The 57,539-nt window shown below is 71.3% G+C and carries 57 protein-coding genes (2 of these 57 only partly in view); 53 read left to right on the plus strand and 4 right to left on the minus strand.

Going from position 1 to position 57,539, the window contains the following annotated elements:
• The 8 genes from ACFQ7C_RS12805 to ACFQ7C_RS12840 form a co-directional block, all read left to right on the plus strand.
• Positions 1-24 carry the end of a YebC/PmpR family DNA-binding transcriptional regulator gene (locus ACFQ7C_RS12805; RefSeq protein WP_378901463.1) on the plus strand. The gene continues 738 nt to the left of window position 1, outside the view, so only the last 24 of its 762 coding nucleotides appear in the window; the start codon falls outside the window, past its left edge; its stop codon occupies positions 22-24.
• 68 nt (positions 25-92) lie between these two features.
• Positions 93-665, plus strand: a complete 573-nt coding sequence (gene ruvC, locus ACFQ7C_RS12810; protein ID WP_378901466.1) for a crossover junction endodeoxyribonuclease RuvC — start codon at positions 93-95, stop codon at positions 663-665.
• Between the two features lie 62 nt (positions 666-727).
• Positions 728-1,354 (plus strand): Holliday junction branch migration protein RuvA, encoded by a 627-nt coding sequence (ruvA, locus tag ACFQ7C_RS12815; RefSeq protein WP_378901469.1) that lies wholly within the window; start codon positions 728-730, stop codon positions 1,352-1,354.
• Complete coding sequence (ruvB, locus tag ACFQ7C_RS12820; RefSeq protein WP_378901472.1) at positions 1,347-2,372, plus strand: Holliday junction branch migration DNA helicase RuvB; 1,026 nt, start codon at positions 1,347-1,349, stop codon at positions 2,370-2,372. The genes ruvA and ruvB overlap by 8 nt, the downstream gene beginning before the upstream one ends.
• Positions 2,373-2,455: 83 nt before the next feature.
• A complete protein-coding gene (gene yajC, locus ACFQ7C_RS12825) occupies positions 2,456-2,917 on the plus strand; it encodes a preprotein translocase subunit YajC (protein WP_378901475.1) in 462 nt (153 codons plus the stop codon).
• Between the two features lie 43 nt (positions 2,918-2,960).
• Positions 2,961-4,685: a protein translocase subunit SecD gene (gene secD / locus ACFQ7C_RS12830; RefSeq protein ID WP_378901478.1), complete on the plus strand. Its 1,725-nt coding sequence runs from the start codon at positions 2,961-2,963 to the stop codon at positions 4,683-4,685.
• On the plus strand, positions 4,685-5,677 hold the full coding sequence (gene secF / locus ACFQ7C_RS12835; RefSeq protein ID WP_378901481.1) for a protein translocase subunit SecF: 993 nt from the start codon (positions 4,685-4,687) through the stop codon (positions 5,675-5,677). The genes secD and secF overlap by 1 nt, the downstream gene beginning before the upstream one ends.
• Before the next feature lie 54 nt (positions 5,678-5,731).
• A complete protein-coding gene (locus ACFQ7C_RS12840; protein WP_378901484.1) occupies positions 5,732-7,981 on the plus strand; it encodes a RelA/SpoT family protein in 2,250 nt (749 codons plus the stop codon).
• Here the strand turns inward: ACFQ7C_RS12840 and ACFQ7C_RS12845 are convergent.
• The 3 genes from ACFQ7C_RS12845 to ACFQ7C_RS12855 all read right to left on the minus strand — a co-directional run bounded on the left by ACFQ7C_RS12845 (position 7,960) and on the right by ACFQ7C_RS12855 (position 10,672).
• Positions 7,960-8,517, minus strand: coding sequence for a hypothetical protein (locus ACFQ7C_RS12845; protein WP_378901487.1), 558 nt, complete (start codon positions 8,515-8,517; stop codon positions 7,960-7,962). The two genes, ACFQ7C_RS12840 and ACFQ7C_RS12845, sit on opposite strands and share 22 nt — an antisense overlap.
• A gap of 114 nt (positions 8,518-8,631) precedes the next feature.
• Positions 8,632-10,263, minus strand: coding sequence for a DUF349 domain-containing protein (locus ACFQ7C_RS12850; protein ID WP_378901490.1), 1,632 nt, complete (start codon positions 10,261-10,263; stop codon positions 8,632-8,634).
• Between the two features lie 109 nt (positions 10,264-10,372).
• Positions 10,373-10,672, minus strand: coding sequence for a dioxygenase (locus ACFQ7C_RS12855; protein ID WP_378901493.1), 300 nt, complete (start codon positions 10,670-10,672; stop codon positions 10,373-10,375).
• 139 nt (positions 10,673-10,811) lie between these two features.
• On the opposite strand from ACFQ7C_RS12855, the gene ACFQ7C_RS12860 reads away from it, so the two are divergent.
• From ACFQ7C_RS12860 to ACFQ7C_RS13020, 33 genes are all read left to right on the plus strand, one after another.
• Entirely contained in the window at positions 10,812-12,155 is a 1,344-nt protein-coding gene (locus tag ACFQ7C_RS12860) for a replication-associated recombination protein A (protein ID WP_378901496.1), read from the plus strand.
• Between the two features lie 87 nt (positions 12,156-12,242).
• The gene (locus ACFQ7C_RS12865) at positions 12,243-12,779 is read left to right on the plus strand and encodes a PadR family transcriptional regulator (RefSeq protein WP_378901499.1); all 537 of its coding nucleotides are present in this window, start codon (positions 12,243-12,245) and stop codon (positions 12,777-12,779) included.
• The gene (locus ACFQ7C_RS12870; RefSeq protein WP_378901502.1) at positions 12,776-13,072 is read left to right on the plus strand and encodes a hypothetical protein; all 297 of its coding nucleotides are present in this window, start codon (positions 12,776-12,778) and stop codon (positions 13,070-13,072) included. The genes ACFQ7C_RS12865 and ACFQ7C_RS12870 overlap by 4 nt, the downstream gene beginning before the upstream one ends.
• A gap of 4 nt (positions 13,073-13,076) precedes the next feature.
• Positions 13,077-13,466, plus strand: a complete 390-nt coding sequence (locus tag ACFQ7C_RS12875; protein WP_378901505.1) for a hypothetical protein — start codon at positions 13,077-13,079, stop codon at positions 13,464-13,466.
• 176 nt (positions 13,467-13,642) lie between these two features.
• The gene (gene rpsD, locus ACFQ7C_RS12880) at positions 13,643-14,272 is read left to right on the plus strand and encodes a 30S ribosomal protein S4 (protein ID WP_159844222.1); all 630 of its coding nucleotides are present in this window, start codon (positions 13,643-13,645) and stop codon (positions 14,270-14,272) included.
• Positions 14,273-14,433: 161 nt separating this feature from the next.
• Positions 14,434-14,730 (plus strand): ATPase, encoded by a 297-nt coding sequence (locus ACFQ7C_RS12885; protein ID WP_378901509.1) that lies wholly within the window; start codon positions 14,434-14,436, stop codon positions 14,728-14,730.
• Between the two features lie 101 nt (positions 14,731-14,831).
• Entirely contained in the window at positions 14,832-17,489 is a 2,658-nt protein-coding gene (gene alaS / locus ACFQ7C_RS12890) for an alanine--tRNA ligase (protein WP_378901512.1), read from the plus strand.
• Between the two features lie 11 nt (positions 17,490-17,500).
• On the plus strand, positions 17,501-17,968 hold the full coding sequence (gene ruvX / locus ACFQ7C_RS12895; protein WP_378901891.1) for a Holliday junction resolvase RuvX: 468 nt from the start codon (positions 17,501-17,503) through the stop codon (positions 17,966-17,968).
• The gene (gene mltG, locus ACFQ7C_RS12900) at positions 17,968-19,647 is read left to right on the plus strand and encodes an endolytic transglycosylase MltG (RefSeq protein ID WP_378901515.1); all 1,680 of its coding nucleotides are present in this window, start codon (positions 17,968-17,970) and stop codon (positions 19,645-19,647) included. Before ruvX ends, mltG begins: the two co-directional genes overlap by 1 nt.
• Entirely contained in the window at positions 19,617-20,492 is an 876-nt protein-coding gene (locus tag ACFQ7C_RS12905) for a shikimate dehydrogenase family protein (RefSeq protein WP_378901518.1), read from the plus strand. The genes mltG and ACFQ7C_RS12905 overlap by 31 nt, the downstream gene beginning before the upstream one ends.
• A 30-nt stretch (positions 20,493-20,522) precedes the next feature.
• Positions 20,523-21,752 (plus strand): chorismate synthase, encoded by a 1,230-nt coding sequence (gene aroC, locus ACFQ7C_RS12910; RefSeq protein WP_378901521.1) that lies wholly within the window; start codon positions 20,523-20,525, stop codon positions 21,750-21,752.
• Complete coding sequence (locus ACFQ7C_RS12915) at positions 21,736-22,296, plus strand: shikimate kinase (protein WP_378901524.1); 561 nt, start codon at positions 21,736-21,738, stop codon at positions 22,294-22,296. Before aroC ends, ACFQ7C_RS12915 begins: the two co-directional genes overlap by 17 nt.
• Positions 22,293-23,369 carry a 3-dehydroquinate synthase gene (gene aroB, locus ACFQ7C_RS12920; RefSeq protein WP_378901527.1) on the plus strand — a complete coding sequence of 359 codons (1,077 nt, stop codon included), beginning with the start codon at positions 22,293-22,295 and terminating at the stop codon, positions 23,367-23,369. Before ACFQ7C_RS12915 ends, aroB begins: the two co-directional genes overlap by 4 nt.
• Positions 23,366-23,899 (plus strand): GNAT family N-acetyltransferase, encoded by a 534-nt coding sequence (locus tag ACFQ7C_RS12925; RefSeq protein ID WP_378901530.1) that lies wholly within the window; start codon positions 23,366-23,368, stop codon positions 23,897-23,899. Before aroB ends, ACFQ7C_RS12925 begins: the two co-directional genes overlap by 4 nt.
• A 43-nt stretch (positions 23,900-23,942) precedes the next feature.
• A complete protein-coding gene (aroQ, locus tag ACFQ7C_RS12930; protein ID WP_378901533.1) occupies positions 23,943-24,401 on the plus strand; it encodes a type II 3-dehydroquinate dehydratase in 459 nt (152 codons plus the stop codon).
• 117 nt (positions 24,402-24,518) lie between these two features.
• On the plus strand, positions 24,519-25,079 hold the full coding sequence (efp, locus tag ACFQ7C_RS12935; RefSeq protein WP_045302503.1) for an elongation factor P: 561 nt from the start codon (positions 24,519-24,521) through the stop codon (positions 25,077-25,079).
• Positions 25,080-25,097: 18 nt separating this feature from the next.
• Positions 25,098-25,508, plus strand: a complete 411-nt coding sequence (gene nusB, locus ACFQ7C_RS12940) for a transcription antitermination factor NusB (RefSeq protein WP_378901536.1) — start codon at positions 25,098-25,100, stop codon at positions 25,506-25,508.
• Positions 25,509-25,561: 53 nt separating this feature from the next.
• On the plus strand, positions 25,562-28,834 hold the full coding sequence (locus tag ACFQ7C_RS12945; protein WP_378901540.1) for an SNF2-related protein: 3,273 nt from the start codon (positions 25,562-25,564) through the stop codon (positions 28,832-28,834).
• 112 nt (positions 28,835-28,946) lie between these two features.
• Positions 28,947-30,524: a Rieske 2Fe-2S domain-containing protein gene (locus ACFQ7C_RS12950; RefSeq protein ID WP_378901543.1), complete on the plus strand. Its 1,578-nt coding sequence runs from the start codon at positions 28,947-28,949 to the stop codon at positions 30,522-30,524.
• A 176-nt stretch (positions 30,525-30,700) separates the two neighbouring features.
• Entirely contained in the window at positions 30,701-31,237 is a 537-nt protein-coding gene (locus tag ACFQ7C_RS12955) for a DoxX family protein (RefSeq protein WP_378901546.1), read from the plus strand.
• Positions 31,238-31,360: 123 nt separating this feature from the next.
• Positions 31,361-31,891, plus strand: a complete 531-nt coding sequence (pyrR, locus tag ACFQ7C_RS12960) for a bifunctional pyr operon transcriptional regulator/uracil phosphoribosyltransferase PyrR (protein ID WP_378901549.1) — start codon at positions 31,361-31,363, stop codon at positions 31,889-31,891.
• Complete coding sequence (locus ACFQ7C_RS12965) at positions 31,888-32,901, plus strand: aspartate carbamoyltransferase catalytic subunit (RefSeq protein ID WP_378901552.1); 1,014 nt, start codon at positions 31,888-31,890, stop codon at positions 32,899-32,901. Before pyrR ends, ACFQ7C_RS12965 begins: the two co-directional genes overlap by 4 nt.
• Entirely contained in the window at positions 32,898-34,208 is a 1,311-nt protein-coding gene (locus ACFQ7C_RS12970) for a dihydroorotase (RefSeq protein WP_378901555.1), read from the plus strand. Before ACFQ7C_RS12965 ends, ACFQ7C_RS12970 begins: the two co-directional genes overlap by 4 nt.
• Positions 34,205-34,714: a hypothetical protein gene (locus tag ACFQ7C_RS12975; RefSeq protein ID WP_378901558.1), complete on the plus strand. Its 510-nt coding sequence runs from the start codon at positions 34,205-34,207 to the stop codon at positions 34,712-34,714. The genes ACFQ7C_RS12970 and ACFQ7C_RS12975 overlap by 4 nt, the downstream gene beginning before the upstream one ends.
• A complete protein-coding gene (gene carA, locus ACFQ7C_RS12980; RefSeq protein ID WP_378901561.1) occupies positions 34,711-35,868 on the plus strand; it encodes a glutamine-hydrolyzing carbamoyl-phosphate synthase small subunit in 1,158 nt (385 codons plus the stop codon). The genes ACFQ7C_RS12975 and carA overlap by 4 nt, the downstream gene beginning before the upstream one ends.
• The gene (carB, locus tag ACFQ7C_RS12985; RefSeq protein ID WP_378901564.1) at positions 35,868-39,152 is read left to right on the plus strand and encodes a carbamoyl-phosphate synthase large subunit; all 3,285 of its coding nucleotides are present in this window, start codon (positions 35,868-35,870) and stop codon (positions 39,150-39,152) included. Before carA ends, carB begins: the two co-directional genes overlap by 1 nt.
• The gene (gene pyrF / locus ACFQ7C_RS12990) at positions 39,149-39,982 is read left to right on the plus strand and encodes an orotidine-5'-phosphate decarboxylase (protein ID WP_378901567.1); all 834 of its coding nucleotides are present in this window, start codon (positions 39,149-39,151) and stop codon (positions 39,980-39,982) included. Before carB ends, pyrF begins: the two co-directional genes overlap by 4 nt.
• A gap of 1 nt (position 39,983) precedes the next feature.
• Positions 39,984-40,925, plus strand: a complete 942-nt coding sequence (gene gmk / locus ACFQ7C_RS12995) for a guanylate kinase (protein WP_378901570.1) — start codon at positions 39,984-39,986, stop codon at positions 40,923-40,925.
• A gap of 108 nt (positions 40,926-41,033) precedes the next feature.
• A complete protein-coding gene (gene rpoZ, locus ACFQ7C_RS13000; protein WP_018170775.1) occupies positions 41,034-41,288 on the plus strand; it encodes a DNA-directed RNA polymerase subunit omega in 255 nt (84 codons plus the stop codon).
• A 117-nt stretch (positions 41,289-41,405) separates the two neighbouring features.
• Positions 41,406-42,599 (plus strand): methionine adenosyltransferase, encoded by a 1,194-nt coding sequence (gene metK / locus ACFQ7C_RS13005; RefSeq protein WP_378901573.1) that lies wholly within the window; start codon positions 41,406-41,408, stop codon positions 42,597-42,599.
• A gap of 10 nt (positions 42,600-42,609) precedes the next feature.
• Positions 42,610-44,631 (plus strand): primosomal protein N', encoded by a 2,022-nt coding sequence (locus tag ACFQ7C_RS13010; RefSeq protein ID WP_378901576.1) that lies wholly within the window; start codon positions 42,610-42,612, stop codon positions 44,629-44,631.
• A gap of 21 nt (positions 44,632-44,652) precedes the next feature.
• Positions 44,653-45,576: a methionyl-tRNA formyltransferase gene (gene fmt, locus ACFQ7C_RS13015; protein WP_378901579.1), complete on the plus strand. Its 924-nt coding sequence runs from the start codon at positions 44,653-44,655 to the stop codon at positions 45,574-45,576.
• The gene (locus ACFQ7C_RS13020; protein ID WP_378901582.1) at positions 45,573-46,943 is read left to right on the plus strand and encodes an RsmB/NOP family class I SAM-dependent RNA methyltransferase; all 1,371 of its coding nucleotides are present in this window, start codon (positions 45,573-45,575) and stop codon (positions 46,941-46,943) included. The genes fmt and ACFQ7C_RS13020 overlap by 4 nt, the downstream gene beginning before the upstream one ends.
• Before the next feature lie 27 nt (positions 46,944-46,970).
• On the opposite strand, the gene glsA is transcribed toward ACFQ7C_RS13020, so the two are convergent.
• Complete coding sequence (gene glsA, locus ACFQ7C_RS13025) at positions 46,971-48,143, minus strand: glutaminase A (protein WP_378901585.1); 1,173 nt, start codon at positions 48,141-48,143, stop codon at positions 46,971-46,973.
• A gap of 20 nt (positions 48,144-48,163) precedes the next feature.
• On the opposite strand from glsA, the gene rpe reads away from it, so the two are divergent.
• The 12 genes from rpe to lgt form a co-directional block, all read left to right on the plus strand.
• Positions 48,164-48,859, plus strand: coding sequence for a ribulose-phosphate 3-epimerase (gene rpe, locus ACFQ7C_RS13030; RefSeq protein ID WP_378901588.1), 696 nt, complete (start codon positions 48,164-48,166; stop codon positions 48,857-48,859).
• A 52-nt stretch (positions 48,860-48,911) separates the two neighbouring features.
• Positions 48,912-49,175, plus strand: a complete 264-nt coding sequence (locus ACFQ7C_RS13035; RefSeq protein ID WP_045302883.1) for a phosphoribosyl-ATP diphosphatase — start codon at positions 48,912-48,914, stop codon at positions 49,173-49,175.
• Positions 49,176-49,218: 43 nt separating this feature from the next.
• Positions 49,219-50,061, plus strand: coding sequence for an ATP phosphoribosyltransferase (gene hisG, locus ACFQ7C_RS13040; protein WP_378901593.1), 843 nt, complete (start codon positions 49,219-49,221; stop codon positions 50,059-50,061).
• Positions 50,061-50,834 (plus strand): imidazole glycerol phosphate synthase subunit HisF, encoded by a 774-nt coding sequence (gene hisF, locus ACFQ7C_RS13045; RefSeq protein ID WP_378901595.1) that lies wholly within the window; start codon positions 50,061-50,063, stop codon positions 50,832-50,834. Before hisG ends, hisF begins: the two co-directional genes overlap by 1 nt.
• Entirely contained in the window at positions 50,831-51,196 is a 366-nt protein-coding gene (gene hisI / locus ACFQ7C_RS13050) for a phosphoribosyl-AMP cyclohydrolase (protein ID WP_378901597.1), read from the plus strand. The genes hisF and hisI overlap by 4 nt, the downstream gene beginning before the upstream one ends.
• A 141-nt stretch (positions 51,197-51,337) precedes the next feature.
• Entirely contained in the window at positions 51,338-53,158 is a 1,821-nt protein-coding gene (locus tag ACFQ7C_RS13055) for a cell wall-binding repeat-containing protein (protein ID WP_378901601.1), read from the plus strand.
• 13 nt (positions 53,159-53,171) lie between these two features.
• Positions 53,172-53,807, plus strand: a complete 636-nt coding sequence (locus ACFQ7C_RS13060; RefSeq protein ID WP_378901603.1) for a Trp biosynthesis-associated membrane protein — start codon at positions 53,172-53,174, stop codon at positions 53,805-53,807.
• A gap of 46 nt (positions 53,808-53,853) precedes the next feature.
• A complete protein-coding gene (locus tag ACFQ7C_RS13065; protein ID WP_378901606.1) occupies positions 53,854-54,084 on the plus strand; it encodes a DUF6704 family protein in 231 nt (76 codons plus the stop codon).
• Positions 54,085-54,086: 2 nt separating this feature from the next.
• Complete coding sequence (gene trpC, locus ACFQ7C_RS13070) at positions 54,087-54,863, plus strand: indole-3-glycerol phosphate synthase TrpC (protein ID WP_378901609.1); 777 nt, start codon at positions 54,087-54,089, stop codon at positions 54,861-54,863.
• Entirely contained in the window at positions 54,860-56,125 is a 1,266-nt protein-coding gene (trpB, locus tag ACFQ7C_RS13075; protein ID WP_378901612.1) for a tryptophan synthase subunit beta, read from the plus strand. The genes trpC and trpB overlap by 4 nt, the downstream gene beginning before the upstream one ends.
• A complete protein-coding gene (gene trpA / locus ACFQ7C_RS13080; protein ID WP_378901615.1) occupies positions 56,122-56,916 on the plus strand; it encodes a tryptophan synthase subunit alpha in 795 nt (264 codons plus the stop codon). The genes trpB and trpA overlap by 4 nt, the downstream gene beginning before the upstream one ends.
• A 64-nt stretch (positions 56,917-56,980) precedes the next feature.
• Positions 56,981-57,539, plus strand: partial view of a prolipoprotein diacylglyceryl transferase gene (lgt, locus tag ACFQ7C_RS13085; protein WP_378901618.1) — the 5' portion only. The gene runs 413 nt beyond the window's last position; the window shows 559 of its 972 coding nt (coding positions 1-559); its start codon is at positions 56,981-56,983; the stop codon falls past the right edge of the window.

Genomic DNA, 57,539 nt, shown 5'->3' on the forward strand with positions numbered 1-57,539 from the left:
GAGCTCGAGAGCGACGAGGACTGATCCCGAGCGGATGCTGCGGCCAGGCGCGCCTGGCCGCAGCATCCGTCTTCCTCGCCTAGCGTGGGGGAGTGGCATCCTCCCGCGGTCGTCTGCGCGTGCTCGGAATCGATCCGGGCCTGACGCGCTGCGGTGTCGGCGTCGTCGACGTCGCCCCTGACCGCTCCGCCGTCCTCGTGCACGTCGGGGTGGTCCGCTCCGATCCGGCGGCCCCGATCGAGGAGCGACTCGCGGTGATCGCCGCGGGGCTGCGCGGCGTGCTCGACGCCCACGAGCCCCACGTCGTCGCCGTGGAACGCGTGTTCGCCCAGCACAACCGCGCGACCGTGATGGGGACGGCGCAGGCGAGCGGCATCGCCCTGCTCGTCGCGGGCGAGCGGGGCCTCGCCGCGGCCACGCACACCCCCTCCGAGGTGAAGGCCGCCATCACCGGGTACGGCAACGCCGACAAGCGACAGGTGCAGACGATGGTGGCGCGCGTGCTGCGCCTGGACGAGCTGCCGAAGCCGGCGGATGCCGCCGACGCCCTCGCGCTCGCGCTCTGCCATGCGTGGCGCGGCGCGCCCGCCCGGGCCGCGGCATCCGGTCCGCTCACCCCCGCTCAGCGCGCGTGGGCCGACGCCGAGCGTCTCGCTCGACGATGATCCTGAACGTCGCCGTGCGTGTCGCTCGAACAAACGTCCGAACCGCATCGTAAGCTCGACGCATGATCTCCTCAGTCCGCGGCACCGCGGTGCACGTCGATGCGGATGCGGTCGTCGTCGAGGTCGGCGGAGTCGGCCTCCATGTCGCGGTGACGCCGCAGGTCGCCCGCACCACCCACGTGGGCGACACCGTCACGCTCCACACGTCGCTCATCGTCCGCGAAGACGCCCTGTCGCTCTTCGGCTTCGAGTCGCGCGAGGAGCTCATCGTGTTCGGCCAGCTGCTCGGCGTCACCGGCGTCGGCCCGAAGTCCGCGCTCGGCGTCCTCGCGACGCTGACGGTCCCTCAGATCGCCGACGCCGTCTCCGCCGACGACGACGCTCCTTTCCGTCGCGTCTCGGGCATCGGCCCGAAGACGGCGAAGCTCATCGTGGTGCAGCTCGCCGGCAAGATCGCCGTCACGCGCCCTTCCGGGGCCGTCGGGACGGATGCCGCGACCTCCGCCGCGATCCCCGCACAGGTGGTCCAGGCCCTCGTCGGCCTCGGCTGGTCCGAGCGGGTGGCCGTCGAAGCCGTCGAGAACGTGGCGGTCGACGCCCCCGAGTCCGACCGGTCGTCGGTGCCGGCGCTGCTGCGCCTCACGCTCGCGACGCTCGGCCCCGCCCGGAAGGAGACCGTGAGTGGTTGACGTGCGCGAGGCAGAAGAGCCCGTCGACGAGTCCGAGCTCGCGATCGAGGGGGCGCTGCGACCTACGTCCCTCGCGGAGTTCGTCGGCCAGCAGAAGGTGCGCGGTCAGATGCAGCTGCTGCTCGACGCTGCACGCATCCAGCAGCGCCCTGCGGACCACATCCTGCTGTCGGGGCCCCCGGGGCTCGGCAAGACCACGCTCGCGATGATCGTGGCCTACGAGAGCGGGCGTCCGCTGCGACTCTCCAGCGGCCCCGCGATCCAGCACGCCGGCGATCTCGCGGCACTGCTGTCGAGCCTGACGCCGGGCGAGGTGCTGTTCATCGACGAGGTGCACCGCATGGCGCGCTCGGCGGAGGAGATGCTCTATCTCGCGATGGAGGACTTCCGCATCGACATCATGGTCGGAAAGGGGGCCGGCGCCACGAGCATCCCCCTCGACCTGTCACCCTTCACGCTCGTCGGCGCGACGACGCGGTCGGGCCTGCTCCCGAACCCGCTGCGCGACCGCTTCGGATTCACCGCGCACCTCGAGTACTACGAGCCCGAAGAGCTCGAGCGGGTCATCGAACGCTCCGCGGTGATGCTCGGCGTGACGCTGCCGCCCGCTGCGCGCGCCGAGATCGCGCGGCGGTCGCGGGGCACCCCGCGGATCGCGAACCGTCTGCTGCGCCGCGTGCGCGACTACCTCGTGGTCCACGGCCGCACCGGCGCCGACATCGCGGCGGTCGACGCCGCCCTCGACCTCTACGACGTGGATCGCATCGGGCTCGACCGGCTCGACCGGGCGGTGCTCGACGCCCTCGTGCGACGATTCCGCGGCGGTCCGGTGGGCCTCAGCACGCTCGCCGTCGCGGTCGGCGAGGAGCCGGACACCATCGAGTCGGTGGTCGAGCCGTATCTCGTGCGCATCGGCTTCATGGGCCGCACCCCGCGCGGACGCATCGCGATGCCCGAGGCCTACGCGCACCTGGGGGTGCCGCTGGCCGACTCGGTGCTCGGATTCGATGACCTATAATCGCTGGAGGTTCACACCCCTTCCCTCCCTGCAAGGCATCGCCGCCCTGGCGCCTGCCTGACCCGAAAGGTGCTTCCGGCTCCATGGACTTCGCTTCGTTCCTAGGCAACTACGGCCTCATCATCCTGCTGGTCGTGCTCCTCGTCTTCATGTTCTGGAGCTCCCGCCGCCGCATGCAGAAGCAGAAGGCCGAGCAGGAGGAGAAGGCGCGCCAGACGGTTCCCGGCTCCGAGGTCCTGCTGCAGGGCGGCCTCTACGGCACGATCGTCTCGTACGACGCCGACAACCTCGACCAGCCGGCGATCGTCGAACTGGCCCCCGGCGTGGAGATCAAGGTCCACAGCCAGGCGATCCTGCGGGTCGTCAACCCCGGCGAGCACGCCGTCACCGAGGACGAGTACCTCGCCGCCGAGGAGAGCCACGCCGAGTACGCCGAGGGCGTCGCCAACGGCGACATCACCTCGATCAGCGACGACCAGAACACGGCAGCCGGCAAGGAGAAGACCGACCCCGACGCCGAGACCGGCACCAAGTCGCAGGGCTGACGCCCCTCCGTTCGCCCGTTCGGGCTCTCAAGAAAGCAAAGACGTGGCGACATCCACCCCCGTCCGGCATGCATGGCGCGCGCTGACCGGACTCCTCGCGATCACGGCGCTCCTGTTCGGCATCAACGCGCTCGGCGTGTACGTGTTCGGGCAGAGCTCGTGGACCCCCGCGCTCGCCCTCGACCTCCAGGGCGGAACGCAGATCGTCCTCGAGGCGCAGACCGAGGACGGCGCCGACCCGTCGGCTGAGCAGATGCAGCAGGCCGTCACGATCATCCGTCAGCGCGTCGACGCCTCCGGCGTCGGCGAGGCCGAGGTGACCACCCAGGCGGGCAACCAGATCGTGGTGCAGATCCCGGGTCAGGCCGACGAGGAGACGCGCAACCGCATCGAGGCGTCCGCGCAGCTCCAGCTGCGCGCCGTGCTCTACGCGGGGGCCCCGGCCAACACGTTCGTCGGCGAGGACGGGAACGCGACGCCGTACCCGACGCCCGACCCAACCCTCCAGGCGACGCCGACGACCGCGCCGACCGACGGCAGCGACACGGCGTGGATCACGCCGGCGCTGCAGGCCGAGTTCCTCGCGTACGACTGCGCCGACCCGGCCAACGACCCCGCCAATGCGCCGGCCGACGAGCCGCTCATCACGTGCGACGCCGACGGCACGGTCAAGTACATCCTCGGCCCGGTCGAGCTCGACGGGTCGTCGATCGACGACGCGACGTTCGGCATCCAGCAGAACAACGGGCTGTGGGCGGTCAACCTGTCGTTCGACTCCGAGGGCACCGAGACGTTCGGCCAGATCAGCCAGCGCCTCTATGGTGCGCAGGCTCCGCTGAACCAGTTCGCGTTCGTCCTCGACGGCTACGTGCTGTCGGCTCCGTCGATGAACGGCGTGATCCTCGACGGCAAGCCGAGCATCACGGGCAGCTTCACGCAGGAGACCGCGAAGGTGCTCGCCGACCAGCTGAAGTACGGCGCGCTGCCGCTCAGCTTCACGGTCGAGAGCTCGAACTCGATCTCGGCGACACTCGGTTCGCAGCAGCTGCAGATCGGCCTCATCGCCGGTCTCATCGGCCTGCTCCTGGTCGCGATCTACTCGCTCATCGTCTACCGCGCGCTCGGCTTCATCATCATCGCGTCGCTCGCGGTGATGGCGGTGCTGACCTACGTCACGCTGTGCATCCTCGCGTGGCGCATGGGCTTCCGCCTGTCGCTCGCCGGTGTCGCGGGTCTGATCGTGACGATCGGCTTCACGGCCGACTCGTTCATCGTCTACTTCGAGCGCATCCGAGACGAGCTGCGCGACGGCAAGTCGATCACGGCGGCCGTCGAGGACGGCTGGGGCCGCGCGAAGCGCACGATCTACATCTCGAAGTCGATCAACATCCTCGCCGCAGTGGTGCTCTACATCCTCGCGGACTCGACGGTGAAGGGCTTCGCGTTCACGCTCGGTCTCACGACCGCGATCGACGTCCTGATCTTCATCCTGTTCACACACCCGGTGCTGCAGCTGTTGGCGCGCACGCGGTTCTTCGGGTCGGGGCATCCGCTGTCCGGGCTCGACCCGACCGCGCTCGGCGCCGTCTATCGAGGCCGCGCGCAGTTCCGCGAGCCGGTGCTCGCCACCGGCGCCGCGGGCCGCCGCAGCGCCAAGTCCCGCGGTGAGGCCGCGCGTCGCCAGACCATCGCAGAGCGCAAGCAGGCCGAGCTGGCCGCCGCCGACAGCGCGAAACCCGGCACGAACGTCAAGGAGGGAGACGACTGATGCGCTCCATGAGCCAGTTCGGCAACGACCTCTACACCGGCAAGACGTCGTTCCCGTTCGTCAGCCGCCGCCGCCTGTGGTTCCTCATCGCGGCGATCCTCGTGCTCGGATCCGCCCTCGTGCCGCTGTTCCGCCCGATCCAGTTCTCGATCGAGTTCACGGGCGGCTCGCAGTTCACCGTGAGCGGCGTGACCGCGCCGGTCGACCAGTCGCTCGCGACCGACGCCGTCCACTCGGTGGTCCCCGAAGCGACGACGAAGGTGGTCACCATCGGCGAAGACGCGGTGCGCGTCCAGACCGATCAGATGACGGATGCCGAGAGCCGCGAGGTCTCGGCGGCCCTCGCCGAGGCGTACGACGTGCCCGAGAGCGAAGTCAGCTACGCCTTCATCGGCCCCAGCTGGGGAGCGGACGTCACGCGCCAGTCGCTGTGGGGTCTCGCCATCTTCCTGGCGCTGACCGCGATCATCCTGGCGCTGTACTTCCGCACCTGGAAGATGTCGCTGTCGGCGATCATCGGCCTCGTGGACGTGCTCATCATCACGATCGGCATCTACGCGCTGTTCGGCTTCGAGATCTCGCCCGCGGCCGTCATCGGCTTCCTGACGATCCTCTCGTACGCGCTGTACGACACCACGGTCGTGTTCGACAAGATCAGGGAGAACACCAGCGAAGACGGCGAAGTATCCGGACGCACGTTCGGCGAGTCGGTCAACCTCGCGGTGAACCAGACGCTCGTGCGCTCGATCAACACGACGGTCGTGGCGATCCTGCCGACGGGTGCGATCCTCTTCATCGGCATCGTGTGGGCCGGTGCGCAGACGCTGACCGACCTGTCGCTGTCGATCTTCGTGGGAACGATCGTGGCCGCGTACTCGACGATCTTCGTCGCGGCGCCGCTGTACTCGCTCCTGCGTGAGAACGAGCCGGCGATCAAGACGCGCGACACGCGCGTCGAGGCGGCGCGCGAGCTGGCGGGCACCCCGGCCTGAGGGTCCGCCGCGCGGGCGTAGGATTGTGAGGTCCAGCGGAGGGGAGGGGATCGAGTGACCGAGATCGTCCCCCCCGCCCAGTCCTCGTCGCTGCGGCGCCTGGTGCCTCGGATCTTCTCGAGGTCCGCCCGTCGCGACGACGTCGAGCAGCTTCTTCGGACGGTGCGCACGCACCACCCCAAGGGCGACCTGTCGATCGTCGAGCGCGCCTACTCCGTCGCCGAGACCGCGCACACCGGCCAGCTGCGCCAGAGCGGCGAGCCGTACATCACGCACCCGCTCGCGGTGGCGCAGATCCTCGCGGATCTGGGCCTCGGGCCGCGCGCGATCGCGGCGGCGCTGCTCCACGACACCGTAGAGGACACCGAGTACTCGCTCGAGATGCTCACGAGCGAGTTCGGCGACGAGGTCGCCATGCTCGTGGACGGCGTCACCAAGCTCGACAAGGTCAAGTACGGCGAGAGCGCGCAGGCCGAGACGGTCCGCAAGATGATCGTGGCGATGTCGCGCGACATCCGCGTCCTGCTCATCAAGCTCGCCGACCGGCTGCACAACGCCCGCACGTGGGGCTTCGTGCCGCCGGAGAAGTCCCGCAAGAAGGCGACCGAGACGCTCGAGATCTACGCGCCGCTCGCACACCGGCTCGGCATCCAGGCGATCAAGTCCGAACTCGAAGACCTCTCGTTCGCTGTGCTGCACCCGAAGCTCTACGCCGAGATCGACAGCCTCGTGAAGCAGCGCACGCCCCAGCGCGAACAGTACGTGCAGAACGTCATCGACGCGGTCGACAGCGACCTGCGCGAGCTGCGCATCCGCGGCCGGGTGATGGGGCGGCCCAAGCAGCTGTACTCCGTGTATCAGAAGATGGTCGTCCGGGGCCGTGAGTTCGACGACATCTACGACCTCATCGGCATCCGCGTGCTGGTCGGCAGCGTGCGCGACTGCTACGCCGTGCTGGGGGCGATCCACGCACGGTGGACGCCGCTGCCTGGACGCTTCAAGGACTACATCGCGACCCCGAAGTTCAACCTCTACCAGTCGCTCCACACGACGGTCATCGGCCCGGGCGGCCGCACCGTCGAGATCCAGATCCGCACGCATGAGATGCACCAGCAGGCGGAGTACGGCGTGGCGGCGCACTGGAAGTACAAAGAGCAGATGAACGGCGGCAAGTCGGACTCCAAGTCCGTCGACACCGACATGGCGTGGCTCGCCCACATCTCCGACTGGCAGGCCGAGACCGCCGACCCCGGCGAGTTCCTCGATTCGCTCCGCTTCGAGATCGGCGCCAAGGAGGTCTACGTCTTCACGCCGAAGGGCCGCGTCATCGGCCTGCCCTCGGGGGCGACGCCCGTCGACTTCGCCTACGCGGTCCACACCGAGGTCGGCCACCGCACGATGGGCGCGAAGGTGAACGGGCGGCTCGTGCCGCTCGAGTCCGAGCTCAAGAGCGGCGACGTCGTGGAGGTCTTCACCTCGAAGAACCCCGACGCCGGTCCCAGCCAGGACTGGCTCGGGTTCGTGCGCAGCACGCGCGCCCGCAACAAGATCCGCGGCTGGTTCACGAAGGAGCGCCGCGAAGAGGCGATCGAGCAGGGCAAGGAGTCGATCGCCCGCGCGATGCGCCGGCAGAACCTGCCGCTGCAGCGCCTGATGAGCCAGGACTCGTTCACCGAGGTCGCCCACCAGCTCCGCTACGAGGACGTCTCCGCGCTGTACGCCGCGGTCGGGGAGGGGCACGTCTCGACCCAGTCGGTGATCGAGAAGGTCACCGCCCTCGTCGCGGCGAACGACACGACGACCGGCCCGATCGATCTGCCGGTCGTCGGCAGGGCTCGCGCCCCGCGCAACGGCGACTCCGGCATCCTCGTGCGCGGCGCGCCCGACATCCTCGTCAAGCTCGCGAAGTGCTGCACCCCGGTGCCCGGCGACCAGATCGTCGGGTTCGTCACGCGCGGCAGCGGCGTCTCGGTGCACCGCGCCGACTGCACGAACGTCAAGTCGCTGATGGAGGACCCGGAACGCCTCATCGAGGTCGAGTGGGCGCCCACGACGAAGAGCGTCTTCCTGGTGCAGATCCAGGTCGAGGCGCTCGACCGCTCGGGACTTCTGAGCGACGTCACGCGCGTGCTCAGCGAGCACCACGTCAACATCCTCTCCGCGACGGTCTCCACCTCCAACGACCGGCTGGCGCTCAGCCGCTTCGTCTTCGAGATGGGCGACATCGTCCACCTGGACCGCGTGCTCAACGCGGTGCGGCGCATCGACGCGGTCTACGACGTCTACCGCGTGACGTCCTCCTGAAGATCGGCGACGATCGCACGCAGGCATGCCAGCGCCGACCGCTTGTGGGGGAGCGCACCCGCCTCCAGCCGCGCGATCGCGCGGACCGCAGCATCCGTGTCCGCCTCCGCGAGAAGGCGCGCCGCCTCCGTGTGCTCGTCGTCCCCGGCCCGGGCGAGATCGGCGAGGGTGCGCTCGGGGGTGGTGACGAGCACCCCGCCGACGAGCTGGAGGTCGTCGGCGGCGACCTGGAGGTCGCGATACACCACGCGGCGATCGGGCACGACGTGCAGCCGGCGCGACACGGCGCGCTGCACCGTGTGGCGCGAGGGCGGCAGCGGCAGGCCGCCGTGCACCCATGCCGCAGACAGGTGGGTCGCCGCGAGCGTGTCGCCGAGGATCTCGGCGAGGGAACCCGCCCGCAGGGCCGGCGTCTCCACCGCGTCGGCAGGGATGTACGCGTCGCCGAGGGCGACCAGGTCTCCGTCGAGGCATGCGGCCGTGAGTTCCGCGCGCGAGAGCCGCTCGTCGGCGAAGTAGAGGAAGGGCGATCCCACGGAGGCAGTCTGCCGCACACCGGATGACGCTCGGATGCCGCAGCCCGCCGCTTGTGGAGAACCCGGCCGCCGCGGACGCGACGACCGGGTTCGACACCGCTCAGGAGGGACGGATCAGCCGCCGAGAGCCTTGAGCCACGTGCGACGCGCCTCGAGCGCGTCGGTCGCGTTCGCGATGGCCTTCTTGTCGCCCGACTTCTTGGCTGCCTCGAGCTCGTCCTCGAGCTTCTGGATCGCCTCGGTGAGCTGACGCGTCATGTCGTTCGCGCGGGCCTTCTGCTCGGGATCGTTGCGCTTCCAGTCGGCGTCCTCGCGCGAGCGCAGGGCGTTCTCGACGCGGCGCAGCTCGTCATCGAGCGAACGCTCGGTCTCGCGCGGGAAGATGCGGCCGATCTCGTCCCAGCGGCGCTGGATGCCCGTGAGGACGGCGCGCGCCTTGGCGATGTCGCGCTCGTCGCCGACAGCCTTCGCCTCCTCGAGGAGGGCGCGCTTGAGCTCGATCTTCTCGCGCGACGCTTCGGCGTCCGCCGCCTCGCGCTCGATGCGTGCGCCGTACAGCGCGTCGCCGGCGGCCTTGAACCGCGCCCACAGCGCATCGTCGACCTTCTTGCCCGCACGGCCCGCGGTCTTCCACTGGTCGAGCAGCTCGCGGTACGCGGGGATGCCGTCCTCGCCCTTGGGCGCGAGGGCCTCGGCCTTCTCGACCAGCCGGGTCTTGCGGTCGCGGACGCCCTTGTGCGCCTCGTCGAGCTCGGCGTAGAACGCCCGGCGGTGCTTGTCGACCGTGGCGCGCGCATCGCGGAATCGCTTCCAGAGCTGCTGCGCGGTGGCCTTGGGCAGCCGGGGGCCGTTCTGCTGCTGGGACTGCCACTGGTCGAACAGCGAGTTGAGTTCGGCCGTCGCCTGCTTCCACTGCACGGTGCGCGGGTCGCGGGCGGCGAGTGCCTCGGCCTTCTCGACCAGCTCGGTACGCGCCTTGACAGCGTCGTCGACGGCTTCCCGCGCGGCGACCGCCTCGGTCGCGGACTCGGCGGCGAGCGTCTCGGTGAGCGCGGCGACGCGCGCGACGAGGCTCGCGATGTCGCCCACGGCGGCCGCGCCGTCGAGCTTGCCGTTGATCGTCCGCGCGGTCGAGCGCAGGTCGGAGGCGGAGGCGCCGCCACGACGGTGGCGCACCTCGAGGAGGGTCACCTCGCTCGCGAGGTCGTTGTACTTGCGCTCGAAGTAGGCCAGCGCCTCTTCGGCGGAGCCGTCGGGGTACTGTCCCACGACACGCCACCCGTCGGCCTCGCGGACCGAGACGGTGCCGTCGTCGTCGACGCGGCCCCACGGCTCATCGGCGGACGGGGAGGCCTCGACGACGACGTCCACGACCTCGACCGCGACGACGTCGCCGTCTTCGACGACCTCTGCGACTCCGACCACCTCGACGGCGACGACCTCGGAGTCCTCGATGACCTCCACGACGTCGATCTCGACGACCTCGACCTCGAGGTCGTCGACGGATTCCGCCGCGACGAGGTCATCCGTCGCCTCCTCGGATTCGACCGCGTCGGCGGCAGAGGCGTCCTCCGCGGGCGCGGCCGACTCGGTCTCTGTGGAGTCGTCGGCGGTGGTCGCGTCCGCGTCCGCCGCGAGATCTGTCTCGGTGGCGGCGTCGTCGGCGACGGCCGGGGTCTCGTTGTCGTCGGCCCCGGTGGTCTCGGGAACGTCGGTCTCGGGCTGGAAGTCTGCTGCGGCAGTCACGGGTTGCACCTCATCGCGGCTCGCGCCGTCTGTAGGGAGTAGGACGGCTCACAGCCTAGTACGGCGGATGCCTCGTCCGAGGTGCAGTTGTGGCGCGAGACGCCGGATGTCAGGGGGTCGGCGTGGGCGTCGCGCCCGGCCCCGGCGTGGTCGCCGTCGGCGTCGGCTCCGGCGTGGTCGAAGCCGGGGTCGACGACGGCGACGGCTCGGGGGCACCGGGGCCGGCGACGAAGTAGAGCGTCTGCGCACCGATCAGACCGAGCACGAGCACGCCGCCGACGATGCCGGCGATCAGGTTGTCGCGCGTGCGGCGGCGCGCCTGGCCGTCGTGGAACTGACGTCGCGCCTCGTACAGCCGCGTGCGCTCCCGCGCAGCACGCGCGTCGCGGTCCTTGCCACCGGTCGCCACGTGACCTCCTCGTTCGGTTCGTGTCAGGCTCATGCGCCTCGTGCCAGGCAGCGCCCGGGCGGCTTGATCATACGGGCCCGCACCCCGGCCGCCAAACCACGACGGAGCCCGTGTCGCCGGCCCGGGATAGCCTGGTGGGGTGACAGGTCCCACCGCGCTCTTCCAGGGGCTGACGCCTCTCGCCGTGCGCATGCGACCGACCTCGCTCGACGAGGTCGCGGGGCAGTCGCACCTGCTGCGCGCGGGGTCCCCGCTGGTGACGCTCGCGAATCCGGATGCCGCGGCCCGCGCTGCGACGTCGGTCATCCTGTGGGGACCGCCCGGCACGGGAAAGACCACGCTCGCGCAGGCGATCGCCCGCTCCTCCGGGCGCCGGTTCGTCGAGCTCTCGGCGGTGACCGCCGGCGTGCGCGACGTGCGCGAGGTCATGCAGGAGGCCTTGACCCAGCGCGATCTCTACGGCCAGTCCACCATCCTGTTCCTCGACGAGATCCACCGCTTCACGAAGGCCCAGCAGGATGCCCTGCTGCCGGGCGTAGAGAACGGCTGGGTCGTGCTCATCGCGGCGACGACCGAGAATCCGTCGTTCTCGGTGATCTCGCCACTTCTGTCTCGGTCGCTGCTGCTGACGCTGAAGCCGCTCACCGACGAAGACCTCGGCATGCTCCTCGACCGGGCGGTGTCCGATCCCCGGGGCTTGTCGGGCGCGGTGGTGCTCGGGGGCGAAGCGCGCGCAGCGCTCGTGCGGCTCGCATCGGGCGACGCACGCCGCGCATTGACGGCACTCGAGGCGGCAGCATCCCTCGCGCTGCCGAATGATGACGACGACGAAGACGCGGCGGCGACCCCCGAGATCTCGGCCGAGAACGTCGCCCAGGCGGTCGATCGGGCTCTGCTGCGCTACGACCGCCAGGGCGATGAGCACTACGACGTGATCAGCGCCTTCATCAAGTCCATCCGCGGCTCGGACGTGGACGCCGCGATGCACTACCTCGCGCGCATGATCGAGGCCGGGGAAGACCCGCGGTTCATCGCCCGCCGCCTCATCATCTCGGCTGCGGAGGACATCGGCCTCGCCGACCCCCAGGCGCTGCCGATCGCCGTGGCCGCCGCAGACGCGGTGCAGTTCATCGGCATGCCCGAGGGCCGCATCCCTCTCGCGGAGGCGACCGCGTACCTCGCGACGACCGCGAAGTCGAACGCGGCCTACCTCGCGATCGACGCGGCGATCGCCGACGTGCGCTCGGGTGGCTTCGGCCGCGTGCCGATCCACCTGCGCGACGCGCACTACCCGGGGGCGAAGCGCCTGGGCCACGGCAAGGGCTACGTCTACCCGCACGACGCCGAGATCGGCATCGCCGCCCAGCAGTACCTCCCCGACGAACTGCGGGGCCGTCGCTACTACGAGCCGAAGGCGCTCGGTGCCGAGCGCGACGTCCAGGCGCGCCTCGAGAAGATCCGTCGCATCCTCGACGGCGGTTGACGGTCGTCGGTTGACGTGCGATATCCCTCAGAGGTAGATTAATATCCCTCAGAGGGATATCGCCCTCATCGTGTCAGGAGGTGCCGCATGCAACTCGTGATCCTCGGCCTGCTGCTCGGCGGCCCGCTGTCGCTCTATGACCTGCAGAAGCGGTTCGCCGCCGGCATCTCGCTGTTCTACAGCGCGAGCTCCGGCAGCATCCAGCGCGCCCTGCAGCACCTCGTGCACGACGGTTCCGTGGTCGTCGCGGAGGCCGACGGCAGCCGGCGCGGCCGCAAGGTCCACCGGATCACCGACCGGGGGCGTGAACGTTGGCGCGCGTGGATGAGGGCACCGATCTCCACGGGAACGGATGCTGAGACAACTGTCCTCGCGAAGGTCTACCTGCTCGGCCGGCTCGACGCTCCGGAGGACCGGGCGGATGCGATCCGCAGCATCCGTGACCACATCGATGGTTCGCGCGCGGCGCTGGAGACCCTCGCGACCGAGGTCGACGCGCAGGCTGCGGGCCTCGACGACGCGTCGCGGCGAATCTTCTCGTTCCAGCGCGCGACCCTCGACTACGGGCTGCGCTCGCATGCCCTCATGCGCGAGTGGATCGACGAAGTGGGGGACCGCGGATGAGCGAGAAGCAGCAGGCGACCCGTGCGCGCGCACTCTTCGGCGCAGCCGCCGCCGTGGCCCTCGTCGTGGCCGTCATCTTCGCAACCGTCGGCGACGGGGTCGAGGTCCCCGGGGTGACGGGACTGCGTGCCTGGGTGATCGATGGCGGCCACACACTCGTGTGGGTGCTGCTGACCGTGGCCTTCGCGATCGCCGCGGTGCGCGCCGCGTGGAGCCGGCTGTCGAACGGGATCGCGATCGCCGCGGGGATCACCTACGCCGTCTTCCTGATCGCCGTGTTCGTGTGGAGGTGACCCGATGACCCTCGCTCCCGCCGCCGTCGCCGCCGTCGTCGCGTGCCTCGTGCTCGGCGCCCTCGCCGTGCTGCAGATCTGCGTCGCCGCGGGTGCTCCGTGGGGCAGGTTGGTGTGGGGCGGGGCGCACCGCGTGCTGCCCCGCCGGCTGCGCATCGCCAGCGCGGCGTCGGTCCTGCTCTACGCGGGCTTCGCTGCGGTCCTCCTCAGTCGCGCGGGAATTCTGCCCGGCGGCGACAGCATCGTCATCCGCATCCTGACCTGGCTGCTCTTCGCCTATTTCGCCGTCGGGATCGTCATGAACGCGATCTCGCGCAGTCGCGCCGAGCGCCTCACGATGACCCCCGTGTGCGTGGTGCTCGCGGCGTCGACGCTGGTCATCGCCCTCTCATGAAGGCCCGACGCCGCGTCTGGTAGGCTTGAGCGGCTCGAAACGCCGTTTTCGGGCATCCCCTCTCTTCCTGACCTACCTTCCGGCATGCCCCGGCGTGCAGTCCGGACAGGGCGAAGACAGGGCGATACGTCCGCGAGCCGTGAAAGACACGGCAGCGTCATCGAAAGGAACACTTCGTGGCAACGAAGTCCCAGGACCGCCGCAAGGTCCGTCTGTCGCGCGCCCTCGGCGTCGCGCTCACCCCCAAGGCCGCCCGCTACCTCGAGAAGCGTCCCTACGCACCGGGCGAGCACGGCCGCACCAAGCGCAAGCAGGACAGCGACTACGCCGTCCGCCTCCGCGAGAAGCAGCGTCTGCGCGAGCAGTACGGCATCCGCGAGAAGCAGCTGCGCATCCAGTTCAACGAGGCCCGCCGCACCCAGGGCCTGACGGGTGAGAACCTCGTCGAGCAGCTCGAGATGCGTCTGGACGCGCTCGTCCTGCGCGCCGGCTTCGCCCGCACCACCGCGCAGGCGCGTCAGCTCGTCGTGCACCGCCACATCCTCGTGGACGGCCAGCTCGTCGACCGCCCGTCGTTCCGCGTGAAGCCGGGTCAGCTCATCCACGTCAAGGCCAAGAGCGAGGGCCTCGAGCCCTTCCAGGTCGCAGCTCTCGGCGGTCACGCCGAGGTCCTGCCGCCCGTTCCGGGCTACCTCGAGGTCGAGCTCGACAAGCTCCAGGCCCGTCTCGTGCGTCGCCCCAAGCGCGCCGAGGTCCCCGTGGTCTGCGACGTCCAGCTCGTCGTCGAGTACTACGCGGCGCGCTAGCGCCGCGGGCGGATGCGGTGCGCAGCACCGCGTCCGCAAAGGGTACAGCTCGCTGATACTCAGCAACGCATGAAGGGCGTCGGGGTCACCCGGCGCCCTTCGTCGTTTCCGCATACGATGGGGGGATGCCGCGCCCCGGCGGCCCGCGAGGAAGTGGTGACATGAAGAACCTCCTGTGGTTCCTGTTCGGCATCGCCGGCGGATTCGTTCTCGCGCACCTGGTCAACAAGGACCCGCGCGGCCACGAGATCCTCGCCGATGTCGACGCCCGCATCACGGAGTTCACCGACCGCATGGGCGACGCGTATCGCGAACAGGAGGCGCGCTTCGCCGGCCTCGTCGACGACGTGAGGGATGCCGCCGCCGACGCGGCGTCGAGCGCCCGGGCCGCAGCATCCGATGCCGTCGAGAACGTCGCCGACGCCGTCGGCGACGCGGCCCGCAAGATCGCCGACTGAGCGACAGCAGATGCCCCGGCGGCACCGCACCGCCGCCCCGCTCGAGCCCCACCCAGACACCCCGAACACGCACGCATTCGCACGCACACGCAAGGATCCGCATGAAGACCGCCGAGATCGCACAGCGCTTCCTCGATTACTTCGAGAAGAACGGCCACACCATCGTCCCCTCGGCATCGCTGGTGACCGACGACCCGGCGCTCCTGTTCACGGTGGCCGGCATGGTGCCCTTCATCCCGTATCTGTCGGGCGACGTGCCCGCTCCGTACCCCCGGGCGGCCGACAACCAGAAGTGCATCCGCACCAACGACATCGAAGAGGTCGGCAAGACGCCGCGTCACGGCACGTTCTTCCAGATGCTCGGCAACTGGTCCTTCGGGGACTACTTCAAGGAGGGCGCGATCCGCTACGCGTGGGATCTGCTGACGACGCCCGAGGCCGAGGGGGGCCTGGGCTTCGACCAGAAGGACCTGTGGGTCACCGTCTATGAAGAGGACGACGAGGCGCACGACCTCTGGCTGCAGCTGACCGATCTGCCGGAGGAGCGCATCCAGCGCCTCGGCAAGGACACGAACTACTGGAGCACCGGTCTTCCGGGTCCTGCCGGCCCCTGCTCGGAGATCTTCTTCGACCGCGGCCCGGAGTACGGCATCGACGGCGGTCCCGCCACCGACGACGACCGCTACGTCGAGATCTGGAACCTCGTGTTCATGCAGTACGAGATCACCAACGTGCGCTCGAAGTACGACTTCGACATCGTCGGCGAGCTGCCGAACAAGAACATCGACACCGGCATGGGCCTCGAGCGCATCGCGTTCATCAAGCAGGGCGTCGACAACATGTACGAGACCGACCAGGTGCGCCCGGTCCTCGACAAGGCCGTCGGGCTCTCGGGCCGCACCTACGGCGCGAACCACGACGACGACGTGCGCTTCCGCGTCGTCGCCGACCACGTCCGCTCGTCGCTCATGCTCATGTCGGACGGCGTCACCCCGTCCAACGACGGCCGCGGCTACATCCTGCGCCGCCTCATGCGCCGCGTGATCCGCTCGATGCGCCTGCTCGGGGTCGACGGACCGACTTTCGCCGTCCTCTTCGAGGCGTCCCGCGACGCCATGAAGGACGCCTACCCGGTCGTCGAGGCCGACTGGGCCCGCATCTCGCAGTACGCGCTCGCGGAGGAGGCGACGTTCCTGCGCACCCTCGCGGCAGGGGAGTCGATCCTGGACGAGTCGCTCACCGAGACCAAGGCCGCGGGTGGCACCACCCTGACGGGTGCCGAGGCGTTCCTCCTCCACGACACCTACGGCTTCCCGATCGACCTCACCCTCGAGATCGCCGAGGAGGCCGGCCTCAGCGTCGACCGCGCGGCGTTCGACGGCCTCATGCAGGAGCAGCGCGCACGCGCCAAGGCCGACGCGCGGGCACGCAAGCGCCAGCTCGCCGACACCAGCGTGTACCGCGACCTGCGCGCGCAGGGCGAGACCGTCTTCACCGGCTACACCGACCTCGAGGCCGAGTCCCAGGTGCTCGGCATCCTCGTCGACGGCGTCTCGGTCGACCGCGCGAGCGTGGGGCAGATCGCCGAGGTGATCCTCGCCGAGACCGCGCTGTACGCCGAGTCCGGCGGGCAGGTCGCCGACAAGGGCGTCATCGTCGGGCCAGGGTACGAGCTCGAGGTGCTCGACGTGCAGAAGCCGGTGCCCGGGCTGATCAGCCACACCGTCGAGGTGTCGACGGGTGAGGTGGGCGTCGGCCAGGCCGCGACGACGGTGGTGGATGCCGCGAACCGACGCGCCGCCCGGCAGGCGCACTCCGCGACGCACCTGGTGCACGCGGCGTTGCGCGACACCCTCGGCAAGACGGCGACGCAGGCGGGCTCGCTCAACCGCGCGGGCTACATGCGCTTCGACTTCTCGTGGGGACAGGCGCTGTCCGACGACACCAGGAGCGAGATCGAGGAGATCGCGAACAACGCGGTGCGCGACAACCTCGAGGTCACCACGCGCGTGCTCCCGCTCGACGAGGCCAAGTCGCTCGGCGCGATGGCGCTGTTCGGCGAGAAGTACGGCGACACCGTGCGCATGGTCGACATCGGCGGCCCGTGGTCGCGCGAGCTCTGCGCCGGCACGCACGTGTCGACGAGCGCCGAGGTCGGACTCATCAGCCTCGTCGGCGAGTCGTCGGTGGGCGCGTCCAACCGCCGCGTCGAAGCGCTCGTCGGTCTGGACGCGTTCCGCTCACTCGCGGCCGAGCGGGCGCTCGTGTCGCAGCTCACGACCTCGCTCAAGGCGCCGCGCGAGCAGCTGCCCGCGCGCATCGCGGAGCTCCAGGCGAGCCTCAAGGCCGCCGAGAAGAAGATCGCCGCCTTCGAGGCGAAGGCTCTCGGCGACCGGCTCCCCGCACTCGCGGCGGCCGCGACCCGCGTCGGCGACACGGTCGTGGTGGCCGAGTCGCTCGGCGGCGCGGCATCCGCCGACGACGTCCGCTCGCTGGCCCTGCAGGTGCGCGAGCGCCTCGGCTCCGACGCGGCGGTCGTCGCCCTCGGCGCGGTCGTGAACGACCGTCCGGTCGTGATCGTCACGACCAACGACGCCGCCCGCGCGGCCGGCGCGAAGGCCGGCGTGCTCGCCAAGGGCGCCGCGGGCGTGCTCGGCGGCGGCGGAGGCGGTCGCGACGACGTGGCGCAGGGCGGCGGAACGGATGCTGCGGCCCTGCCCGCGGCGCTGACCTCGGTCAAGGACGCGCTCGGCGCGTGAGCGCAGCGCCGATGAGCACCTGGCGGCGGGGGACGCGGCTCGGCATCGATGTGGGCAAGGCCCGGGTCGGGGTCGCGAAGTGCGACCCCGACGGGCTGCTCGCGACTCCGGTGGAGACCGTGCCGCGCGACGACGGATCCGTGGCGCGCATCGTGGCCCTCGCGGAGGAGTATTCGGCGGTCGAGCTCTACGTGGGCCTGCCGCTGAACATGCGCGGCGAGGACACCGCCTCGACCCAGGACGCCCGGGACTTCGCCGCAGCACTGGCGGCAGCATCCGGGCTTCCGCTGCGGCTCGTCGACGAGCGCCTTTCCACCGTCTCGGCACACGCGGCGCTGCGCAGTTCGGGCAGAACACAGCGTTCGTCGCGTAACATCGTGGACCAGGTCGCCGCGGTCGTCCTGCTTCAGCAAGCGCTCGACGTCGAGAAGAGCACCGGACGACCCCCCGGAACCCCCGTCCCCCAGGAGCCCGCCTGATGCCCGACTCATCGCCCCACGGCGAAGCAGTTCCCCCGTCGCGCCGCGCCGCCCGCGAGGCAGCGCGACGGGCGGCGACGGGGGCGACGCCGACGACGCCGGACGCCGCGGCCGCTGCGCCCGCGCCGGCCCCGGCTCCTGCCGCCCCGGCGCCCACGTGGGAATCGCTCATCACCGGCTCCACTCCCGTCGTCGGGAGCGGTCCCGGTACCTCCGCGCCGTCGGCGCCGGCCGCACCGGTCGATCAGCCGACGCCGGGCAGCGGATTCCAGCCGGTGCCGCTGCGCACGCCGCGTCCGACGACGGAGCCCATCGACATCGGCACGCCGGCCGATGACGACCCTTGGATCTTCGCCTCCGCCGGCGCCAGCCCCGCGATGCCGTACAGCCGCGGTGCGGCGGCGCCGGCTGCTGCGGCGGCTGCCGCTCCGTCGGCGGCCCGGGGCACGATGACCGTCCGCGACGAGGCCGACGAGCCGTCGGCTCCGTCCGGCTCGCTCGAGGATCTCTTCAGCGGGTCCGCCTCGACGAACGACATCGGGCACACGCCCCCGCCGCCGAACAAGAAGCGCCGGCGCATCGGCGGCTGGATCGCCCTCGGCGTGGTGCTGCTGATCCTCGGCGGCATCGCTGCCGGCGGCCTGTACGTGTGGAACACGTACGAGGACAAGATCCGCGAGGTCATGGGGTGGGAAGAGCCCAAGGACTACGAGGAGGGACTCGCGAACGGCGAGACGTTCGTCACGATCGAGTCCGGTTTCACCGGTCAGCCGATCTCGGAGGCGCTGTACGACGCCGGCGTGACGAAGACTCCGGACGCGTTCTACGACTACCTCATCAAGAGCGAGCAGAACCCCACCTTCCAGCCGGGCGTCTACAGGCTGCAGAAGGAGATGACCAGCGAGGCCGCCCTGGCGATGCTGCTGGATCCCGCGAACAAGCAGGAGTTCACCGCCCAGATCCCCGAGGGCTTCACCGTCGAGGGCACGCTCCAGCGGATCTCCGAGGGCACCGGCATCCCGCTCGAGGAGCTCACCGCCGCCGCGGCTGATCCTTCGGCGTACGGCGTGGCGGCCGATCCGGACGTCGTGGCGGCAGGCGGACAGCCGCTCGAGGGCTGGCTGTTCCCGGCGACCTACACGTTCGACCCCAGCGTCACGGCGCAGTCGGCGATCCAGGCCCTCGTCGACCGCACGAAGCAGTCGCTCGACACCGCCGGCGTGCCGGAGGAGAGGCGCCAGGAGATCCTGACGACCGCGTCGATCATCCAGCGCGAGGCGCGCTTCGAGGACGACATGAAGAAGGTGGCGCGTGTCATCCAGAATCGCCTCGACCCGAACAACCAGGAGACGTTCGGCAAGCTCCAGATGGACTCGACCGCGCAGTACGGATACGGAGAGATGCACGATGGGACGGTGAGCTCGTCCGAAGAGGCGCTCAACGACCCGAACCCCTGGAACACGTACGTGCACACCGGGCTGCCGGTCGGGCCGATCGCCAACCCCGGCGACGTCGCGATCGATGCCGCGATGCACCCGGCGGACGGCCCCTGGCTCTACTTCGTGACGGTGAACCTGAACACGGGCGAGACGCAGTTCAGCGCCACCTACAGCGAGCACCTGCGGTACGTCGAGCAGTGGCAGCAGTGGTGCCGCGACAACCCGGGCTCGGGGTGCTGAGCCCCCACGCGTCGCGTCTGGAGGTCTGGGGCGACCCGATCGCGCACAGCCGCTCGCCCGAACTGCATGCCGCGGCGTACGACGTACTGGGACTGGATTGGGCGTACGGGCGCCGCCGCGTGGACGAAGCGTCGTTCGGCGGCGAGCTCGCAGGACTCGACGGCACGTGGCGGGGCCTGTCGCTCACCATGCCGCTGAAAGGCGTCGCGTTCGCGGCCGCGGCGATGCGCGACCGCCGCGCCGAACTGACCGGTGCGGTCAACACGCTGCTGCTCGACTCCGACGGTCACCGCGGCTTCAACACCGACGTCGGCGGCATCGTCCGCACGCTCGCGGACGACGGCATCACGACCCTCCCGCGGGCGCGCATCGTCGGCGCCGGCGCCACCGCGACGTCGGCCCTGGTCGCGCTCGGAGAGCTCGGCGCCCGCGAGGTGGACGTGGTCGCGCGACGCCCCGAAGCCGTCGTGCCGCTCGCCGCCCTCGGCGACCGGATGGGCGTGACCGTCACGACGACGCCGTTCTCAGCATCCGTGCACGGTGAGGTTCCCCTCACGATCGCGACCCTTCCCGGCGACGCGCCGGTCACGGATGCTGCGGCCGACGCCCTCGCCCGGTCCGGCGGACTGCTGCTCGACGTCGTCTACGGCCACTGGCCCACCGCGCTGTCGGCCGCGTGGGAGCGCGCGGGCGCAGACGCGCGCTCGGGACTCGGGATGCTGCTGCACCAGGCGCTGCTGCAGATCCGCATCTTCCGGGACGGTGATGTCGACACCCCGCTCGACCGCGAAGGCGAGGCGCTGGCGGCGATGCGGCGATCCCTCGAGGAGCCGGCGACGGCGTAACGGCCTCCCGGGGCGTGGGAGACTGGACCAATGCTCCGCGTGCTCACGGCCGGCGAATCGCACGGCCCCGAACTCGTCGCCATCATGGAGGGCCTGCCTGCGGGCGTCCCCATCTCCCGCGCCGCGATCCAGGCGGATCTCGCGCGCCGCAAGCTGGGCTACGGCCGCGGTTCGCGCATGAAGTTCGAAGAGGACGAGCTCACGATCTCCTCCGGCGTCGTGCACGGCACGACCCTCGGCAGCCCCATCGCCCTGCGCATCGGCAACACCGAGTGGCCGAAGTGGGTCGAGGTCATGAGCGCCGAGCCCGTGGAGCTCACGGAGAAGTCCCGCGGCCGCGGCGCGGCGCTCACGCGCCCCCGCCCGGGCCACGCCGACCTCGTCGGCATGCAGAAGTACGGCTTCGACGAGGCCCGCCCGATCCTCGAGCGCGCCAGCGCCCGCGAGACGGCCGCGCGCGTCGCCCTCGGCGCACTCGCGCGCGCGTTCCTGGCCGAGCTCGGCATCCGCCTCGTCAGCCACACGCTCTCCATCGGACCGGTGCAGGTGCCGGCCGGCGCCACGCTGCCCACGCCCGACGACGTCGACGCGCTCGACGCCGACCCGCTGCGCTGCTTCGACCCCGCCACCAGCGCGGCGATGGTCGCCGAGGTCGACGAGGCCCGCAAGGACGGCGACACCCTCGGCGGCATCGTCGAGGTGCTCGCCTACGGCCTGCCGCCGGGGCTCGGCTCCCACGTGCACTGGGACCGCCGTCTCGACGCGAAGCTCGCGCAGGCGCTCATGAGCATCCAGGCGATCAAGGGCGTCGAGGTCGGCGACGGCTTCGAGACCACGCGCCGCCGCGGCTCCGCCGCGCACGACGAGCTGTTCGTGGCCGGCGACGGCATCACCCGGTCGAGCGACAAGGCCGGCGGCACCGAGGGCGGCATGTCGACCGGCACCGTGCTGCGCGTGCGGGCGGGGATGAAGCCCATCGCGACCGTGCCGCGCGCCCTGCGCACCGTCGACGTCGCGACCGGAGACGCCGCGTCTGCCCACCACCAGCGCTCGGACGTGTGCGCCGTGCCCGCTGCGGGCGTGGTCGCCGAGGCCATGGTCGCGGTCGTGCTCGCCGACGTCGTGCTCGAGAAGTTCGGCGGCGACAGCGTCGCCGAGACGCGCCGCAACCTCGAGGGCTACCTCGCGGCGATCCCCGACGCGCTGCACAGTGCGGCGGAGAGCGACGCCGGCCTCGCCGACCATGACCTCGCCCTCTGACGCCGTCGTGCTGATCGGTCCCATGGGGGCCGGCAAGACCAGCATCGGCAAGAAGGCGGCTCGCGCGCTGGGTGTGCCGTTCTTCGACACCGACGCGGCGGTCGTGCGCGACCACGGACCGATCGAGCAGCTGTTCGTCGAGCGCGGCGAAGCCCACTTCCGCGCCGTCGAGCGCGCCGCCGTCGTCGAAGGGCTCGCCACCGGCGGCGTCGTCTCGCTGGGCGGAGGCGCCGTGCTGCACCCCGAGACCCGTGCCGACCTCGCCGCCCACCGGGTCGTGCTGCTGACCGTCGCACCGCGCGTGGTGGCCGGCCGCGTGCGCGACTCGAACCGGCCGCTGCTGCAGGGCGACGACGCGATCGAGCGCTGGATGGCGATCTTCGCGGAGCGCCGCCCGGTGTACGAAGAGCTCGCCGATGTCACGTTCGACACCTCGAGCGGGCCCGTGCAGGACGTCGTCGACGCGCTCGTCGCGTGGATCCGCGGGGGCGACGTCGACCCGTCGACCCGTGTCGGCGCAGAGCAGAAGGAGCAGACCGCATGACGGATGCCACGACCATCACCGTGAGCGGAGACGCGAGCTACGACATCACCGTGGGACACGGCATCCTGTCGTCCCTCGGCGATGCGCTGCCGCCCGCCGCACGCAAGGTGCTCGTGATCCACCCGCCGACCCTCGCCGCCGAAGCGGAGCGGCTGCGCGCGCAGCTCGTGGGCGACCGCGAGGTGCTGCTCGCCGAGATCCCCGACGCCGAAGCGGGCAAGCGCATCGAGGTGGCCGCGTTCTGCTGGCAGGTCATGGGCAAGGCCGACTTCACGCGCACGGACGCCGTCGTGGGCTTCGGCGGCGGAGCGGTCACCGACCTCGCCGGGTTCGTGGCGGCGACGTGGCTGCGCGGCGTCGAGGTCGTGCAGGTGCCGACCACCGTGCTCGGCATGGTCGACGCCGCCGTCGGCGGCAAGACCGGTGTGAACACCGCCGAGGGCAAGAACCTGGTGGGCGCGTTCTGGGCGCCGCGCGGCGTCCTCTGCGATCTCGACCTGCTCGACTCGCTGTCGCGCAACGAGCGGGTCGCCGGCTTCGCCGAAGTGGTCAAGGCCGGCTTCATCTGGGCTCCCGAGATCCTCGAGCTCATCGAGGCGGACCCCGAGACCGCCGTCGATCCGCAGAGTGCCGCGTTCCGCCGCAGCATCGAGCTCGCGATCGAGATGAAGGCGCGCGTCGCGGGGGAGGACCTCCGCGAAGCCGGCCTGCGCGAGATCCTCAATTACGGCCACACCCTCGGCCACGCCATCGAGCATGCCGAGCGGTACCGCTGGCGCCACGGCGCAGCGATCTCGGTCGGCATGGTCTTCGCCGCCGAGCTGTCGCGCCTCGCGGGGCGACTTCCGGATTCCGCCGCCCAGCGTCACCGCGACATCCTCGAGTCGCTCGGCCTGCCGACGAGCTACCGGCCCGGCGCGTGGCCGCAGCTGCTGTCGACGATGCAGCGCGACAAGAAGAGCCGCGGCGGGATGCTCCGCTTCATCGTGCTCGACGACATCGCCAAGCCCACGGTGCTGCAGGCGCCCGACGAGTCGCTGCTGTTCGCCGCGTACCAGGAGGTCGCCGGGTGACCGCGCCCATCGTGCGCCGCATCCGCTCCGACGAGTGGCAGGCGGTGCGCGAGCTGCGGCTCGAGTCCACCAGCGACCCCGACGCCGGCATCGCCTTCCTCGAGACGCCGGATCAGGTCGCCGCGCGTCCGGACCAGTTCTGGCGGGACCGCGCCGAGCTCGCCGCGGGCAGCGAGACGGCCGCCCAGTTCGTCGCCGTGGTCGACGACACGTGGGTCGGAAGCCTCTCGGTGCTGATCCGCGCGACGGGGCAGACCGATCACCTGGGCCGCTTCGTGGACGACCGCCGGGCGGACGTCGTCGGGGTGTACGTGAACCCTGCCCACCGCGGCTCCGGCGCCGTCGATCTCCTGCTCGCGGCGGCAGCGGAATGGGCGGGCTCCCTCGGCCTGCACCGGCTCAGCCTCGACGTGCACCGCGACAACCCGCGCGCGCAGGCCGCCTATCGCCGGGCGGGCTTCGTGCCCACCGGCGAGACGTTCACGAGCCGGATCGGGCCCGAGATCGTCATGTCGCGACCCCTCCCGTGACACACGGCAGGGCGGCGGCGGAGTCCGCTGATATCGTGCCACGGTGACCACGCCCCGCCGCCTCCTCCTCGTCAACGGACCCAACCTCAACCTGCTGGGAACCCGCGAGCCCGCGCTCTACGGCACGGCGACGCTCGCCGACGTGGAGCGGCTGACGACGGATGCTGCGGCCCGGCGCGGCTTCGAGGTGCGGGCGGTGCAGAGCAACCACGAGGGCGTGCTGCTCGACGCGATCCACGCCGCGCGGGAGGACTGCGCGGGCATCGTCGTCAACCCGGGCGGCCTCGCCCACACCTCGGTGGTGCTGCGCGACGCCCTGGCGGGCGTGGCGCTGCCCGTCGCCGAGGTGCACATCACGAACGTCCTCGCCCGCGAGGAGTTCCGCCACCACTCGTACATCGCCGACGTCGCGCTCGTGCACGTGATCGGCGAGGGTGTGATCGGGTACGAGACGGCCGTCGCGCGCCTCGTCGACATCATCACCGGGCAGGCCGAGGGCTGACGAATCGGCCGGGGACCAGGCATCCCGTAGAATCGAACGTCGGCATATCCGGTCCCCGAGCTCGTCGAAGGGGCAGCGATCGCCTCCTTCACTTCAACGAAACGGATTCGCACCCTCATGGCTTCCACCGCAGACATCAAGAACGGCGTCGTCCTCTCGATCGACGGACAGCTCTGGAACGTCATCGAGTTCCAGCACGTCAAGCCGGGCAAGGGCGGCGCGTTCGTCCGCACGAAGCTGAAGAACGTCGTCTCGGGCAAGGTCGTCGACCGCACGTACAACGCGGGCGCGAAGATCGACATCGAGAACGTGGACCGCCGCGACTTCACCTACCTCTACAACGACGGCGACAACTTCGTGTTCATGGACGTCGAGGACTACGACCAGATCAACGTCGGCGCGGCGACGGTCGGCGACGCCGCGCACTTCCTGCTCGAGAACCAGCAGGTGCAGATCGCGCTCAACAACGGCAACCCGCTCTACGTCGAGCTGCCGGCATCCGTCGTCCTCGAGATCACCTACACCGAGCCGGGCCTGCAGGGCGACCGCTCGTCGGCCGGCACGAAGGCTGCGACCGTCGAGACGGGCTACGAGATCCAGGTGCCGCTGTTCGTCGAGACGGGCACCAAGGTCAAGGTCGACACGCGCACGGGCGACTACCTCGGCCGCGTCAACTGACGCCCGGGCAGCTGACCGATGAGTGCCCGTACGAAGGCGCGCAAGCGCGCCCTCGACATCCTCTTCCAGGCCGACGTGCGCGGCGATGAGCCTGCGACCGTACTCGCGGCCGAGGCCAAGCGCGCGGCGAACGAGCCCGCCCGCCAGGCCTCGTGGCTGTACGCGCGCGAGATCGTCGACGGCGTGATCGACAACCAGGACGCGATCGACGAGCAGATCACGACGTTCGCGAAGGACTGGACGCTCGCCCGCATGCCCGCGGTCGACCGCGCGGTGCTGCGCATCGGCGCGTGGGAGATCCTCTACAACGACGAGGTTCCGACCGCGGTCGCGATCGACGAGGCTGTCGAGCTGGTCAAGGAGTTCTCGTCCGACGAGTCCGGCCCGTTCGTGCACGGCGTGCTCGCCCGCATCGCCCGCGCGAGCTGACGACGACCGGGCACCCGTCCCGGGTGTCGGGGGGACTTGGCAGGATGGATGCCGTGACCCCGCCGTCCGCCGGACCCCCTCCGTTCGTCGACCCCGGGCACATCCGCCGGTTCGCCGACAGCGGCACGTACGAACGCGGCGTCGGGTACTTCGCCGATGGCGCGGTCGAGCGCGTCGAATGGGATCCCGTCGCCTGCGTCGTCGAGGCTGTCGTCGCCGGCAGCGGCGGGCGCACCTACCGCAGTCGCGTCCGCCTCGATCCGCAGCGCGCCGACCATCCGATCGCGGCGACGTCGTGCACATGCCCCGTGCAGTTCGACTGCAAGCACACCGTGGCGACGCTGCTCGCGAGCAATCGTCTCGCGTCGGCCGCGCCTTCCCCCGACAGCGGATCGTCGTGGCGGGCCGTGTTCGCGAGCGCGGCGCCGCCGCGGCCGGTGCGCACCGCGCTGGCCCTCGGGGTCGAGCTCCGCCAGCGGATACGGCGGGGTGCGTCGACGTGGGCGCCGGCGCGCGTCGAGTCCGCGACGCCGCGCAGTCTGCACCAGCACGGAGCGGACGTGCTCGTCGGTCTCCGGCCGCTCGAGCGCTCGGGCCGCTCGGACGCGTGGATCAAGGGCGCCGTCTCATGGGACGCGCTGCGACGGCCCACCACCGCCTATGACCCCGCGCAGGCGCGCTGGTTCGCGGAGCTGCACAGCATCGGCCGCGACGTCCGCTCGTTCGGCGCCTTCTCCGACGTGTCGGAGTGGCTCACCCTCGACGACATAGAGTCGAGCCTGCTCTGGCCGCACCTCGCAGCCTCCGAGGGTCTCGGCATCCCGTTCGTCCCGACCAAGCGCACCACGACCGTCGTCCTCGCGACCTCCGCCACGGTGGCCGTGCGGGCGCACCGCACCGGTCGCGGGCTCGAGATCGCGCCCCTCGTCACGATCGACGGAGAGCACACGGATGCCGCGGCCCTGCGTCCCGTCGGACGCACGGGGGTGTACCGGTTCGCGGTCGACCACGAGCGCCTCGACCTCGTGCTCGCCGCCGTGCAGCTGCCCGACCCCGTTCCCGCGCTGCTCACGGCGCGCGAGCCGGTCGTGGTGCCCGGCCCGGAGGCCGAGGAGTTCGTCCGGGAGCACCTGCCCCGGATCGCGCGCCGGGTCGAGATCGACGCACCGGGGATCGACATCGCCGCACCGCCCCGGCCTCGCCTCGTCGCCCGCGTGCACTTCGAGCCGAATCACCGGCTCGTGTACACGCTGTCGTGGCGGTATGGCGACGGTGACCTCCTGGGGCTCGACGCGACCGGTGAAGACCGCGACCCGTCCGCCGAGGCGGCGGTCCGAGACCGCGTCGAGTCGCTGTGGCGCGACCACGCTCCCGTCGACTTCGCCTCCGCCGACACCCTCACGGGCCTCGACGCTGCGGAGTTCGCGTCGCGGCTGCTGCCGCTGCTCGAGGCCGACTCCGACGTGAGCGTCGAGATCTCGGGGGAGCGCCCGCAGTACCGCGAGCTCGCCGGCGACCCGCGCATCGACATCACGACGGTCGAGACGAACGACCCGGACTGGTTCGACCTCGGCGTCGTGGTGACGATCGACGGCCGCCGCGTACCCTTCGGCACGCTCTTCACGGCGCTTTCGCGCGGCCGCAAGAAGATCCTGCTCAGCGACGGCGCGTACTTCTCGCTGTCCCATCCCTCGCTGCAGCGCCTGCGCGACCTCATCGACGAGGCCGGCGAGCTCGAAGAGTGGGAGACCGGACCCCGCATCAGCCGTTACCAGACCGCCCTCTGGGCGGACTTCGAGGACCTCGCCGACGAGGCGCAGCCCGCGGTGTCGTGGCGCGCGACCGTCGAGGCGCTGCGCGACGCCGACGGCGTGCCGTCCGCCCCCTTGCCCGCCGGCGTCCACGCAGAGCTGCGTCCGTATCAGCGCGTCGGGTACGACTGGCTCGCCTTCCTGTGGGAGCACCGGCTCGGCGGCATCCTCGCCGACGACATGGGTCTCGGCAAGACGCTGCAGCTGCTGGCCCTCATCGCCCACGCGCGCGAGCAGGGGGAGCGGCGGCCGTTTCTCGTGGTCGCCCCGACGTCGGTGCTGTCGACCTGGCGGAGCGAGGCGGCGAGGTTCACCCCCGACCTGCGGGTGGCCGTCGTCGATGCGACGCGCGCGAAGCGCGGCACGACGGTGACGGATGCCACCACCACCGCCGACGTCGTCGTCACTTCGTACACGCTGCTCCGTCTCGACGAGCGCGAGTTCGGCGCGGTGGCGTGGGCCGGCCTCATCCTCGACGAGGCGCAGTTCGTGAAGAACAGCCAGACCAAGGCCTATCGAGCCGCGCGCGACCTCTCCGCCGACGTGGTGTTCGCGGTCACCGGCACCCCCCTGGAGAACAGCCTCACCGAGCTGTGGGCGCTGCTGTCGCTGACCGCGCCGGGGCTGTTCGCGTCGAGCCGGAGATTCCGCGAGGAGTACGTCGGCCCGATCGAGAAGGGCAAGGTGCCCGAGAACCAGGAGGGCGGGGCCTACCGCGCCGGGCGTCTCGCACGCCTTCGCCGCCGCATCCGCCCGCTCGTGCTGCGCCGCACGAAGGATCTCGTGGCCGCCGACCTCCCCGCCAAGCAGGAGCAGGAGGTGCGTATCGAGCTGGGTGCTGCGCACCGCGCCCTCTACGACACCGTGCTGCAGCGCGAGCGCCAGAAGGTGCTCGGACTCCTCGACGACCTCGACCGCAACCGCTTCATCGTGTTCCGCTCGCTGACCCTGCTCCGGATGCTGAGCCTGGCGCCCGAGCTGGTCGACCCCGCGCACGCGAGCATCGCTCCGAGCAAGCTCGCGGCGCTCTTCGAGCAGCTCGACGAAGCACTGGCGGAGGGGCACCGCGCGCTCGTCTTCAGCCAGTTCACGTCGTTCCTGGGTCTGGTCGCGACGCGGCTCGTGGCACGCGGCATCCCTTACGCATACCTCGACGGATCGACGCGCGACCGCGACGCCGCCGTCGCCGCCTTCCGCGGGGGAGAGGCGCCGGTGTTCCTCATCAGCCTCAAGGCCGGCGGGTTCGGCCTGACGCTGACCGAGGCGGACTACGTGTTCCTCCTCGACCCGTGGTGGAACCCCGCCGCCGAGGCGCAGGCGGTCGATCGTGCACACCGGATCGGCCAGCACCGCAGTGTGATGGTCTACCGCCTCATCGCGAGCGGCACGATCGAGGAGAAGGTGATGGCGCTGCAGCAGCGCAAGGCGCGGCTCTTCCGCTCGGTGATGGACGACGACGCGCTGTTCGGGCAGGCGCTGACGGCCGACGACATCCGCGGCCTCTTCGAGGACTGACGGCCGCGGCGGGCGCGGCCCGGTCCCGCGGATCCGGTTTTGCACGGCGGGCGATCCGGTCCGCCCGGAGGGCGTCGCCTAGACTCGTCTGGTTCGACAGGAGGGCAACCCCATGCGCATCACGGGCCTCGGCCACGCCGGAATGTTCATCGAGACGGCGGAAGGAAGCATCCTCTGCGACCCGGTGATCGGGCCGACCTTCTTCGGGTCATGGTTCCCGTTCCCCGACAACCGGGGACTCGACTGGGAGACGTACGGCAAGGCCGACTTCCTGTACATCTCCCACCGCCACCGCGACCACTTCGACCCGGCGCTCATGCACAGGTACGTGCCGAAGACCATCAAGGTCCTCCTGCCGGACTATCCGACCGACGACCTCGAGCAGGATCTGCGAAAGCTCGGCTACGACAACATCGTCTACACGCAGGCCGGTGTGCCGCTGGAGTTCGGCGACCTCAAGGTCATGGTCACGCCGCTGCGCGCACCGAGCGACGGCCCGATCGGCGACTCGTCCCTCTCGGTGGACGACGGTACCGCCAGCATCCTGAACCAGAACGACTCCCACCCGCTCGACCTCGAGAAGCTGATGTCGTTCTCGAAGCCCGAGGCGTACTTCACGCAGGTGTCGGGCGCGATCTGGTGGCCGATGGTCTACGACCTGCCTCAGGACGCCAAGCAGAACTTCGCGAAGCTCAAGCGCGACGCGCAGAACAAGCGCGCCATGTACTACATCGAGAAGGTCGACGCCGAGCACGTCTTCCCGATGGCGGGGCCACCCATGTTCCTGCGCGAAGAGCTCTTCAAGTACAACGGCTACGGCCTCGACGACGACGCGATCTTCACCGACCAGCGCCAGTTCCTCGCGCACATGGCGGAGCTGCGTCCCGACCAGAAGGGCTACGAGTTCGTGCCCGGCACCGTCGTCGAGCTCGACGGCGGGGAGATCTCGGTGACTCAGACGCTCTACACCCAGGCCGAGATCGACCGGGTCTTCGACGACAAGTGGGCCTACCTCGCCGAGCAGCGCGACTCGCGCCAGGACGAGGTGCGCGCCGAGGAGGCGACGCGGGCCGCCGTGCTCCCGCCCGACGAGATGCTCGCCGCGATCAAGGAGTGGTGGGAGCCGCTGCTGCGCCGCGCGCGCACCATCCGCAACGGCGTGGGCGGCGTGGTGCGCTTCCGCATCGGCGAGCTCGACATGGTGGTGGACTTCCCGAAGGCGAAAGTCCGCGAGTACGCCGAAGACGACGAGTGCATCTACTGGTACACCATCCCCGCCGACCTCGTCTCGACCAACATCGCGGACCACGAGATCGACTGGTCGAACTCGATCTTCCTCTCGATGCAGTTCGAGGTCGGGCGCAGCGGGAAGTTCAACGAGTTCCTCACGACCTTCCTCAAGTGCCTCTCGCGCGACCGGATCGAGTACGTCGAGAACTGGTATGCCGAGCAGACCGACCAGACCGAGGACGCCCAGCTCGGCGACTGGATCGTGCAGCGCCGCTGCCCGCATCTGCGCGCCGACCTCACCAAGACCGGCAAGATCGAGGACGGCGTGCTCACGTGCTCGCTCCACGACTGGAAGTGGGACCTCGCGAGCGGAAAGTGCCTGACGAGCCAGGGGCACCCGATCCGCGCGTCCCAGGTCGAGGACGACCTTTACCGCGCGGCGACGAGTCCCGCGGCCTGACCGGCATCCGGAACGCCGTCTCGTTGTAGATCTTCGACAACGAGGCGGCGGTTTCGTCCCCGGGTTTGTGTACAGGGTGCGCCAATCTGCGATGGCGCGTATCACTGCGCGGTCCGTTCGGGTCCTGATCACCGTGCCCGCGATCGCGGGCGATCCGAACCCGAAGGAGTCACGCCATGACCACCGTTCCCATCCACGGCGCCGGCGGCGTCGTTCCCGCGTCCACCGGTCGCCCGAACCCGCTGCGCTCCGTCCTCGCCGTCGAGGCCCGGGCCGAGGCCGCACTCAAGGTGTCGCTGCAGCGCTGGAGCATCCCCGCCCTGCGCGTCGCGCTCGGCGCCGTCTTCGCCGTCTTCGGCGCCCTGAAGCTCATCCCCGGTGTGAGCCCGGTCGAGGCGCTCGTGAGCGCCACGTGGGAGAAGCTCACGTTCGGCCTCGTGAGCGGCCAGGCGGCGCTCGTCGCCACCGCCGTCATCGAGGTCGCCGCCGGGGCACTGCTGATCGCCGGCGGGGCGTTCGCCCGAGTCGGCCTCGTCGTCCTCGCACTCGCGTTCGTCGGCATCCTGTCGCCGATCGTGCTGCTGCCCGCCGAGGTCTTCGGCCCGGTCGGCCCGACCCTCACCGGTCAGTACATCTTCAAGAACGTCGTGCTGATCGCCGCTGCGCTCGTCGTGGCCTCCCGCGTGCTCCGCGGCCCGGCACCACGCAGCTGACGGCTCACGTCCACACCGCGAGGGCCGACCCCGGTTCGGGGCCGGCCCTCGTGGTGTCGTAGACTGGTCGGCGATCACAGCAACCTTTAACACCGTCCTGTGAGGCGGAGAAGGGAGCGGCGGATGAGCACGCGCACCGTGCTGCACGAGGCCGACATCGCCCGGGCCCTGACTCGGATCTCCCACGAGATCCTCGAGTCCAACAAGGGTCCCGAAGGACTGGTCCTCCTCGGCATCCCCACTCGCGGCGTCACGCTCGCCCATCGGGTGGGCGCGCTCGTCGCCCAGTTCGGCGGCGCCCCCATACCGGTCGGGTCGCTCGACGTCACGATGTACCGCGACGACCTGCACCGGAACCCGACCCGCGCACCGCAGCCGACGCAGATCCCGGCCGGCGGCATCGACGGCAAGGTCGTCGTGCTCGTGGACGACGTGCTCTTCTCCGGTCGCAGCATCCGTGCCGCTCTCGACGCCCTTCAGGACATCGGCCGCCCGGCCGCCGTGCGGCTGGCGACGCTGGTCGACCGCGGACATCGCGAGCTTCCGATCCGGCCCGACTTCGTCGGCAAGAACCTGCCGAGCTCGCGCGAGGAGCGCGTGAACGTGCGCCTCGCCGAGACCGACGGCGTCGAGGAGGTGACGATCGAGTCATGAGGCATCTGCTCGACACCCAGACCCTGTCCCGCGAGGACGCGCTGCGCATCCTCGACGTCGCCGAGGACATGGCCGACACGCAGCGGCGTGAGGTCAAGAAGCTGCCGACCCTTCGGGGCAAGACCGTCGTCAACCTCTTCTTCGAGGACTCCACACGCACGCGCATCTCGTTCGAGGCGGCGGCGAAGCGGCTGTCGGCCGACGTCATCAACTTCTCGGCGAAGGGCTCCAGCGTCTCGAAGGGCGAGTCCCTCCAGGACACCGCGCAGACGCTTCAGGCGATGGGGGCGGACGCCGTCGTCATCCGCCACGGCGCGTCCGGGGCACCGCGCACCCTCGCGACGAGCGGCTGGATCAGCGCGGGCGTCGTCAATGCCGGCGACGGGACGCACGAGCATCCCACGCAGGCCCTGCTCGACGCGTTCACGATCCGCAAGCGCCGATTCGGCGACGACAGCCGCGGCCGGGACCTCGCCGGCGTCAAGGTCACCATCGTCGGCGACGTCCTGCACTCGCGCGTCGCACGCTCCAACGTGTGGCTGCTGAACACCCTGGGCGCCGACGTCACCCTCGTGTCGCCGCCCACGCTGGTGCCGCAGGACACGTCGAGCTGGCCGGCACGGGTGCTGTACGACCTCGACGAGGCGATCGCGGCCGAACCGGACGCCCTCATGATGCTGCGCATCCAGCTGGAGCGCATGAACGCTGCGTATTTCCCCACTGAACGGGAGTATTCGCGTCGCTGGGGCCTCGACGCACGCCGTCTGCAGGCGTTGGGAGCGGATAGCATTGTCATGCACCCCGGACCCATGAACCGGGGCCTGGAGATCTCCGCAGAAGCCGCTGACTCGCCGCGCTCGACCGTGCTCGAGCAGGTGGCCAACGGCGTCTCGGTGCGCATGGCCGCGCTCTACCTGCTGCTGGCGGGCGCGGAGCGCACCCCGGTCGAGTCCACGTCCGCGGCGGACGCCGTCGCCCCGGACGGCACAGAGAAGGAGAACACCCGATGAGCGAGACCCTTCTCTTCCGCGGAGCACTGGTCGAAGGATCGACCGCCGCCGACGTCCTCGTGGAGGACGGCGTGATCGCCGCCGTCGGCGCCGACGTCAGCCGTGCCGGCGCGACCGAGATCGACGTCGACGGCCTCGTGCTGCTGCCGGGCCTCGTCGACCTCCACACGCACCTGCGCGAACCGGGGTACGAGGCATCCGAGACGATCCTCACCGGTTCGCGCGCCGCCGCGGCCGGCGGGTACACCGCCGTGTTCGCGATGCCCAACACCTCTCCCGTGGCCGACACGGCCGGTGTCGTCGAGCAGGAGCTCGCCCTGGGCGAGGCCGCCGGCTACGTCACCGTGCAGCCGATCGGCGCCGTCACCGTCGGCCAGAAGGGCGAGCGACTCGCCGAGCTCGGCGCCATGGCCGACTCGCGCGCCCGGGTGCGCGTCTTCAGCGACGACGGCTTCTGCGTGTGGGACCCGCTCATCATGCGGCGGGCGCTCGAGTACGTGAAGGCGTTCGACGGCGTCATCGCGCAGCACGCGCAGGATCCCCGTCTCACCGAGGGCGCGCAGATGAACGAGGGCGCCGTGTCGGCCGAGCTCGGTCTCGCGGGCTGGCCCGCCGTCGCCGAGGAGTCGATCATCGCCCGCGACGTGCTCCTGGCCGAGCACGTCGGCTCGCGCCTGCACGTCTGCCACCTCTCGACGGCCGGGTCGGTCGAGATCATCCGCTGGGCCAAGCGCCGTGGCGTGAACGTCACCGCAGAGGTCACCCCGCACCACCTGCTCCTCACCGACGAGCTCGTGCGCGACTACGACGCCCGCTTCAAGGTGAACCCGCCGCTGCGCCGCGAGGAGGACGTGCTCGCGGTGCGCGAGGGCCTCGCCGACGGCACGATCGACATCGTCGCCACGGACCACGCGCCGCATCCCGCTGAGGCGAAGGCGTGCGAGTGGCACGCGGCCGCCAACGGCATGGTCGGGCTCGAGAGCGCGCTGCGCGTCGTGCAGCAGTCGATGGTCGACACGGGCCTCATCACGTGGGGCGACGTCGCCCGCGTCATGTCGCGCGAGCCCGCCCGCATCGGGCGGCTCGCGGGACACGGCACGCCGCTCACCGAGGGCCAGCCGGCATCGCTCGCGTTCTACGACCCGTCCCCGCGCCGCACGTTCACGGCGGACGACCTGCGCGGTCGGAGCAAGAACTCGCCGTACCTGGGCCGGGAGCTCCCGGGTGACGTGCGCTGGACGCTGCACCAGGGCACCGTCACGGTGGCCGACGGCGCCCTCCTCGACAGCCCGGGGGAGCGCGCATGACCCGGGAGGCCGCCCTCGGCGTCATGGTCGCGGTCACCATCGCCCTGCTCGGCGTACTCGTGTGGGCCTGGTGGCGACGAACGCGGCGCGACGCCGCGCTGGTCGCGCCGGTCGGCGAGATCCCCGCGGGGGCGGCGACGCTCTCGGCGTTCCCGACGCTCTACGTCGCGACCACGCGTCACGACGAGCCGCTCGAGCGCCTGGCGATCGGCGGCCTCGCGTTCCGCTCGCGCTCCGACGTGACCGTGACCGATGCCGGCGTCGCGCTCGACCTGACGGGCAAGCCGCGCGTGTTCCTCGCTGCCGACCGCATCGAGGACGTCGCGCAGGCCACGGTCGCGATCGACCGCGTCGTCGAGCCCGACGGCCTCGTGCGCCTCGCATGGCGCCTCGACGACGGCACCGTCGTCGACTCCTATCTCCGACCCCAGGATGCCTCGGCCCGCGCCCTCGCGGACGCCGTGGCCGGCATCCTTCCCCCGACCCAGACGGGAACCGACGCATGACCTCCCTGTTCCAGACCGACCCGGCCGTCCTCGTGCTCGAGGACGGGACCCGCCACCGCGGGCGCGCCTACGGCGCCCTCGGCACCACCATCGGCGAGGTGGTCTTCGCCACCGGCATGACCGGCTACCAGGAGACCCTCACCGACCCCTCGTACGCGGGCCAGATCGTGCTGCAGACGGCACCCCACATCGGCAACACCGGGATGAACGACGAGGACCCGGAGTCGCGACGCATCTGGGTGTCGGGCTACATCGTGCGCGACCCTTCCCGCGTCGTGTCGAACTGGCGCGCCGACGAGTCCCTCGACGACGCGCTGGTGAGCGACGGCGTCGTCGGCATCAGCGGCATCGACACGCGCGCGGTCACGCGTCACATCCGCTCGGCCGGCAGCATGCGCGGCGCCATCTTCTCGGGCGACGCCGCGCGGATCGACCCCGATGAGCAGCTGCGTCTGGTGCGCGAAGCGCCCGAGATGGCCGGCCAGAACCTCTCGGCACAGGTCTCGGTGGCCGCGGCCGAGGTCACCCCCGCGAAGGGCGAGCGCATCGGCAACCTCGCGGTGCTCGACCTCGGCGTCAAGCAGGCCACGGTCGACAACCTGGCCGCGCGCGGCTTCGACGTGCACGTGCTCCCCCAGGACGTGACGATCGACGGCATCCGCGCGATCGACCCGGTCGCGGTGTTCTACTCGAACGGCCCCGGCGACCCCGCCGCGTCGGGCGACCACGTCGACCTGCTGCGCGGCGTGCTCGACGACGGCCTGCCGTTCTTCGGCATCTGCTTCGGCAACCAGCTGCTCGGCCGCGCCCTCGGGCTCGGCACCTACAAGCTGCCGTTCGGCCATCGCGGCATCAACCAGCCCGTGCTCGACAAGGCCACCGGCCGCGTCGAGATCACCGCGCACAACCACGGCTTCGCGGTCGACGCGCCCGTCGACGGCGAGTTCGACAGCCCGAACGGCTACGGCAAGGTCGAGGTCAGCCACGTCGGCCTGAACGACCAGGTCGTCGAGGGCCTGCGTGCGCTCGAGATCCCGGCGTTCTCGGTGCAGTACCACCCCGAGGCCGCCGCCGGACCCCACGACGCCAACTACCTGTTCGACCGCTTCCGCGACCTCGTCGTCGCGAACCTCGAGAAGAAGGCCGCGAAGTAATGCCCAAGCGCGACGACATCAACTCCGTCCTCGTCATCGGATCCGGCCCGATCGTCATCGGCCAGGCGTGCGAGTTCGACTACTCGGGCACGCAGGCCTGCCGCGTGCTGCGCGAGGAGGGCGTGCGCGTCATCCTCGTGAACTCCAACCCGGCGACGATCATGACCGACCCGGACTTCGCCGATGCGACGTACATCGAGCCCATCAACTGGCGCGTGATCGAGACGATCATCGCGAAGGAGAAGCCCGACGCCATCCTGCCGACGCTCGGCGGCCAGACGGCGCTCAACGCTGCGATCGACCTGCACAAGCACGGCATCCTCGAGAAGTACGGCGTCGAGCTCATCGGCGCCGACTTCGAGGCGATCAACAAGGGCGAGGACCGCCAGATCTTCAAGGAGCTGGTGATCGCGGCCGGCGCCGATGTCGCGGCATCCGTCATCTGCCACACGATGGACGAACTGCTCGCCGGTGCCGAGAAGCTCGGCTACCCGCTCGTCGTGCGCCCCTCGTTCACGATGGGCGGCCTCGGGTCGGGCTTCGCGTACGACGAGGAGGACCTCCGCCGCATCGGCGGCGCGGGCCTGCACGACTCGCCGACCAACGAGGTGCTGCTCGAGGAGTCGATCCTCGGGTGGAAGGAGTACGAGCTCGAGCTCATGCGCGACACCGCCGACAACACGGTCGTCGTCTGCTCCATCGAGAACGTCGACCCCGTGGGTGTCCACACCGGCGACTCGATCACCGTCGCGCCGGCGCTCACACTCACCGACCGCGAGTACCAGAAGCTGCGCGACATCGGCATCGACATCATCCGCGCCGTGGGCGTCGACACCGGCGGCTGCAACATCCAGTTCGCGGTGGACCCGAAGACGGGCCGCATCATCGTCATCGAGATGAACCCGCGCGTCTCGCGCTCGTCGGCGCTCGCATCGAAGGCGACCGGCTTCCCGATCGCGAAGATCGCCGCGAAGCTCGCGATCGGCTACCGCCTCGATGAGATCCCGAACGACATCACGAAGGTGACGCCCGCGAGCTTCGAGCCCACGCTCGACTACGTGGTCGTGAAGGTGCCGCGCTTCAACTTCGAGAAGTTCCCGGCCGCCGACACCACCCTCACCACCACGATGAAGTCGGTGGGCGAGGCGATGGCGATCGGCCGCAACTACGCGACCGCGCTGCAGAAGGCGCTGCGCTCGCTCGAGAAGCGCGGCTCCAGCTTCCACTGGGGCGACGAGCCGCGGTCCGTCGACGAGCTGCTCGAGATCGCGAAGACCCCGACCGACGGCCGCATCGTCGTGCTGCAGCAGGCCCTCCGCAAGGGCGCGACGATCGAGCAGGCGTTCGAAGCCACCAAGATCGACCCGTGGTTCCTCGACCAGATCGTCCTCATCAACGAGGTCGCCGAGTTCGTGGCGAAGGCAGGGGAATTGGATGCCGCCACCCTGCGCATCGCGAAGGAGCACGGCTTCAGCGACGCCCAGATCGCGCATCTGCGCGGCGACACGGAGGTGCAGGTGCGCGGTGTGCGCCACGGCCTCGGCATCCGTCCCGTCTACAAGACCGTCGACACGTGCGCGGGGGAGTTCCCGGCTCTCACGCCCTACCACTACTCGAGCTATGACTTCGAGACCGAGGTCACGCCGTCGGAGCGCACGAAGGTCGTCATCATCGGCTCGGGCCCGAACCGCATCGGCCAGGGCGTCGAGTTCGACTACTCGTGCGTGCACGCGTCGTTCGCCCTCGCGGACGCCGGCTACGAGACCGTCATGGTCAACTGCAACCCCGAGACCGTGTCGACCGACTACGACACGTCCGACCGCCTGTACTTCGAGCCGCTGACCCTCGAGGACGTCCTCGAAGTGCTGCACGCGGAGGCGCAGTCGGGGAAGATCCTCGGCGTCATCTGCCAGCTCGGCGGCCAGACGCCGCTGGGCCTCGCGAAGGGCATCGAAGAGGCGGGCTACACGATCCTGGGCACGAAGCCCGCCGCGATCGACCTCGCCGAGGAGCGCGAGCTCTTCTCGCGCCTGCTCGACGACGCCGGACTCGTCGCGCCGCGCAACGGCACCGCGATCGACGTCGAGGGCGCCGTCGCGGTCGCCGAGGAGATCGGCTACCCGGTCCTGGTGCGCCCGAGCTTCGTGCTGGGCGGCCGCGGCATGGAGATCGTGTACTCGACCGAGGCGCTGCGCGACTACTTCGTCCGCGTCGCGGGCGAGGCGATCATCGGCCCGGGTCTCCCGCTCCTCGTGGACCGCTTCCTCGACGACGCCATCGAGCTCGACGTGGATGCGCTGCACGACGGCGACGAGCTCTACATCGGCGGCGTCATGGAGCACCTCGAGGAGGCCGGCATCCACTCCGGCGACTCGTCGTGCACGCTGCCGCCGGTGAGCCTCGGCCGCACCGACATCGACCGCGTCCGCGAGGCGACACGCGCCATCGCCGAGGGCGTGGGCGTGCGCGGCCTGCTCAACGTGCAGTTCGCGATCTCGGCGGGCGTGCTCTACGTCATCGAGGCGAACCCCCGCGCCAGCCGCACCGTGCCCTTCGTGTCGAAGGCGCTCGGCATCCCGCTCGCGAAGGCCGCATCGCGCATCATGGCCGGCGCCACCATCGCCGAACTGAAGACCGAGGGACTCCTGCCCGAGCAGGACGGGTCGCGCGTGCCGCTGGACGCCCCCGTCGCCGTCAAGGAGGCCGTGCTGCCGTTCAAGCGGTTCCGCACCCGCGACGGCCAGACCGTCGACTCGGTGCTCGGCCCCGAGATGCGCTCCACCGGCGAGGTCATGGGCATCGACCGCGACTTCCCGACCGCGTTCGCGAAGTCGCAGGAGGCCGCGTACGGCGGCATGCCGCAGTCGGGCACCGTGTTCATCTCGGTCGCCGACAGCGACAAGCGCGCGGTGATCCTGCCTGCGCACCGCCTTCAGGAGCTGGGCTTCGACCTCGTCGCGACAGAGGGCACCGCCGAGATCCTCGCCCGCAACGGCATCGACGTCCGGGTGGTGAACAAGTACTCCGAGACGCAGGATTCCGGCGGGACGAACATCGTCGACCTCATCAACGCGGGCGACATCGACATCGTCGTGAACACCCCGTCCGGCGGCGCCACGCGCGCCGACGGGTACGAGATCCGCGCCGCCGCGGTGGCCGGCGACAAGGCGCTGTTCACCACGATGGCCGTGCTCGGCGCCGCCGTGAGCGCGCTGCCGGTGCTGCGCGAAGGCTTCAAGGTCAAGAGCCTGCAGGAGTACGCGGCCGACCGGGTGGGCGCATGACCTCATTCGGCGAGCGCATCCGCGCGGGGATGGCGACGCATGGGCAGCTGTGCGTCGGCATCGATCCGCATGCCCACCTCCTGGCCGAGTGGGGATTGGATGCCTCTGCCGCCGGTGTGCGCGAATTCGGCCTGCGCGTGGTCGAGGCCGCCGCGGGCCGGGTCGCCGTCGTCAAGCCGCAGGTCTCGTTCTTCGAGGTCCACGGCTCGGCGGGCTTCGCCGCCCTCGAGGACGTGCTCGCGGCGGCGCGCGACGCTGGTCTGCTCGTGATCGCCGACGCCAAGCGCGGCGACATCGGCACCACGATGGACGCGTACGCCCAGGCGTGGCTGACGCCCGGCTCGTCGCTCGAAGCCGACGCGCTCACGGTGAGCCCGTTCCTGGGTGTCGGTGCACTCGACGGCACGTTCGACCTCGCCCATCGCCAGGGCAAGGGCGTTTTCGTCCTCGCGGCGACGAGCAACCCCGAGGCGCTCGGGCTGCAGCGCGCGCACCATGCCGACGGCGACACCGTCTCCGCCGGCATCGTTCGCGACGTCTCCGCCCGCAACGCGAGCATCACGCCCGCCGGCGAGTGGGGGAGCCTGGGCTTCGTCATCGGCGGCACCGTCGACTGGACGGACGCCGGCCTCCGGCCGTTCGCTCCGGTGGCGCCGATCCTCGGCCCGGGCTTCGGCCACCAGGGCGCGGAACCGCAGCACCTCGGTGCGCGCTTCGGCGTCCTGGCAGAAGCGGTGATAGCGTCGGAGAGCCGCAGCATCCTGGCTGCCGGACCCGACCGGCTCGCCGCGCGCATATCCGAGCGCGCCCTTCTCTACCGTGGTGATTGACATGCCCGATTCGCGCACTCCGCTACAGGCGGATCCGCTCCACACCCCCAGCGCTCACGTGCGGCCGCCCGAGGTCGACCGTGTGGCGGCCTCGCGTCGCGCCGTCGCCGCCCGCCGTGAACGCGCCGCCCTCAAGAAGGACGTCGCGATGCGGGTGATCACGCCGCAGGAGCTCCTGCGGCGTGCCCTCGCCGAGCCCACCTCGCCCGCGGGCGCGATGCGCGTGCCCGAGTTCCTCACCGCGATCCCCGCGATCGGCGAGGGCAAGCGCGACCGCATCCTGCAGGAGCTCGAGATCTCGCCGGTCAAGCGGCTCGGCGGCCTCGGCTCGCGCCAGCGCGAGGACCTGCGCCGGTTCCTCGACGCCCGCTGGCCCGAGGTCGAGCCCCGCGGCGGCCGCAGCCGCCTCGTCGTGCTCGCCGGCCCCACCGCCGTGGGAAAGGGCACGGTGGCCGCCCACATCAAGGAGCACCATCCCGAGATCGTGCTGTCGGTGTCGGCGACCACGCGCGCCCCGCGCCCGGGCGAAGTGGACGGAGAGCACTACTTCTTCGTGGACGACGCCGAGTTCGACCGCATGATCGAGGACGGCGAGCTGCTCGAGCACGCGACGGTCCACAACGCCCACCGCTACGGCACGCCGCGCCGTCCGATCGAGAAGGCCCTCGCAGAGGGCCGCACGGTCCTCCTCGAGATCGACCTGCAGGGCGCCCGCCAGGTGCGCGAGGCGGATCCGTCGGCCACACTCGTCTTCCTGCTGCCGCCGAGCTGGGACGAGCTCGTGCAGCGTCTCGTCGGCCGCGGCACCGAGGACGCCGCGGAGCGGGCCCGGCGCCTGCGCACGGCGAAGACCGAGCTGGCCTCGCAGGGCGAGTTCGACTACCGCGTCGTGAACGACGACGTCGCCCACGCGGCCGACGAGGTCGCCCGCCTCGCGCGCTGAGGCCACCCGCACACGCGGGAACCCGGAACCGTCGCGTAGAATGGTGGGATGCCTCGGCACCCCGGGGCTCCGCAGACTCTCATTCCATCCGATCCAGGAGGTTTCGCCATGGCCGGAACGAACCAGGGCATCATCGAGCCCCCCATCGACAGCCTGCTCGAGAAGGTCGACTCGAAGTACCAGCTCGTGATCTTCGCGTCCAAGCGCGCGCGCCAGATCAACGACTACTACTCCGACCTCCACGAGGGCAACCTGTTCGACAACGTGGGCCCGCTCGTCGACTCGACCGTCGAAGACAAGCCGCTCACCATCGCGATGCACGAGATCCACGAAGACAAGCTGCGCTTGCGCCGCGCGGAGTAATCCGTCGCAACCTCGATGCCCCCGAAGACGGCCGTGTCCGTCCTCGGGGGCATACTGGTGTCCGCCCCTCGGCGCCCGGGCACCACGACGACCGGAGCCATGACAACTGGAGTATCGATGACCGACCTGCGTCTGTTCACGTCCGAATCCGTCACCGAGGGCCACCCCGACAAGATCTGCGACCAGATCTCGGACTCGATCCTCGACGCGATCCTCGACGCGGACCCGCACGGTCGCGTCGCGGTCGAGACGCTCGTCACCACCGGCCTCGTCCATGTCGCGGGGGAGGTGTCGACGTCCGCGTACGTCGAGATCCCCGCGATCGTGCGCGACGTCGTCAACCGCATCGGCTACACCTCGAGCGACACCGGATTCGACGGCGACTCGTGCGGCGTGAGCGTCTCCATCGGGGCGCAGTCCTCCGACATCGCGGCCGGGGTCGACAAGGCGTTCGAGCGCCGCGAGGACGGCTCGGAAGACCCGCACGACCTGCAGGGCGCCGGCGATCAGGGCATCATGTTCGGCTACGCGACGACCGAGACGCCGCAGCTCATGCCGATGGCCGCGTGGACCGCCCACCGCATGGCCGAGCGACTCGCCGAGGTGCGCCGCTCGGGCGAGCTGCCGTTCCTGCGCCCCGACGGCAAGACCCAGGTCACGCTGGGCTACAACGGCAGCACGCCCCGGACGGTCCAGTCCGTCGTGCTCTCGACGCAGCACCACCCCGACATCTCGCAGAAGGCGCTGCGCGCCGCCGTCCGCGCCGAGGTGATCGACCCGGTCCTCGAGGCGACCGGGCTCGACCTGCCCGACGTGAACTACTACATCAACCCGGCGGGCCCGTTCGTCACCGGCGGTCCGAAGGGCGACGCCGGGCTCACGGGCCGCAAGATCATCATCGACACGTACGGCGGGGCATCCCGCCACGGCGGCGGCGCGTTCAGCGGCAAGGACCCGTCGAAGGTCGACCGCTCGGCCGCGTACGCGATGCGCTGGGTCGCGAAGAACGCGGTCGCGGCCGGCCTCGCTGACCGCCTCGAGGTGCAGGTCGCCTATGCGATCGGCAAGGCCAAGCCCGTCGGGCTCTACGTCGAGACGTTCGGCACCGGCCGCGTGGCCGACGAGCTGATCACGAAGGCGATCCTCGAGGTGTTCGATCTGCGCCCCAAGGCGATCATCGACCAGCTCGATCTGCTGCGACCGATCTACGCGCAGACCGCGGCGTACGGCCACTTCGGCCGAGAGCTGCCCGACTTCACATGGGAGCGCACGGACCGCGCCGACGCGTTGCGCGCGGCCGCAGGACTCTGACGCCGGCCGCGTGACAGCGGTGCACGACGACGAGCCCGACTCCGGCGACCGGCCACGCCGTGCCCGCCGGGTCGCCCGCGTGCTGATCGACTCGCCGCTGCCGCAGCTCGATCGCCTCTTCGACTACGAGATCCCCGCCGAGCTCGTCGCCGACGCCGTGCCGGGCGTGCGCGTGCGCGTGCCGCTGCGCAGTGCCGGGCGAGTCGTCGACGCGCTTCTCGTCGAGGTGGGGGAGCCGGATGCCTCGGACCGCCCGCTCTCACGGCTCGAGACCGTCGTGTCGCCGGTGCCGGTGCTGACGCCCGGACTGTATGCGCTGGCCCGACGTGCCGCCGATCGTGCGGCCGGCTCGGCGGGCGACATCCTGCGTCTCGCGATCCCGAAGCGGATGGTGCGCGCCGAGAAGGCCTGGCTCGCAGCCGGGCCACCGGAGCGCCCGACCGTGGACGCCGCGGATCGGTCCTGGGCCGACGGCGTCCTCGCCGCCTATCCCGGGCTCGCCGAGGCGCTCGACGGCGGCGAGCGCCTCGCGCTCGACGCACCGCCCGTGCCCGCGCGGCTCGACGACGGCTCCGTCGTCGGCTCCTGGGCGATCCTCCTCGCCGCCGCGGCGGCGCACACCCTCGCCGCGGGTCGCAGCGCCGTGATCGCCGTGCCGGATCATCGCGATCGCTCTCAGCTCGAGGCCGCACTCGCCGCACGCATCCCCGCCGATGCGCTCGTCCGCGACGATGCCAAGCAGAGCGGCCCGACCCGGTACTCCGCGTTCCTGCGCACCCTCGCCGAGGCGCCATGCGTGGTGATCGGCAACCGCTCCACCGTCTACGCGCCGGTATCCGAGCTCGGACTGGTCGCGCTGTGGGACGACGGCGACCCGCTCCTCGGCGAACCGCTCAGCCCGGGCGTCCACGCCCGCGACGCCGCACTGCTCCGGCAGGAGCTGCACGGCGGAGCCCTCGTCTTCGCAGGGCACACGCGCACCACCGACGTCGAGCGCCTGGTCGCGGTGGGCTGGGTGCGCGACCTCCCTGCGGCACGGCGCGTCAGCCCGCGCATCGTGCTGAGCGCGAACCGCGAGGGGGAGTCCCGCTCGGCGCGCGTCCCGTCCTCGGCGTTCGCCGCGGCGCGCGAGGCCCTCACCGAGGGTCCGGTGCTGGTGCAGGTCGCACGCCCGGGCTACGCACCCGTGCTCGTCTGCGCGAAATGCCGGCATCCCGCTCGCTGCGCCCACTGTGGCGGACCGCTCCACGCCGCACGGCAAGGCGCCGTCCCGACCTGCACGTGGTGCGGCCGCGCCGCCCACGCGTGGGCCTGCCCCGAGTGCCGGTCGACCCTGCTGCGGATGGCCTCCTCCGGCAGCGAGCGCACCGCCGACGAACTCGGCCGCGCGTTCCCGGGGACGCGCGTGATCATCGCCGACGGCGACCACCCGGTCGCTGAGGTCGACGCGCGACCCGCCCTCGTGGTGGCGACGCGCGGCGCCGAGCCGATCGCGGCCGGCGGCTATCGCGCGGTGATCCTGCTGGACGGAGACCGGATGCTGATGGCCGACGACCTGCGCATCGGCGAGTCGTGTCTGCGCTGGTGGTCGAATGCGGCAGCACTGGCCGCGCCGGGGGCTCCCGTGCACCTCGTCGGCGTCGGCGGCGAGGTCGCGCGTGCGCTCGCGACGTGGACGCAGGCCGCGTACGCCCGCGCCGAGCTCGCGGACCGGGCTCCGCTGCGCATGCCGCCCACCGTTCGCGTGGCCTCCGTCGACGGCCCGCGTCGTGCGGTGGACACCGCCATCGCCGAGTTGCGCGCGGCCGTCCCCGAGCTCGACGGCGAGGCGGTGCTCGGCCCGATCGCCCGCGACGAGTCGGTGCGCGCCCTGGTGCGGTTCGAGTACGGGCTCGGCGCGCGCGTGACCGAGAGTCTGCGCGCGTCCGTGGTGAGCCAGGCGATGAAGGGACGCCGCCCCGCGAAGGGTCGTACGCCCGGGCCCGCCCATACACTGAAGGTTCGGGTCGACGTGCCCGATCTCGATCTCTGACCCTCGACTTCCAGGAACGCCATGCGTCTCGTCTTCGCCGGCACACCGGCGCCGGCTGTGCCGTCGCTGCGCCGGCTCGCGGCATCCGCTCACGACATCGTCGCGGTCGTCACCCGCCAGGACGCCCCGCTCGGGCGCAAACGTGTGCTGACGCCGTCGCCGGTGGCCGCCGCTGCAGAGGAGCTCGGGCTGCCGGTGATCCGCGCCGACAGGCTCGATGCCGCCGTCACGGCCGAGATCGCGGCGCTCGAGCCCGACCTCGGCGTGATCGTCGCCTACGGCGGACTGGTGCGCGAGCCGCTGCTCTCCACGCCGGCGCACGGCTGGATCAACCTGCACTTCTCGCTGCTGCCGCGCTGGCGCGGCGCCGCCCCCGTGCAGCACGCGCTCATCGCCGGCGACGCCCGAACAGGCGCGAGCGTCTTCCAGCTCGTGCCGGAGCTCGACGCGGGCGACGTGTTCGGCGAGCTCGCGGTCGACGTGGCGGCAGGCACCACCGCGGGCGACCTGCTCGCGTCGCTGGCCGAGGACGGGGCCGGACTGCTCTCCGACGTGGTCGACGCCATCGCCGACGGGAGCGCCGACGCGCGTCCTCAGCAGGGCGAGGCGACGTACGCGTCCAAGCTCGGCGACGACGACGGCCGCATCCGCTGGGACGAGCCGGCCGACGCCGTGCTCGGCCGGATCCGCGGGGTCACGCCCGAGCCGGGTGCGCACACGACGATCGACGGCTCCCGGTTCAAGGTGCTCGCCGTCGGGTCCGCTCCCGATGACGCCCCGCCGCTCGCGCCGGGCGCGCTGGCGCTGCACGGCAAGCAGGTGGTCGCAGGAACCGCATCGTCGCCGATCGTGCTCGAGACGGTGCAGCCCGCGGGCAAGGGCGCGATGCGCGCCGCCGACTGGTGGCGGGGGCTCCGCGAGGCGACGCCGGTGGCGGGATCGTGAGCCGCACGGTCGCGGCGCGGCGCGTCGCCTACGACACGCTGCGGGCCGTCCACGAGTCGGACGCGTACGCCAACCTGCTGCTGCCGACGGCCATCTCCCGCGCCGGGCTGTCCACGGCCGACGCGGCGCTCGCGACCGAGCTCACCTACGGCACCCTCCGGCGCCAGGGCACGTACGACGCGGTGATCGCGATCGCCGCCGACCGCCCCGTCGCCGACATCGACCCGGCCGTGCTCGACGCACTGCGGCTCGGTGTGCACCAGCTGCTGTCGACACGGGTGGCGTCGCATGCGGCGGTCAACGAGTCCGTCGAGCTCGCCCGCGGCGCGGGCGGACGCGGCGCCGCCGGCTTCGCGAACGCCGTGCTCCGCCGTGTGTCCCGCGACACGCCCGGGGACTGGATGACCCACGTGGCCGAGAGCGCGCGCTCCGACGACGAGCAGCTCGGCCTGCTGTTCTCGCACCCGGTGTGGGTGGTGCGCGCCTTCCGGCGGGCGCTCGCTGCCGAAGGCCGCGCGGAAGAGCTCGAGGCGCTGCTCACCGCCGACAACGCGTCGCCGCGCGTCACGATGGCTGCACTTCCCGATCTCGCGGGAGTGCCCGACGACGCGCGCCGCACGCCGTTCTCGCCGATCGGGTTCCGACTCGGCGGCGGTGACCCCGACTCGCTGGTGCGCTCGTCGCGCGGCCGCATCCGCGTGCAGGACGAGGGCTCGCAGCTCGCCGCGCTCGCGCTGACACGCGCGCTGCCGATCGCCGAGGGTGAGCGCTGGCTGGATCTGTGCGCGGGGCCGGGCGGCAAGACGGCCGTGCTCGCCGCCGAGGCGCGGGTGGCGGGGGCGACGCTCGAGGCGAACGAGATCTCGCCGGCGCGCGCGGGGCTCGTCCGGCAGGCCTTGGCGGGTGTTCCCCTCGAGGTGCCCGTGTCGGAGGAGGACGGCCGCGTGCGCGCGCAGGAGGCGCAGGGAACCTACCACCGCATCCTCGTCGACGCACCGTGCACCGGGCTGGGAGCCCTGCGCCGGCGCCCCGAGGCGCGGTGGCGCAAGGCTCCGAGCGACGTACCGGCGCTCACCGAGCTGCAGCGGGAGCTCCTCACGGAAGCGGTCGGCGCCCTCAAGCCGGGCGGCGTCGTCGCGTACGTGACCTGCTCGCCGCACCTCGCCGAGACGTCGGGCGTCGTCGCCGACATCCGCCGCGAGTGGGGCGCTGCCCTCGAGGAGATCTCCGCGCGCGACGTCATCACCTCGTTGTCGGATGCCGATCCCGGCCTGCCCCCGCAAGCCGACGGCAGCGGCCGCGCACAGCTGTGGCCGCACCGTCACAACACCGACGCGATGTCGGTCTCGCTCCTGCGGCGGGTCTGAGCCGCAGCATCCCTCGCTCCGGGCCGCTCACTCGCGCAGGCGGATGCCGCGCGGCATCTGCTCGAACTCGACGCGCAGGGCCACGAGCGCGGCGCTGTGGGCGCGCGCGAGCTCGCGCGCGTCCACGATCACCTCGGCGTCCGCCGGCAGCGCGTCCGCGATCTCGCGCAGCACCGCGACCACGCGCTCGGTGCCGGCCAGCCCGAGCTCGCCCGACAGGCGGAGCACGCGCCCCTGGTCGGTGTCCTCGACGGTGAACGCGGGGACGGCGACGCTCTCGTGCGACTCGAGCAGGTGCATGCCGAACCGCTCGCCGAGCGTCTCGAGCAGCGCGATGGCGCGCACCGAATTGCCATGCACATCGAGGCGGGGACTGAACGCCGCCACCCCGAACTGCGAGGGGGCGACCGCCAGGAGGCCACCGCTGACGCCGCTCTTCGCCGGCAGTCCGACCCGCAGCAGCCATTCCCCGGAGTAGTCGTACATGCCGCAGCTCGTCATGATCGACAGCACGTCCCGCGCGACCGCCTCCGACACGACCCGCTCGCCGGTGACCGGGTTCACTCCGCCGAACGCGAGGGTCGCCGACATCACCGCGAGGTCGCGCACCGTCACCAGCAGGGAGCACTGCCGGAAGTACGTCTCGACCGCGATCTCTACGGAACCCTCGATGATGCCGTGGGAGCGCAGCAGGTGCGCCAGCGCGCGGTTGCGGTCGCCCGTCGCCGATTCCGACGCGTACACCTGCTCGTCGACCCACAGCGAGCGCCCCGCGAAGGCCGAGAGTCCTTCGACGACGCGCGTCATGCGATCGTCGACGCCCTCGCCGGGGACGAGCGCGGACGTCGCGATCGCCCCGGCGTTGACCATGGGGTTCGCCGGTCGCCCGGTCCCGGGTTCGAGGCTGATCGCGTTGAACGGCTCGCCGCTGGGCTCCGCCCCCACCTTGCGCAGCACCGCGTCGCGCCCTCGGTCGGCGAGGGCCAGAGCGAGCACGAACGGCTTCGAGATCGACTGGATCGTGAACTCGTGCGCCACGTCGCCGACCGCACGCACGCGGCCGCGCGGGCCCACGACCGCGAGCGCGAGTCGCTCCGGGTCGGCCGCGGCGAGCTCGGGGATGTATCCCGCGGGGGCGCCGTCGTCGTGGGGCCGGACGTCTTCGAGAACCTCGTGCAGCAGCGCCGTGATGGGATCCACGGGTCGACCATAATGGACCCGTGCCACCGATCGACGAGAACGCCCGCCAGACCGGCATCCGCATCAACCCCAGCATCCTGGCCGCCGACTTCGTCAACATGCAGGCAGAGCTCGCACGCATCGCGACGGCCGACTTCGTCCATGTCGACGTCATGGACAACCACTTCGTTCCCAATCTGACGTTCGGGCCGCAGATGGTCGAGCGCATCCAGGCCACGAGCCCCGTGCCCCTCGACGTGCATCTCATGATCACGAATCCCGACCGCTGGGCACCCGGCTACGCCGAGCTCGGAGCAGCCTCGGTCACCTTCCACCTCGAAGCCGCGAAGGAGCCGGTCGCGCTCGCGCGCCGGCTGCGCGACATCGGCGCGCGAGCAGGCGTCGCCGTCAAGCCTGCGACCCCCGTCGAGGGCCTGTTCGACCTCCTCGACGACTTCGACCAGATCCTCGTGATGACCGTCGAGCCCGGCTTCGGCGGCCAGTCGTTCATGCCCGAGACCATGCCCAAGCTCAGCCGCCTGGCCGACGAGGCCCGTCGGCGCGGTTCATCGGTCTGGCTGCAGGTCGACGGCGGCATCGGCGAGTCGACCATCCTGCAGGCCGCAGAGGCCGGCGCCGACACGTTCGTCGCGGGCTCCGCCGTGTTCGGCGCGAGCGACCCCGCGAACGCCATCGCGGGCCTGCGGGCGACCGCCGCCGAGCACCACGGACACTGAGCCGCTCGTCACGCGGCGCCGAGGCATCCGCTCGGTTCGATACCCTGGCATGGTGAAGACGTTCGACACGCTGTACGCCGAGCTCGCCGCGAAAGCGGCCGAGCGCCCCGAGGGATCGGGAACCGTCGCACAGCTGGACGCGGGCGTCCACGCGATCGGCAAGAAGATCGTGGAGGAGGCCGCCGAGGTCTGGATGGCGGCGGAGTACGAATCGACGGATGCCGCAGCCGAGGAGATCTCGCAGCTGCTGTACCACCTGCAGGTGCTGATGCTCGCGAAGGGGCTGAGCCTCGAGGACGTCTACCGACATCTCTGAGCGCGCGTCCCCATCCGCCCTCGAACCCGAAAGCCCCGCTGCCATGCTGCGAATCGCCGTGCCGAACAAGGGCTCGCTCGCCGAGACCGCCTCCGAGATGCTCCACGAGGCGGGCTACATCGGTCGTCGCGACCCCAAGGACCTCCACGTCATCGACCCTCAGAACGAGGTCGAGTTCTTCTACCTCCGCCCGAAAGACATCGCGACCTACGTCGGCTCCGGCGCCCTGGACGTCGGCATCACCGGCCGCGACCTGCTGCTCGACGCCCGCATGCCGGGTGCCCGGGAGATCGAGGCCCTCGGCTTCGGCGACTCCACGTTCCGCTTCGCAGGTCCTCCCGGACGCTTCACGTCCGTCCAGGACCTCAACGGCGCGCGCGTCGCGACGGCCTATCCGGGCCTCGTGGACGCGTTCCTCGACGAGCACGGCGTCGCCGTCGACCTGGTGCCGCTCGACGGCGCGGTCGAGTCGGCCGTGCGCCTGGGAGTGGCGGATGCCGTCGCCGACGTCGTGTCGACCGGCACGACGCTGCGTCAGGCGGGCCTGGAGATCTTCGGCCCCGTGCTGCTGCAGTCGGAGGCCGTGCTGATCACTTCGCCGACGCAGGCCGAGGGCACCGACACGCTGCTGCGGCGCCTGCGCGGCGTGATGGTCGCCCGCCGCTTCGTCATGGTCGACTACGACCTGCCCGCCGACCTGGTCGACGACGCCGTCAAGATCGCCCCCGGCATCGAGTCGCCGACGATCGCGCCGCTGCGCGACCCGGCGTGGGTGGCCGTGCGCGTGATGGTGGCCCGCAAGGGCGTGAACCAGGTCATGGACGCGCTGTACGCGATCGGCGCCCGCGCGATCCTGGTCACCGCGATCCACAACGCGAGACTCTGATGAGCCTGGTCTGCCGCGTCATCCCGTGCCTCGACGTCGCCGCAGGGCGCGTCGTCAAGGGCGTGAACTTCCAGAACCTGCGCGACATGGGCGACCCCGTCGAACTCGCGCGGGAGTACTTCCGCCAGGGCGCCGACGAGATCACCTTCCTCGACGTCACGGCGACGGTCGACGAGCGCTCGACGACGTACGACGTCGTCCGGCGCACGGCCGAAGAGGTCTTCATCCCGCTCACGGTGGGCGGGGGAGTCCGCTCCGCCGACGACGTCGCGCGACTGCTGTCCGTCGGCGCCGACAAGATCGGCGTCAACTCCGCGGCGATCGCCCGCCCGCCGCTGCTGGACGAGATCGCCGACCGGTTCGGCGCGCAGGTGCTCGTGCTGTCGCTCGACGTCAAGCGGTCGCCCGCGACCGAATCCGGTTTCGTCGTCACCACGCACGGCGGCCGCACCGAGACGACCCTCGACGCGCTCGAGTGGGCGCGCGAGGCGATCGAGCGCGGCGCGGGGGAGCTCCTGGTCAACTCGATCGACGCCGACGGCACCAAGCAGGGCTTCGACCTCGAACTCGTCGGCCTCATGCGCGAGGTCGCCAGCGTGCCCGTCATCGCGTCGGGCGGCGCCGGCCGGGCGGAGGACTTCGGCCCGGCCATCGAGGCGGGCGCGGACGCCGTGCTCGCGGCATCCGTCTTCCACTCCGGCCAGCTCACCGTCGGCGACGTGAAGGCCGCGATGCGCGCCGAGGGGATCGCCGTGCGGGAGGTGGCGGCATGACCGAGACGCTCGACGAGCGCATCGCGCGCGTGACCTTCAACAGCGACGGACTCGTCGCCGCGGTCATCCAGCAGTGGGACACGCGCGAGGTGCTCATGCTCGGATGGATGGATGCTGAGGCCCTCCGTCGCACGCTCACCGAGGGCCGCGTGACCTTCTGGTCGCGTTCCCGGCAGGAATACTGGCGCAAGGGCGACACCTCCGGCCACATCCAGCTGGTGCGGGGGGCGAGCCTCGACTGCGACGGCGACACGATCCTCGTGGAGGTCGAGCAGATCGGCGCGGCGTGCCACACCGGCACCCGCACGTGCTTCGACGGCCGGGACCTCAGCGCCGTGCGCGGCCCGGCGCGCCCCGCGTGAGTCCTCCATCGGAGCGGCGCTCGGTCCGGTAGCTTGGGCGAGCCGGCCGTGCCACGTCGGCACGCCCCCGCGTGGAGGTAGCCGATGCGGTCTGTCAGACGGAGAATGTGGGCCGCCGCGTTGGCGGCGACACTCGGCGTGGTGGGTTCGGTCGCGGTCGACGCGACGCCTGCCCTGGCGGCCGTCGACGTCACCCGCGTGTCGGGGCCCGACCGATACGCCACGTCCGCCGCGGTCAGCGCACGCAGCTTTCCTGCCGGCGCGCCAGTGGTCTTCCTCGCCAGCGGAGAGCGATTCCCCGATGCCCTGTCCGCAGGTCCGGCGGCCGCGAGGCTCGGCGGGCCCGTGCTGCTCACGCGGCAGTCCGAGATGCCCGCGTCGATCGCTGCCGAGGTTCAGCGCCTCCTTCCGGAGCGCGTCGTGATCCTCGGTGGCGATCCTTCGGTGTCGGAGACCCAGAGGGAGCAGATCCAGGCGCTGCTGCCGCAGGCGGCTGTCGAGCGCTGGGCGGGCGAAGACCGGTACCAGACGTCTGCGCTCGTGAGTGCGCGAACGGCAGCTTCCGGTGTCGACACGGTCTTCCTCGCGAGCGGGGAGGTGTTCCCGGATGCTCTGTCAGGCACGCCCGCCGCGTCCCTGCATCAGACCGCGATGCTCCTCACAAGACCCGACTCCCTGCCCCCCGACGTCGAGGCGGAGTTGATCCGCCTCGCTCCCGACCGGGTGGTGGTGCTGGGCGGCACGCCGTCGGTGAGTGACTCCGTCACCGATCGCGTCGCGCAGGTCGTGTCCGCGCCGGTCGAGCGCTGGGCGGGCGCCGATCGCTACGCGACCTCCGCGGACATCGCCGCGAGGGCATATCCCGCTGGAGCCCCCGTCGTCTACCTGGCCAGCGGCGAGGTCTTCGCGGACGCGCTGTCGGGCGCACCCGCCGCGGCGCGCGAGGGCGGGCCCGTGCTCTTGACCCCGAGTGTCGGGCTTCCGCCGGTCACCGTCGCCGAACTGCGGCGGCTCAAGCCCGCCAGACTGGTGTTCCTGGGCAGCACACCTTCGATATCGGCCGCCGCAGCCCAGCATGCCGCCTATGTCGCGGCGCCGCTGCCGGCGGCCACCGCCGGACGTCTCACCCGCGCCAGTGAGATCTCGGCGGGGACGTGCCTTCCTTCACCCGACACGTCGCACGCCCTCTGCGCATCGTACGACGGCCGACTCACGGTGATGCGGGGCTCCACCCAGCTGTGGACCTCGGGAACGACGGGCGCCGGCAGCGGATCCGTGCGGATCCGCACGGATGGGAACCTCGTGTTCGAGCGCTTCGACGGTGGGATCATCTGGCAGTCGAGCACGGCCGGCACCACGGGCACCGAGCTTCTCGTACAGAACGATGGTGAGGTGGTCCTGCGTGACGCGGCGGGTCAGATCATCTGGTCGAGCATGTCCGGTCCGACCGCGCCCCGCTGGCGGTTGCCGTTCGCTGCGGGGCAGCGGTGGGCGTCGGGGGCCCCGCACACCAACACCGGCGGCACCGGCGCGCGGGGCTCGCTCGATTTCGGGCCGACCGCCGGGGGTGACCGCCGAGTGCTCTCGATCGCCGACGGCGTCGTCTACCGGGTGCAATGCACCACCGGCTCGTACCTCGGCATCAATCACGCGAACGGCTGGCAGTCGACGTACTACCACCTCGTCAACTACCAGGACCACCTCGTCGGACAGTTCGTGCCGGCGGGCACCTACCTCGGAGACGTCGGTCGCACCGTCCCGTGCGGCGGCGGTGCGACCTTCGACCACGTCCATCTCACCATTCGGCGTGCAGGTGTTCCGGTGTCTGTCGAGGGAATGACGTTCGGAGGCTTCCAGACCCACAGCGACGGGCGCGACTACTGGGGTTTCTGGACCGACGCCGCCGGCAATCGGGTGCTGACGGCACCGGGAGGGGCCGGCTGCTGCCTCCTCGCGCGGTGACTACAGTGAGAGGGTGTCACGTCGCTCCCGCCTGCTGTCGGTCGTCGTCACGGTGCTGTGCGGCGCGCTGGGCGTGATCTCGTCGACGCAGACCTGGCTCGTCGTCGAGCTCCAGGATGCCGCCCACCACGCGCTCGAGGTGCCGGGTGCGTCGGCGGTGCCGGTGCTGGCGCCGCTGAGCCTCGCCGTGCTGGCGCTCGGCGCCGCGCTGTCGATCGTCGGCCGCGCACTGCGCTACGTCTTCGGCGCGCTGGCTTTCTTCATCGGCAGCGTGCTCGCCTGGCTGACCGCCCGTGTCGTCTTCGAGCAGCCGGTCTCGGCCGTCGCGTCGGTCGTGACCGAATCGACCGGCATCGCCGGCGAGACCTCCGTCGCGAAGCTCGTCGCGTCCATCGACGCGACCGCCTGGCCCGTCGTGACGCTGGTCGTCTGGGCGCTGCTCATCGTCGCCGGCGTCTTCGTGCTCGCGACGGCGCACTCCTGGTCGCGTACGGGCAGGCGCTACCGCACCGACGAGGGAGCCAAGGCTGCTCCCGGCACCGCTTCCCCGTCGGGTTCGGCCGACGGACCGCGCCCCCACGACGCCGCCGGATCGCGCGCCATCGACGACTGGGACGACCTGTCGCGTGGCGAGGATCCGACCGCCTGACCGCTAGACTGGCGGCATCCCGCCCAGGTTCCACGAGGAGACATCCATGAGCAACAACATCGGCGACCCCGGCCACGGACACTCGCCCGCAGCCTGGACGGCCGTCGTGATCATGCTCATCGCGGTCTCGATCGGCACCTTCTTCTTCTTCCTCGACATGCCGATCCTCGTGTGGGCCGCGGCGGGTCTCCTGGTCGTCGGGCTCCTGGTGGGCTGGATCATGAAGCGCGCCGGCTACGGCGTCGGCGGCTCCAAGGTCGCGGCGAAAGAGCACTGAGCATGCTCGCCGACCTCACGGCCGGCGCGGTTGAGGATGCCGAGGCGCGCGCCTCGGTGCGCCCCCTGGCAGAGGTCGAGTCCGCCGCCCTCGCGCAGCGTCCCGCTCTCGACGTCCTCTCCGCTCTCGCGCCTTCCGACCGCGTGAAGATCATCGCCGAGGTCAAGCGCGCGAGCCCGTCGCGCGGAGACCTGGCCGCGATCCCCGACCCCGCCCTTCAGGCCCGGCGCTACGAGGAGGGCGGCGCGTCCGCGATCTCGGTCCTCACCGAGGGCCGTCGCTTCAAGGGCAGCCTCGCCGACCTCGAGGCCGTCAAGGCCGCGGTGACGCTCCCGGTGCTGCGCAAGGACTTCATCGCGACTGAGTATCAGGTGCTCGAAGCCCGCGCATCGGGCGCCGATCTCGTGCTCCTCATCGTCGCCGCGCTCGAGCAGGACGCGCTCGCCCGGCTCTACGCGTTCACGCACGAGCTCGGCATGACCGCGCTCGTCGAGACGCACTCGGCCGACGAGGTCGACCGCGCGGCCGACCTCGGCGCGCAGCTCATCGGCGTCAACGCGCGCGACCTGTCGACCTTCCAGCTCGACCGCGACCTCTTCGGCCGCCTCGCCGAGCGCATTCCGGCAGGGGCGGTCAAGATCGCCGAGTCCGCGGTGCTCGCCCCGGCGGACGTGGCCCACTACCGCGGCGCCGGCGCCGACGTGGTGCTCGTCGGCGAGGCGCTCGTCACGAACGATCCCGTGTCCACCCTGCGCGCATTCCTGGAGGCCGGCGCATGAGTCTTCGTGAGGCTCCCGGGCCGCTGTTCGGCGAGTTCGGCGGGCGCTACATGCCCGAGTCCCTCATCGCCGCGATCGACGAGCTGACGGCCGAGTACGAGGCCGCGAAGGCCGACCCCGCGTTCCAGGCGGAGTTCGTGCGTCTCCTGCACTCGTATGCCGGCCGCCCGTCGCCGATCACCGAGGTCGCCCGGTTCGCCGAGCACGCGGGAGGCGCCCGCGTGTTCCTCAAGCGCGAGGACCTCAACCACACCGGCTCGCACAAGATCAACAACGTGCTCGGCCAGGCGCTGCTCACGAAGCGCCTCGGCAAGACGCGCGTCATCGCCGAGACGGGTGCCGGCCAGCACGGCGTCGCGACCGCCACGGCTGCCGCGCTCTTCGGCTTCGAGTGCACCATCTACATGGGCGAGGTCGACACCGAGCGCCAGGCGCTCAACGTCGCCCGTATGCGTCTGCTCGGCGCCGAGGTGATCCCCGTCACGACCGGCTCGCGCACGCTCAAGGACGCCATCAACGACGCGTACCGCGACTGGGTCGCGAGCGTCGAGACGACGAACTACATCTTCGGCACCGCCGCAGGCCCCCACCCGTTCCCGGCGATGGTCCGCGATTTCCAGAAGGTCATCTCCGAAGAGGCGCGCGCGCAGCTCCTCGAGGAGGCGGGCCGACTGCCCGACGCCGTGCTCGCCTGCGTCGGCGGCGGCTCGAACGCCATCGGCATGTTCGACGCCTTCCTCGACGATGAGAGTGTGAAGCTCTACGGCGTCGAGGCGGCCGGCGACGGCGTCGACACCCCGCGCCACGCCGCGTCGATCGAGCGCGGGCGCCCCGGCGTGCTGCACGGCGCGAAGACGTTCGTGCTGCAGGACGAGGACGGCCAGACGATCGAGTCGCACTCGATCTCCGCCGGCCTGGACTACCCCGGGGTCGGACCCGAGCACGCGTGGCTCGCCTCGATCGGGCGTGCGGAGTACATCCCCGCGACCGACGACGAGGCCATGCAGGCGCTGCGCCTGCTGTCCGAGACCGAGGGCATCATCCCCGCGATCGAGTCGGCCCACGCCCTCGCCGGCGCGCTGCGCATCGGCCGCGAGCTCGGCCCCGACGCGATCCTCGCCGTGTGCCTCTCCGGCCGCGGAGACAAGGACATGGACACCGCCGCACGCTACTTCCAGCTGTACGACGACGGGACGGATGCTGCGACCGCCGCGTCCGCACCCCACGACGACGCCGCCCACGGCGAGGGGGAGAAGCTGTGACCTCGCGCGTCGCCGCGGCGATCGACGCCGCCCGCGCCGACGGGCGCGGCGCCTTCGTCGGCTACCTCCCGCTCGGCTTCCCCGACCTCCAGGCGAGCATCGACGCCGCGGTCGCACTGGCCGAGAACGGCGCCGACATCCTCGAGCTCGGCCCGCCGTACTCCGACCCGGTGATGGACGGAACGGTCATTCAGGAGGCGACGCAGGCGGCCCTCGCCGGCGGCTTCCGCCTGCGCGACACCTTCACGGCGGTGCGCGAGATCACGCGTCGCGTCGACGTGCCCGTGCTCGTCATGACGTACTGGAACCCGGTGCTGCAGTACGGCGTCGACCGCTACGCCGACGATCTGCTCGCCGCCGGAGGAGCAGGCCTCATCACGCCCGACATCACGCCCGAGGCTGCGCCCGAGTGGATCGCCGCCAGCCGGCGCACCGGCCTCGACCGCGTCTTCCTCGCCGCGCCGACGTCGACCGACGAGCGGCTCGAGCTCATCGCGCAGAACTCCACGGGCTTCGTCTACACGGTCTCGACGATGGGCATCACGGGGGAGCGCGCGCAGTTGGATGCTGCGGCCCGCACCCTCGTCGCGCGCCTGCGCGAGCACGGGGTCGAGCACGCCTGCGTCGGCATCGGCATCTCGAACGCCGAGCAGGTCGCCGGCGTGCTGGAGTACGCCGACGGCGCGATCGTCGGCACCGCCCTGGTGCGCGCACTGCGCGAGCGGGGCCTCGAGGGCCTCGCCGAGACGGCGCGCAGCCTCGCCGCAGGCACCGCCCGCGGCGCGAACTAGACTTCTGAGGTCGGCGCCCTCCGCCGCAACCCCAGCACGGATCCAGCAAGGACACGGTTCTCCCATGATCAACGCCGCCGCGAGCGTCGTCGCCAGCATCCCGAGCCCGTCGATCAGCTACTTCGACATCGGCCCCCTGCGGATCCACATCTACGCGCTGTGCATCATCACGGGCATCATCGTCGCGGTGCTGTGGACCAACGCCCGCCTCACCAGACGCGGCGCCGAGCCGTGGGTCGTCATCGACATCGCCCTGCTCGCGGTGCCGCTCGCGATCATCACCGCGCGGATCTACCACGTCCTGACGCACTGGAACTTCTACTTCGGCGAGGGCGCGAATCCCTGGTCGGCCCTGTTCATCTGGGAGGGCGGCATCGCGATCTACGGCGCCCTCATCGGCGGCGCCGTAGGTGCCTGGCTCGGATGCCGGTGGACCGGCATCCGCTTCTGGACCTTCGCCGACGCGCTCGCCCCCGGCCTCCTCCTCGCGCAGGCGATCGGCCGCTTCGGCAACTGGTTCAACCAGGAGCTGTACGGTCTGCCCACCGACGTGCCGTGGGGTCTCGAGATCGACTACCCGAACCCCGCGTGGCCCATCGGCCTGCCGGAGGGGACGCTCTTCC

This window comes from Microbacterium sp. NPDC056569, assembly GCF_042793475.1.
Classification (GTDB): Bacteria; Actinomycetota; Actinomycetes; order Actinomycetales; family Microbacteriaceae; genus Microbacterium.

Bases quoted from the DNA above. Each gene is read 5' to 3' on its own strand.
- ACFQ7C_RS12970 (WP_378901555.1), top strand. From the start codon at position 32,898: ATGAGCGAGACCCTTCTCTTCCGCGGAGCACTGGTCGAAGGATCGACC.
- trpC (WP_378901609.1), top strand. From the start codon at position 54,087: ATGCTCGCCGACCTCACGGCCGGCGCGGTTGAGGATGCCGAGGCGCGC.
- carA (WP_378901561.1), top strand. From the start codon at position 34,711: ATGACCTCCCTGTTCCAGACCGACCCGGCCGTCCTCGTGCTCGAGGAC.
- alaS (WP_378901512.1), top strand. From the start codon at position 14,832: ATGAAGACCGCCGAGATCGCACAGCGCTTCCTCGATTACTTCGAGAAG.
- secF (WP_378901481.1), top strand. From the start codon at position 4,685: ATGCGCTCCATGAGCCAGTTCGGCAACGACCTCTACACCGGCAAGACG.
- carB (WP_378901564.1), top strand. From the start codon at position 35,868: ATGCCCAAGCGCGACGACATCAACTCCGTCCTCGTCATCGGATCCGGC.
- fmt (WP_378901579.1), top strand. From the start codon at position 44,653: ATGCGTCTCGTCTTCGCCGGCACACCGGCGCCGGCTGTGCCGTCGCTG.
- ACFQ7C_RS12875 (WP_378901505.1), top strand. From the start codon at position 13,077: ATGACCCTCGCTCCCGCCGCCGTCGCCGCCGTCGTCGCGTGCCTCGTG.
- ACFQ7C_RS12865 (WP_378901499.1), top strand. From the start codon at position 12,243: ATGCAACTCGTGATCCTCGGCCTGCTGCTCGGCGGCCCGCTGTCGCTC.
- aroC (WP_378901521.1), top strand. From the start codon at position 20,523: ATGCTCCGCGTGCTCACGGCCGGCGAATCGCACGGCCCCGAACTCGTC.
- gmk (WP_378901570.1), top strand. From the start codon at position 39,984: ATGCCCGATTCGCGCACTCCGCTACAGGCGGATCCGCTCCACACCCCC.
- pyrR (WP_378901549.1), top strand. From the start codon at position 31,361: ATGAGCACGCGCACCGTGCTGCACGAGGCCGACATCGCCCGGGCCCTG.
- pyrF (WP_378901567.1), top strand. From the start codon at position 39,149: ATGACCTCATTCGGCGAGCGCATCCGCGCGGGGATGGCGACGCATGGG.
- ruvA (WP_378901469.1), top strand. From the start codon at position 728: ATGATCTCCTCAGTCCGCGGCACCGCGGTGCACGTCGATGCGGATGCG.
- hisI (WP_378901597.1), top strand. From the start codon at position 50,831: ATGACCGAGACGCTCGACGAGCGCATCGCGCGCGTGACCTTCAACAGC.
- ACFQ7C_RS12965 (WP_378901552.1), top strand. From the start codon at position 31,888: ATGAGGCATCTGCTCGACACCCAGACCCTGTCCCGCGAGGACGCGCTG.
- ACFQ7C_RS12885 (WP_378901509.1), top strand. From the start codon at position 14,434: ATGAAGAACCTCCTGTGGTTCCTGTTCGGCATCGCCGGCGGATTCGTT.
- nusB (WP_378901536.1), top strand. From the start codon at position 25,098: ATGAGTGCCCGTACGAAGGCGCGCAAGCGCGCCCTCGACATCCTCTTC.
- hisG (WP_378901593.1), top strand. From the start codon at position 49,219: ATGCTGCGAATCGCCGTGCCGAACAAGGGCTCGCTCGCCGAGACCGCC.
- ruvX (WP_378901891.1), top strand. From the start codon at position 17,501: ATGAGCACCTGGCGGCGGGGGACGCGGCTCGGCATCGATGTGGGCAAG.
- rpoZ (WP_018170775.1), top strand. From the start codon at position 41,034: ATGGCCGGAACGAACCAGGGCATCATCGAGCCCCCCATCGACAGCCTG.
- hisF (WP_378901595.1), top strand. From the start codon at position 50,061: ATGAGCCTGGTCTGCCGCGTCATCCCGTGCCTCGACGTCGCCGCAGGG.
- ACFQ7C_RS12975 (WP_378901558.1), top strand. From the start codon at position 34,205: ATGACCCGGGAGGCCGCCCTCGGCGTCATGGTCGCGGTCACCATCGCC.
- ACFQ7C_RS13065 (WP_378901606.1), top strand. From the start codon at position 53,854: ATGAGCAACAACATCGGCGACCCCGGCCACGGACACTCGCCCGCAGCC.
- ACFQ7C_RS12870 (WP_378901502.1), top strand. From the start codon at position 12,776: ATGAGCGAGAAGCAGCAGGCGACCCGTGCGCGCGCACTCTTCGGCGCA.
- ACFQ7C_RS12915 (WP_378901524.1), top strand. From the start codon at position 21,736: ATGACCTCGCCCTCTGACGCCGTCGTGCTGATCGGTCCCATGGGGGCC.
- ACFQ7C_RS12955 (WP_378901546.1), top strand. From the start codon at position 30,701: ATGACCACCGTTCCCATCCACGGCGCCGGCGGCGTCGTTCCCGCGTCC.
- efp (WP_045302503.1), top strand. From the start codon at position 24,519: ATGGCTTCCACCGCAGACATCAAGAACGGCGTCGTCCTCTCGATCGAC.
- trpB (WP_378901612.1), top strand. From the start codon at position 54,860: ATGAGTCTTCGTGAGGCTCCCGGGCCGCTGTTCGGCGAGTTCGGCGGG.
- aroB (WP_378901527.1), top strand. From the start codon at position 22,293: ATGACGGATGCCACGACCATCACCGTGAGCGGAGACGCGAGCTACGAC.
- mltG (WP_378901515.1), top strand. From the start codon at position 17,968: ATGCCCGACTCATCGCCCCACGGCGAAGCAGTTCCCCCGTCGCGCCGC.
- metK (WP_378901573.1), top strand. From the start codon at position 41,406: ATGACCGACCTGCGTCTGTTCACGTCCGAATCCGTCACCGAGGGCCAC.
- yajC (WP_378901475.1), top strand. From the start codon at position 2,456: ATGGACTTCGCTTCGTTCCTAGGCAACTACGGCCTCATCATCCTGCTG.
- ACFQ7C_RS12950 (WP_378901543.1), top strand. From the start codon at position 28,947: ATGCGCATCACGGGCCTCGGCCACGCCGGAATGTTCATCGAGACGGCG.